Source organism: Streptomyces scopuliridis RB72, assembly GCF_000718095.1.
Lineage (GTDB): Bacteria > Actinomycetota > Actinomycetes > Streptomycetales > Streptomycetaceae > Streptomyces > Streptomyces scopuliridis.
This window is the reverse complement of record NZ_JOEI01000013.1, coordinates 1-56,948: the sequence shown is the minus strand read 5'-3', so window position 1 is coordinate 56,948 and position 56,948 is coordinate 1. Positions and strand designations below refer to the sequence as shown.

47 protein-coding genes, 5 pseudogenes and 2 CRISPR repeat arrays (1 of these 54 running past the window's edge) are annotated in these 56,948 nt (G+C 70.5%); of the genes and pseudogenes, 23 read left to right on the top strand and 29 right to left on the bottom strand.

Annotated features, from left to right (window positions below; translation table 11 throughout):
* From IF11_RS0117695 to IF11_RS0117685, 3 genes are all read left to right on the top strand, one after another.
* Window positions 1–410: the 3' portion of a response regulator gene (locus IF11_RS0117695; protein ID WP_030352580.1), read on the top strand. It extends 277 nt beyond the left edge of the window; 410 of the gene's 687 nt are visible here — the last part of the coding sequence; its start codon lies off the left edge, out of view; the stop codon is at window positions 408–410.
* 174 nt (window positions 411–584) lie between these two features.
* Window positions 585–1,673 (top strand): alpha/beta hydrolase, encoded by a 1,089-nt coding sequence (locus IF11_RS0117690; RefSeq protein WP_051746019.1) that lies wholly within the window; start codon window positions 585–587, stop codon window positions 1,671–1,673.
* Complete coding sequence (locus tag IF11_RS0117685; RefSeq protein ID WP_030352578.1) at window positions 1,670–2,881, top strand: acyltransferase family protein; 1,212 nt, start codon at window positions 1,670–1,672, stop codon at window positions 2,879–2,881. The genes IF11_RS0117690 and IF11_RS0117685 overlap by 4 nt, the downstream gene beginning before the upstream one ends.
* A 32-nt stretch (window positions 2,882–2,913) precedes the next feature.
* On the opposite strand, the gene IF11_RS0117680 is transcribed toward IF11_RS0117685, so the two are convergent.
* Both IF11_RS0117680 and IF11_RS0117675 read right to left on the bottom strand, forming a co-directional pair.
* Complete coding sequence (locus IF11_RS0117680) at window positions 2,914–3,930, bottom strand: aldo/keto reductase (protein ID WP_030352577.1); 1,017 nt, start codon at window positions 3,928–3,930, stop codon at window positions 2,914–2,916.
* A gap of 6 nt (window positions 3,931–3,936) precedes the next feature.
* Window positions 3,937–4,401, bottom strand: a complete 465-nt coding sequence (locus IF11_RS0117675; protein ID WP_030352576.1) for a MerR family transcriptional regulator — start codon at window positions 4,399–4,401, stop codon at window positions 3,937–3,939.
* An 87-nt stretch (window positions 4,402–4,488) separates the two neighbouring features.
* Here IF11_RS0117675 and IF11_RS0117670 point away from each other — a divergent pair, with 87 nt between their 5' ends.
* Both IF11_RS0117670 and IF11_RS0117665 read left to right on the top strand, forming a co-directional pair.
* On the top strand, window positions 4,489–4,971 hold the full coding sequence (locus IF11_RS0117670; protein ID WP_030352575.1) for a GNAT family N-acetyltransferase: 483 nt from the start codon (window positions 4,489–4,491) through the stop codon (window positions 4,969–4,971).
* Window positions 4,972–4,973: 2 nt separating this feature from the next.
* Complete coding sequence (locus tag IF11_RS0117665; RefSeq protein WP_030352574.1) at window positions 4,974–5,795, top strand: serine hydrolase domain-containing protein; 822 nt, start codon at window positions 4,974–4,976, stop codon at window positions 5,793–5,795.
* A 17-nt stretch (window positions 5,796–5,812) separates the two neighbouring features.
* Here IF11_RS0117665 and IF11_RS0117660 read toward each other — a convergent pair whose 3' ends face one another.
* Entirely contained in the window at window positions 5,813–6,484 is a 672-nt protein-coding gene (locus tag IF11_RS0117660) for a pirin family protein (RefSeq protein ID WP_420894605.1), read from the bottom strand.
* A 92-nt stretch (window positions 6,485–6,576) separates the two neighbouring features.
* Between IF11_RS0117660 and IF11_RS0117655 the strand changes: the two genes are divergently transcribed.
* The 5 genes from IF11_RS0117655 to fabF all read left to right on the top strand — a co-directional run bounded on the left by IF11_RS0117655 (window position 6,577) and on the right by fabF (window position 11,482).
* A complete protein-coding gene (locus IF11_RS0117655) occupies window positions 6,577–7,758 on the top strand; it encodes a PucR family transcriptional regulator (protein ID WP_030352572.1) in 1,182 nt (393 codons plus the stop codon).
* Window positions 7,759–7,847: 89 nt separating this feature from the next.
* Window positions 7,848–8,789: an ACP S-malonyltransferase gene (locus IF11_RS0117650; RefSeq protein ID WP_030352571.1), complete on the top strand. Its 942-nt coding sequence runs from the start codon at window positions 7,848–7,850 to the stop codon at window positions 8,787–8,789.
* 12 nt (window positions 8,790–8,801) lie between these two features.
* A complete protein-coding gene (locus IF11_RS0117645; RefSeq protein WP_030352570.1) occupies window positions 8,802–9,803 on the top strand; it encodes a ketoacyl-ACP synthase III in 1,002 nt (333 codons plus the stop codon).
* A gap of 66 nt (window positions 9,804–9,869) precedes the next feature.
* On the top strand, window positions 9,870–10,121 hold the full coding sequence (locus IF11_RS0117640; protein WP_030352569.1) for an acyl carrier protein: 252 nt from the start codon (window positions 9,870–9,872) through the stop codon (window positions 10,119–10,121).
* Between the two features lie 98 nt (window positions 10,122–10,219).
* Window positions 10,220–11,482 carry a beta-ketoacyl-ACP synthase II gene (gene fabF, locus IF11_RS0117635; protein WP_030352568.1) on the top strand — a complete coding sequence of 421 codons (1,263 nt, stop codon included), beginning with the start codon at window positions 10,220–10,222 and terminating at the stop codon, window positions 11,480–11,482.
* 108 nt (window positions 11,483–11,590) lie between these two features.
* On the opposite strand, the gene IF11_RS0117630 is transcribed toward fabF, so the two are convergent.
* The 3 genes from IF11_RS0117630 to IF11_RS0117620 all read right to left on the bottom strand — a co-directional run bounded on the left by IF11_RS0117630 (window position 11,591) and on the right by IF11_RS0117620 (window position 14,204).
* Window positions 11,591–12,607 carry a DUF8189 domain-containing protein gene (locus tag IF11_RS0117630; protein WP_030352567.1) on the bottom strand — a complete coding sequence of 339 codons (1,017 nt, stop codon included), beginning with the start codon at window positions 12,605–12,607 and terminating at the stop codon, window positions 11,591–11,593.
* 193 nt (window positions 12,608–12,800) lie between these two features.
* On the bottom strand, window positions 12,801–13,676 hold the full coding sequence (locus IF11_RS0117625; RefSeq protein ID WP_030352566.1) for an NAD(P)-dependent oxidoreductase: 876 nt from the start codon (window positions 13,674–13,676) through the stop codon (window positions 12,801–12,803).
* Window positions 13,677–13,709: 33 nt separating this feature from the next.
* On the bottom strand, window positions 13,710–14,204 hold the full coding sequence (locus IF11_RS0117620; RefSeq protein ID WP_030352565.1) for a DUF3145 domain-containing protein: 495 nt from the start codon (window positions 14,202–14,204) through the stop codon (window positions 13,710–13,712).
* Window positions 14,205–14,503: 299 nt separating this feature from the next.
* Here IF11_RS0117620 and IF11_RS0117615 point away from each other — a divergent pair, with 299 nt between their 5' ends.
* On the top strand, window positions 14,504–15,475 hold the full coding sequence (locus tag IF11_RS0117615; protein ID WP_078490743.1) for an SGNH/GDSL hydrolase family protein: 972 nt from the start codon (window positions 14,504–14,506) through the stop codon (window positions 15,473–15,475).
* Window positions 15,476–15,515: 40 nt separating this feature from the next.
* On the top strand, window positions 15,516–16,487 hold the full coding sequence (locus IF11_RS0117610; protein ID WP_030352563.1) for an aldose epimerase family protein: 972 nt from the start codon (window positions 15,516–15,518) through the stop codon (window positions 16,485–16,487).
* Window positions 16,488–16,545: 58 nt separating this feature from the next.
* Here IF11_RS0117610 and IF11_RS0117605 read toward each other — a convergent pair whose 3' ends face one another.
* A complete protein-coding gene (locus IF11_RS0117605) occupies window positions 16,546–19,047 on the bottom strand; it encodes a glycoside hydrolase family 3 protein (RefSeq protein WP_030352562.1) in 2,502 nt (833 codons plus the stop codon).
* A gap of 316 nt (window positions 19,048–19,363) precedes the next feature.
* Between IF11_RS0117605 and IF11_RS0117600 the strand changes: the two genes are divergently transcribed.
* Window positions 19,364–20,659, top strand: coding sequence for a pyroglutamyl-peptidase I (locus tag IF11_RS0117600; RefSeq protein ID WP_030352561.1), 1,296 nt, complete (start codon window positions 19,364–19,366; stop codon window positions 20,657–20,659).
* A 78-nt stretch (window positions 20,660–20,737) separates the two neighbouring features.
* Here the strand turns inward: IF11_RS0117600 and IF11_RS0117595 are convergent, their stop codons facing one another.
* Window positions 20,738–21,559: an EI24 domain-containing protein gene (locus IF11_RS0117595; protein WP_051746018.1), complete on the bottom strand. Its 822-nt coding sequence runs from the start codon at window positions 21,557–21,559 to the stop codon at window positions 20,738–20,740.
* Between the two features lie 180 nt (window positions 21,560–21,739).
* Between IF11_RS0117595 and IF11_RS0117590 the strand changes: the two genes are divergently transcribed.
* Window positions 21,740–24,313 (top strand): M14 family zinc carboxypeptidase, encoded by a 2,574-nt coding sequence (locus IF11_RS0117590; RefSeq protein ID WP_030352559.1) that lies wholly within the window; start codon window positions 21,740–21,742, stop codon window positions 24,311–24,313.
* Between the two features lie 66 nt (window positions 24,314–24,379).
* Here IF11_RS0117590 and IF11_RS0117585 read toward each other — a convergent pair whose 3' ends face one another.
* The 3 genes from IF11_RS0117585 to IF11_RS0117575 all read right to left on the bottom strand — a co-directional run bounded on the left by IF11_RS0117585 (window position 24,380) and on the right by IF11_RS0117575 (window position 27,147).
* A complete protein-coding gene (locus tag IF11_RS0117585) occupies window positions 24,380–25,363 on the bottom strand; it encodes an RICIN domain-containing protein (protein ID WP_030352558.1) in 984 nt (327 codons plus the stop codon).
* A gap of 261 nt (window positions 25,364–25,624) precedes the next feature.
* Window positions 25,625–26,053 carry an organic hydroperoxide resistance protein gene (locus IF11_RS0117580; protein ID WP_030352557.1) on the bottom strand — a complete coding sequence of 143 codons (429 nt, stop codon included), beginning with the start codon at window positions 26,051–26,053 and terminating at the stop codon, window positions 25,625–25,627.
* Window positions 26,054–26,118: 65 nt separating this feature from the next.
* Entirely contained in the window at window positions 26,119–27,147 is a 1,029-nt protein-coding gene (locus IF11_RS0117575) for an NADP-dependent oxidoreductase (RefSeq protein ID WP_030352556.1), read from the bottom strand.
* A 139-nt stretch (window positions 27,148–27,286) separates the two neighbouring features.
* Here IF11_RS0117575 and IF11_RS0117570 point away from each other — a divergent pair, with 139 nt between their 5' ends.
* Complete coding sequence (locus IF11_RS0117570) at window positions 27,287–27,721, top strand: MarR family winged helix-turn-helix transcriptional regulator (RefSeq protein ID WP_030352555.1); 435 nt, start codon at window positions 27,287–27,289, stop codon at window positions 27,719–27,721.
* A 60-nt stretch (window positions 27,722–27,781) separates the two neighbouring features.
* On the opposite strand, the gene IF11_RS38965 is transcribed toward IF11_RS0117570, so the two are convergent.
* On the bottom strand, window positions 27,782–28,630 hold the full coding sequence (locus IF11_RS38965) for an SCO2400 family protein (RefSeq protein WP_030352554.1): 849 nt from the start codon (window positions 28,628–28,630) through the stop codon (window positions 27,782–27,784).
* Window positions 28,631–28,782: 152 nt separating this feature from the next.
* On the opposite strand from IF11_RS38965, the gene IF11_RS0117560 reads away from it, so the two are divergent.
* The 3 genes from IF11_RS0117560 to IF11_RS0117550 all read left to right on the top strand — a co-directional run bounded on the left by IF11_RS0117560 (window position 28,783) and on the right by IF11_RS0117550 (window position 32,240).
* Window positions 28,783–29,343 (top strand): hypothetical protein, encoded by a 561-nt coding sequence (locus tag IF11_RS0117560; RefSeq protein ID WP_030352553.1) that lies wholly within the window; start codon window positions 28,783–28,785, stop codon window positions 29,341–29,343.
* Window positions 29,344–29,527: 184 nt separating this feature from the next.
* The gene (locus IF11_RS0117555; protein WP_030352552.1) at window positions 29,528–30,571 is read left to right on the top strand and encodes a rod shape-determining protein; all 1,044 of its coding nucleotides are present in this window, start codon (window positions 29,528–29,530) and stop codon (window positions 30,569–30,571) included.
* Between the two features lie 37 nt (window positions 30,572–30,608).
* A complete protein-coding gene (locus IF11_RS0117550; protein WP_078490742.1) occupies window positions 30,609–32,240 on the top strand; it encodes a GAF domain-containing protein in 1,632 nt (543 codons plus the stop codon).
* A 32-nt stretch (window positions 32,241–32,272) separates the two neighbouring features.
* Here IF11_RS0117550 and IF11_RS0117545 read toward each other — a convergent pair whose 3' ends face one another.
* Window positions 32,273–33,097, bottom strand: coding sequence for an ATP-grasp domain-containing protein (locus IF11_RS0117545; RefSeq protein ID WP_030352550.1), 825 nt, complete (start codon window positions 33,095–33,097; stop codon window positions 32,273–32,275).
* A 192-nt stretch (window positions 33,098–33,289) separates the two neighbouring features.
* On the opposite strand from IF11_RS0117545, the gene IF11_RS0117540 reads away from it, so the two are divergent.
* Window positions 33,290–34,516, top strand: coding sequence for a macro domain-containing protein (locus IF11_RS0117540; protein ID WP_106979194.1), 1,227 nt, complete (start codon window positions 33,290–33,292; stop codon window positions 34,514–34,516).
* 195 nt (window positions 34,517–34,711) lie between these two features.
* Here IF11_RS0117540 and IF11_RS0117535 read toward each other — a convergent pair whose 3' ends face one another.
* The 3 genes and pseudogenes from IF11_RS0117535 to IF11_RS42120 all read right to left on the bottom strand — a co-directional run.
* Window positions 34,712–35,536, bottom strand: coding sequence for an SAM-dependent methyltransferase (locus IF11_RS0117535; protein WP_030352548.1), 825 nt, complete (start codon window positions 35,534–35,536; stop codon window positions 34,712–34,714).
* A gap of 97 nt (window positions 35,537–35,633) precedes the next feature.
* The gene (locus IF11_RS0117530; protein WP_030352547.1) at window positions 35,634–36,569 is read right to left on the bottom strand and encodes a nitroreductase/quinone reductase family protein; all 936 of its coding nucleotides are present in this window, start codon (window positions 36,567–36,569) and stop codon (window positions 35,634–35,636) included.
* A gap of 452 nt (window positions 36,570–37,021) precedes the next feature.
* Window positions 37,022–37,180: pseudogene (locus tag IF11_RS42120) on the bottom strand (FAD binding domain-containing protein); the annotation flags it as partial.
* A gap of 759 nt (window positions 37,181–37,939) precedes the next feature.
* On the opposite strand from IF11_RS42120, the pseudogene IF11_RS42115 reads away from it, so the two are divergent.
* The 3 genes and pseudogenes from IF11_RS42115 to IF11_RS36745 all read left to right on the top strand — a co-directional run.
* A pseudogene (locus IF11_RS42115) lies at window positions 37,940–38,441 on the top strand (IS5 family transposase); the annotation flags it as partial.
* Window positions 38,442–38,458: 17 nt separating this feature from the next.
* Window positions 38,459–39,097, top strand: a complete 639-nt coding sequence (locus IF11_RS0117515) for an HNH endonuclease (protein ID WP_240627740.1) — start codon at window positions 38,459–38,461, stop codon at window positions 39,095–39,097.
* Window positions 39,098–39,152: 55 nt separating this feature from the next.
* A pseudogene (locus tag IF11_RS36745) lies at window positions 39,153–40,091 on the top strand (ISL3 family transposase); the annotation flags it as partial.
* 69 nt (window positions 40,092–40,160) lie between these two features.
* On the opposite strand, the gene IF11_RS0117505 reads toward IF11_RS36745, so the two are convergent.
* The 9 genes from IF11_RS0117505 to IF11_RS41325 all read right to left on the bottom strand — a co-directional run bounded on the left by IF11_RS0117505 (window position 40,161) and on the right by IF11_RS41325 (window position 50,954).
* The gene (locus IF11_RS0117505) at window positions 40,161–40,688 is read right to left on the bottom strand and encodes a DinB family protein (RefSeq protein ID WP_030352544.1); all 528 of its coding nucleotides are present in this window, start codon (window positions 40,686–40,688) and stop codon (window positions 40,161–40,163) included.
* A 202-nt stretch (window positions 40,689–40,890) separates the two neighbouring features.
* A CRISPR array of direct repeats spans window positions 40,891–41,591; the repeat unit is 29 nt; unit sequence GGGACCATCCCCGCGGGCGCGGGGAGCAG.
* A 93-nt stretch (window positions 41,592–41,684) separates the two neighbouring features.
* Complete coding sequence (gene cas2e, locus IF11_RS0117500; protein ID WP_030352543.1) at window positions 41,685–42,035, bottom strand: type I-E CRISPR-associated endoribonuclease Cas2e; 351 nt, start codon at window positions 42,033–42,035, stop codon at window positions 41,685–41,687.
* The gene (gene cas1e, locus IF11_RS0117495; protein WP_030352542.1) at window positions 42,032–43,000 is read right to left on the bottom strand and encodes a type I-E CRISPR-associated endonuclease Cas1e; all 969 of its coding nucleotides are present in this window, start codon (window positions 42,998–43,000) and stop codon (window positions 42,032–42,034) included. Before cas1e ends, cas2e begins: the two co-directional genes overlap by 4 nt.
* A 4-nt stretch (window positions 43,001–43,004) precedes the next feature.
* Window positions 43,005–43,790 (bottom strand): type I-E CRISPR-associated protein Cas6/Cse3/CasE, encoded by a 786-nt coding sequence (gene cas6e, locus IF11_RS0117490; RefSeq protein WP_030352541.1) that lies wholly within the window; start codon window positions 43,788–43,790, stop codon window positions 43,005–43,007.
* A complete protein-coding gene (gene cas5e / locus IF11_RS0117485) occupies window positions 43,790–44,533 on the bottom strand; it encodes a type I-E CRISPR-associated protein Cas5/CasD (RefSeq protein ID WP_030352540.1) in 744 nt (247 codons plus the stop codon). The genes cas6e and cas5e overlap by 1 nt, the downstream gene beginning before the upstream one ends.
* Complete coding sequence (cas7e, locus tag IF11_RS0117480; RefSeq protein WP_030352539.1) at window positions 44,530–45,723, bottom strand: type I-E CRISPR-associated protein Cas7/Cse4/CasC; 1,194 nt, start codon at window positions 45,721–45,723, stop codon at window positions 44,530–44,532. Before cas7e ends, cas5e begins: the two co-directional genes overlap by 4 nt.
* Window positions 45,720–46,406 carry a type I-E CRISPR-associated protein Cse2/CasB gene (gene casB, locus IF11_RS0117475; RefSeq protein WP_030352538.1) on the bottom strand — a complete coding sequence of 229 codons (687 nt, stop codon included), beginning with the start codon at window positions 46,404–46,406 and terminating at the stop codon, window positions 45,720–45,722. The genes cas7e and casB overlap by 4 nt, the downstream gene beginning before the upstream one ends.
* On the bottom strand, window positions 46,403–48,067 hold the full coding sequence (casA, locus tag IF11_RS41330) for a type I-E CRISPR-associated protein Cse1/CasA (protein ID WP_030352537.1): 1,665 nt from the start codon (window positions 48,065–48,067) through the stop codon (window positions 46,403–46,405). The genes casB and casA overlap by 4 nt, the downstream gene beginning before the upstream one ends.
* Window positions 48,060–50,954: a CRISPR-associated helicase/endonuclease Cas3 gene (locus IF11_RS41325; RefSeq protein WP_051746015.1), complete on the bottom strand. Its 2,895-nt coding sequence runs from the start codon at window positions 50,952–50,954 to the stop codon at window positions 48,060–48,062. The genes casA and IF11_RS41325 overlap by 8 nt, the downstream gene beginning before the upstream one ends.
* Window positions 50,955–51,216: 262 nt before the next feature.
* Window positions 51,217–52,648: a CRISPR direct-repeat array (repeat unit 29 nt; unit sequence CTGCTCCCCGCACCCGCGGGGATGGTCCC).
* A 541-nt stretch (window positions 52,649–53,189) separates the two neighbouring features.
* Between IF11_RS41325 and IF11_RS0117460 the strand changes: the two genes are divergently transcribed.
* Window positions 53,190–53,384, top strand: coding sequence for a hypothetical protein (locus tag IF11_RS0117460; protein WP_030352535.1), 195 nt, complete (start codon window positions 53,190–53,192; stop codon window positions 53,382–53,384).
* 522 nt (window positions 53,385–53,906) lie between these two features.
* On the opposite strand, the gene IF11_RS0117455 is transcribed toward IF11_RS0117460, so the two are convergent.
* The 4 genes and pseudogenes from IF11_RS0117455 to IF11_RS0117445 all read right to left on the bottom strand — a co-directional run.
* A complete protein-coding gene (locus tag IF11_RS0117455) occupies window positions 53,907–54,584 on the bottom strand; it encodes an Lsr2 family DNA-binding protein (protein WP_030352534.1) in 678 nt (225 codons plus the stop codon).
* Entirely contained in the window at window positions 54,581–55,717 is a 1,137-nt protein-coding gene (locus IF11_RS38955) for an RHS repeat-associated core domain-containing protein (protein WP_276311269.1), read from the bottom strand. The genes IF11_RS0117455 and IF11_RS38955 overlap by 4 nt, the downstream gene beginning before the upstream one ends.
* A pseudogene (locus tag IF11_RS43415) lies at window positions 55,626–56,066 on the bottom strand (hypothetical protein); the annotation flags it as partial. The gene IF11_RS38955 and the pseudogene IF11_RS43415, both read right to left, overlap by 92 nt.
* A pseudogene (locus IF11_RS0117445) lies at window positions 55,952–56,854 on the bottom strand (IS3 family transposase); the annotation flags it as partial. The pseudogenes IF11_RS0117445 and IF11_RS43415, both read right to left, overlap by 115 nt.
* Window positions 56,855–56,948 lie beyond the last annotated feature (94 nt).

The following is a 56,948-nucleotide window of genomic DNA, read 5'->3' as shown; positions in this document are numbered from 1 at the left end:
ACTATGTCTACGAGGCGCTGCGCGCCGGGGCCTCGGGCTTCCTGCTCAAGGACGCGCCGCCGGCCGATCTCATCGCGGCGGTACGGATCGTCGCGGCCGGTGAGGCGCTGCTCGCACCGTCCGTGACCCGGCGGCTGATCGCGGACTTCGCCCAGCAGCGCCCCGCCCGTGGCCGCAAGGACCCCTCGCTGCGGCTGAGCGGCCTCACGCCCCGGGAGACCGAGGTGCTCGAACTGATCGCCCGGGGGCTGTCCAACCAGGAGATCGCCGAGCATCTCGTGGTCGCCGAGCAGACGGTGAAGACCCATATCGGCCGCGTCCTGTCCAAGCTCTCCCTGCGCGACCGCGCGCAGGCGGTGATCTTCGCGTACGAGTCGGGTCTGGTCACCCCGGGCGACGCGCCCGCCTGATGCCCGACTCCCCCGGGCTTCTCGTACAGCACCGCCGCGCGCCGGCACGGACCGGCACCCCCACTACCCCGGTATGACACCGCGGTTGGCTCCCCGGTGTGATGTCCGGCCACACACCCTCTTCCTACCTTCCTCCTCGCCATCACATGGACCGAGCGGGAAGAAGGAGACGGGATGCGCCGCTACAGGAGGACTTTGGTCGCCGCCGCACTGGCGACGACCATGGTCGGGGGAACAGCGGGCTGGGCCTCCGGCAGCAGTCAACGGGCCGTCACGGGACCGCCCGTGGGAAGCGCCGCCTGGCGCGCGGACGACTCGCTCGGCCGGGCACTGCCCGACCCGGCGACCGCCACGCCCGGTCAAGTGGCCCAATTCTTCGCGACACTGACACCTAGTCAGAGTGAGCGGCTCGTCCGCCGCCATCCACTGGTCGTCGGCAATCTCGACGGGGCGCCGGTCCCGCTGCGGTACGAGGCCAACTCCCGTGCGGTACGGGCCGAGCACGACCCCCGGTACGAGCGGCTGGCGGAGCCCGGTCGGCAGATCCTCGCCTTCGACCCGCGCGGCCGGGGCCAGGTCGCCGAGGTGTACGGGGATCTGGCGACCGCCCGCCATGTGTCCGTCGTCGTACCAGGTTCGGACATCGACGCGGCGACCTTCGACCGTACGAACGATCCGTACGGCACCCCCGCCGGCATGGCCGGATCGCTGCGGGCCGCGACGGGCGGCCGTACCGCCGTGATCGCGTGGGCCGGTTACACCACCCCTGTCGGGTTCGGTCTTGACGTGGCCTCGGGTGATCTCGCCGAGGCGGGGGCCGGCCGGCTGGACCGGTTCACCCAGGGGCTCACGGCGGCCGGGGTCGGCAAACCCGCGCTGTTCTGCCACAGCTATGGCGCGGTGGTGTGCGGGCTCGCCGCCTCCGAGGTGAACGCCAGCGACATCGTGGTGCTCGGCGCCCCTGGAATGCGGGCCGGGCATGTTGCGGACCTCCATACCGACGCACGGGTCTGGGCCGCCAAGGATCCCTCCGACTGGATCTCCAAGGTCCCCCACGTCGAGTTCGCGGGCCTGGGCCATGGCCAGGACCCGACCGCCCCGTCCTTCGGCGCCCGCCGGGTGCCCGCCGACCGGGCCGAGGGCCACACCGGCTACTTCGCCCCCGGCACGGACTCGCTCCGCGCCTTCGCCGCCATCGCCCAGGGCCGGGTCACGCAGCGCCACATCACGCAGGATCAGGTCACGCGGGGAGAGGTCCGATGACGACACTCGCCACCACGATCGAGAAGATCGAGGCACGGACCCCCGCCCACCGCGACCGCGCGATCGACGGGCTGCGCGCCCTCGCGCTGCTCGCCGTACCCACCGGGCACTGGCTGCTCGGCGGCTTCACCCTGGACGACGGCGGCGCGCTGCACAACGCCAGCCCGCTCGCCACCTTCGGCGGCTTCGCGCCGGTGAGCTGGGTGCTCCAGATGCTGGGCATCTTCTTCCTGGTCGGCGGATACGCCTCCGTGCTCTCGTACCGCCGGAGGAAGTCCACCACCGCCGCCTGGCTCCGGCAGCGCGTCGTGCGGCTCGGCAGGCCCGTCCTCGGGGTGACGGCCGTCTGGGCGGCGGCGATGCCGCTGCTGTACGCGCTCGGCGTGCCCGGAACCACGCTGCGCACCGGATCGACGCTGGTGATCCAGCCCCTGTGGTTCGTCGGGGTCTATACGGTGGTCACCGCGCTGACCCCGTACTGTGTGCGCGCCGCACACAAGCTGGGCGGCTGGGCCGCCGCTCCCCTGCTGGCGTCGGTCGCCGTCGTCGACTTCCTGCGCTACGGACCGTATGCCGACACCATGCCGTCCTGGCTGAGCATGGTGAACATCCTGCCCGGCTGGCTCTTCGCGTATCAGCTCGGTGTCTCCTGGGGCGAGGGCCGGATCGGCCGGCGCGGGGCGCGTGTGCTGCTCATCGGCGGCACGCTGCTCTTCGCCGCGCTGCTGGTCGTCTTCCACTACCCGGCGTCGATGGTCGGCGTGCCCGGCGAGACCCGCACCAACTCGCATCCGCCGTCCCTGCTGGTACTCGCCCTCGCCGCCGCGCAGAGCGGTGCGGCGATCCTGCTGCGCGACCGGATCGGGCGGCTGCTGAGCAGGCCCGCGCTGTGGGCGCCGGTCGTCGTCATCAACCTGTGCGCGATGACGATCCTGTGCTGGCACCAGACGGCGATGCTCGCCACCGCCGTGCCCGCGTCCTTCCTCGGGCCGGTGGCCGGTCTGACGACCTCGCCCGACTCCCTCGGCTGGATCGTGGCGCGGCTGACCTGGATGCCGCTCTTCGCGACGCTGCTCGTCCTCATCGGGCGGTACGCGCGCCGCTTCGACGCCCCGTGGCAGACCGGGACGCGCGCGTCGAAGGCCCGCCGCGCGGCAGCGGGGCTGCTGGCGGCGGGCTTCGCGGTCTTCGCGCTGGGGCTGGCGTGAGCGGGCCCCGGGTGGGGCGTCGTACCGCTCGGCTACTCGCGGCCGGCCGAGGTGAACGTCATATCGGTGTACCGGCCGCCGGCCACCTGGCCCGCGATCGGCTCCAGCAGCCGCAGCTCGCTCTCGGTGAGGATGAGCCGCGTCGCGGCGGTGTTCTCCTCGATCCGGCCGCGCTTGCGGGTCCCCGGGATCGGTACGACGGCCAGCCCGTGCACGGCGGCCTGCTGCTGCACCCAGGCCAGCGCGACCTGCCCCAGGGTGGCGTTCCTGCCCTCGGCGATCTTGCGCACCGGATCGAGCAGCGCGGCGTTCGCGGCGGCGTTGTCACCGGTGAAGCGGGGCTGCTGGCGGCGGAAGTCGTCGGCGCCCAGCTCCTGGTCGGCGTGGACGAACGCGCCGGTCAGAAAGCCCCGGCCGAGCGGGGAGTACGGCACGACCGCGACGCCCAGCTCGGCGGCGGCCGGGACGGCGCTCGCCTCGATGTCGCGGCTGAACAGCGACCACTCCGACTGGAGGGCGGCGATCGGATGCACGGCCTGCGCGGCCCGCAGCTCACGGCCGGTGACCTCGCTGAGCCCGAGGTGGGTGACCTTGCCCTCGCGCACCAGCTCGGCCATCGTGCCGACCGTCTCCTCGATGGGGACGTTCACATCGCGCCGGTGCATGTAGTAGAGGTCGATGTGGTCGACGCCGAGGCGCTTCAGGCTTCCCTCGACACACTGGCGGATATAGGGCGCGTCATTGCGGATCGTCCGCTTGGTGGGGTCGGCGGGGTCGACGCCCAGGGCGAACTTGGTGGCGAGGACGATCTCGTCACGGTGCGCCCGGACGAACGGCGCGATGAACTTCTCGTTCTCCCCGGCTCCGTAGACGTCCGCCGTGTCGTACAGCGTCACGCCCAGCTCCAGGGCGCGTTCCAGCGTGGCCCGCGCCTCGTCGGTGTCCGTCGGTCCGTAGGACTGGCTCATTCCCATGCAGCCGAGCCCCTGGACACCGACCTCCGGTCCGCCGGTCCCGAGCCGCACCTTCTCGATCCTGCTGTCACTCATCGGGGTTCAGACCCTCTCCGACGCCTTGCGGGCGCCCGCGTAAAAGCTGATCTTGTGGTCGAGTACGGCGACAGTGTCCTGCAGCTCCGCGATTCGCCGATGGACATCACGGCGTGTCCGCTCCAGCAGCTCCTGCCGCTCCTCGAACGTCTCCTCGCCCACCCTGATCAGCTCGGCGTACCGGACCATGTCCGCCACGGGCATGCCGGTGAGCCGCAGCTTCCCCACGAAGGCGAGCCAGTCCAGGTCCTTGTTGCTGAAGCGGCGCTGGCCGGTGTGCGACCGGTCCACATGCGGCATGAGGCCGATCCGCTCGTACCAGCGCAGGGTGTGCGCCGAGAGTCCGGTGAAGGCGGCGACCTCGCTGATCGTGTAGCGCGCCGCACCGTCGGGCCGCGGATGCGCGCGCGGCGCCGATGCGCAGTCGTCCACGCGGGCCGTCCGTACGGGGGTGCTCTCCGTCAGCGTCATGTCCTCAACGCTAGATCCTTGGAGCGCACTCCAAGCAAGCGGAAAAGTCGGCGAGTTTCCCGCCGCGGCCGATTAGTCTCCTGCCCCATGAGCCTCGCACGCCCCGCGGTCCCCGCGGACGCCGCCGAACTGGTCCGCCTCCGGAAGGTGATGCTCGACTCGTACCGGGGGCCGGATCCGGACATCGGCTGGCAGCCCGGCGCGGCGCGGACCCTGCGCGAGAGGCTCGCGGGCCCCGGCGGCGATCTCATGGCCTGCGTCGTGGACCGTCCCGGCCGGCCCGGTGCCCTGGCCGCGTGCGCGGTCGGCACGATCGAGTACCGGCTCGGCGGCCCCGGGAACCCCACGGGTACCAGTGGTCATGTCTTCAATGTGGCCACCGACCCGGACCTGCGCCGCCGCGGCTACTCGCGCGCCTGCGTGGAGGCGCTCCTCGACTGGTACCGGACCCGCGGCGTCCGGAAGATCGATCTCCACGCGTCCCGCGAGGGCGAACCGCTGTACGCCTCCCTGGGCTTCGTCCGGACCCCCGACCCCTCGATGCGGCTGACGCTCTCGCTAACCTCGTAGCCATGCAGAGCCTGGCGATGATCGAGAACTGGCCGGTGACGAACGCCGCGGCCGCCGTCGTACGCGCGGACGGCACCGTCGTCGGGTCGTACGGCCCCACGACGCGGCGGTTTCCGCTCGCCTCCGTGACCAAGCCGCTGGCCGCGTACGCGGCGCTGGTGGCGTACGAGGAGGGGGCGGTCGAGCTGGACGAGCCGGCGGGCCCCGAGGGGGCGACCGTTCGGCATCTGCTCGCGCACACCAGCGGTCTGGCCTTCGACGAGCACCGCGTGGCCAACGCTCCGGGCACCCGCCGGCTCTACTCCAACGCGGGCTTCGAGGTGCTCGGCGACCATATCGCCAAGGCCACCGGGATCGCGTTCCCCGACTATCTCCGCGAGGCGGTGTTCGAACCGCTCGGCATGGCCGCGACCTCGCTGCCCGAGGACGGGTCGCCGGCCAGGGACGGGGTCTCGACCGTCGACGATCTGGCGCGGTTCGCCGCCGAACTCCAGGCGCCCCGGCTGCTGGACGCGCGCACCGTCCTGGAGGCGATGACCGTCGTCCATCCCGGGCTGTCCGGCGTACTGCCCGGCTACGGCTTCCAGAAGAACAACGACTGGGGTCTCGGCCTGGAGATCCGGGATGCCAAGTCCCCGCACTGGACGGGCGCCTCGTCCTCGCCGCGTACCTTCGGGCACTTCGGGCAGTCCGGTACGTTCCTGTGGGTCGACCCGGACGCGGGGGCGGCCTGTGTGGCGCTGGCCGACCGGGACTTCGGGCCGTGGGCGGTCGCGGCCTGGCCGCCGTTCACCGACGCGGTCCTCGCGGAGCTGTCGGCCTGAACTCTCGTCCTGAACGCTCAGCCCGACATCTCCCAGAGCAGTACCTCCGCCGCCGGGCCCGCGGTCAGTTCGAGCCCTTCCGCCTCCGTGATCCGCGCCGAGTCACCGGGCCCCAGCGCGGGCCCCGCCCCGCCCGCGCCGTCGATCCGTACCGCACCACGCACCACATGCACATACACATGGCGCGCGTCCGGCACCGCCGAGCGCTCGCCGTCCCGCAGCCGCCGTACGTGCAGCATGGCCCCGGCCCGCGGCAGGGCGTACGGCGTGGAGTCGGCGATGCCCCGTACGACCTCGTACGCGGGCTCGCCGCCCGGCTCCAGCGGCGCGAGCCACATCTGTACGAAGACCAGCGGCCCGTCGCCGTCATTGCGCTCCACATGCCGCACCCCGCCGGCCGAGCTGAGCCGCTGGACGTCCCCCGGCCGCACGACGGTGGCGTGCCCGGCCGAGTCGCGGTGCGTCAGCTCGCCCTCGACGACCCAGGTGACGATCTCCGTATGACTGTGCGGGTGTTCGTCGAACCCGGCGCCGGGCGCGAGCCGCTCCTCGTTGCAGGCGAGGACCGCGCCGAAGCGCAGATTGTCCGGATCGTAGAAGCGCCCGAAGGAGAAGGCGTGCAGGGACTCGATGCCCGCCGAGGGGTCGCCGCCGACATAGCGCTGCGCTGCGTACCGTACGAGAATCACGGCTTCACGGTAGGCGCTCCGCCGGGTATGGCACGAGACGCCCGCCGACCCCGGCCCCGCAGGCAGTGGCCGCGATAAGGCACTCTTGACCCGTGGCTGAACCCTCGAACGAACCCCATCCGCACCCCGCGACGCTGCGGCGGCTGGAGCAGTCCTCAGGACGACTCGCCGCGAACGCCATCGCCCGCATGGACGAGACGCTGCCGTGGTACCGCGCGATGCCGCCGGAGAACCGTTCCTGGATCGGGCTGGTCGCCCAGGCCGGTATCGCCGCGTTCACCGAGTGGTTCCGCCACCCCGAAACCCCGCAGGCCATCTCCACCGATGTCTTCGGCACGGCCCCGCGCGAGCTGACGCGGGCGATCACCCTGCGCCAGACCGTCGAGATGGTGCGGACCACGATCGAGGTCATGGAGACGGCGATCGAGGAGGTCGCGGCCCCGGGCGACGAGTCCGCGCTGCGCGAGGCGCTGCTCGTGTACGCGCGGGAGATCGCCTTCGCGACGGCGCAGGTGTACGCGCAGGCCGCCGAGGCACGCGGCGCGTGGGACGCGCGGCTGGAGTCGCTCGTCGTGAACGCCGTGCTCTCCGGGGAGGCCGACGAGGGCGCCGTCTCCCGGGCGGCGGCCCTCGGCTGGAACTCCCCCGAGCATGTCTGCGTCCTGCTCGGCACCGCCCCGGACGGGGACAGCGAACTGACCGTCGAGGCGATCCGCCGGGCGGCCCGGCACGCCAAGCTCCAGGTCCTCACCGGCGTGCTCGGCGACCGGCTCGTGGTGATCGCGGGCGGCAGCGACAATCCGCTCCAGGTCGCCAAGGCGCTGATCGGCCCCTACGCGGCGGGCCCCGTCGTGGCCGGCCCTGTGGTGCCCGATCTGCTGGCCGCCACGAAGTCCGCGCAGGCCGCGGCGGCCGGCCTCAAGGCCTGTTTCGCCTGGCAGGACGCACCGCGCCCGGTGCTCGCGGACGATCTGCTGCCGGAGCGCGCGATCGCCTCCGACCCCGCCGCGCGTGACCAGCTGGTGGAGGAGATCTACAGACCGCTTGAGGAAGCGGGGTCCGCGCTGCTGGAGACTCTGAGTGTCTATCTGGAGCAGGCGAGCAGTCTTGAGGGTGCGGCGAGGATGCTGTTCGTGCACCCCAACACCGTGCGCTACCGGCTGCGACGTGTGACTGACGTCACCGGATGGTCACCCTCCGATGTGAGGTCCGCGTTCACGCTGCGGATTGCCCTGATCCTGGGACGCTTGGCCGACGGAGATCCGCAGACCTAGACTTTTGTCGTACTCCAACAATTCCCCTAGCGGTTCTTCGTTCCCCTCCCCACGGGCGGTGAAGACCCTTCGCAAGAGAGAGTGTGAGGGTGCTCGTACTCGTCGCTCCCGGCCAAGGCGCTCAGACGCCCGGCTTCCTGACTCCCTGGCTCGACCTGCCCGGCGCCGAAGACCGGCTGCGGGCATGGTCGGCCGCCATCGATTTGGATCTGGTCCACTACGGCACGAAGGCCGACGCGGACGAGATCAGGGACACCGCCGTGGCCCAGCCGCTGCTGGTCGCCGCCGCCCTGCTCTCCGCCCGTCAGCTCTTTCCCACCACCGAGGACGTGGCGCGCGACGTCGGTGTCACGGCCGGCCACAGCGTCGGTGAACTGGCCGCCACGGCGCTGGCGGGTGTGGTCCCCGACGAGGTGGCCCTGTCGCTCGTACGCGCCCGGGGGATGGCGATGGCCGAGGCCGCCGCCATCACGGAGACCGGGATGTCGGCGCTGCTCGGCGGTGAACCGGAAACCACCCTCGCGCATCTGGAGAAGCTCGGTCTGACCCCCGCCAATGTGAACGGCGCGGGCCAGATCGTCGCGGCCGGCACGCTCGAACAACTCGCGGCGCTGGAGGCCGACAAGCCGGAGGGCGTACGGCGCGTGGTGGCGCTCAAGGTCGCCGGCGCGTTCCACACGCACCACATGGCACCCGCGGTCGAGAAGCTCGACACGGCCGCGCGTTCCGTCTCCGTCGCCGACCCGGTCGTACCGTACGTCTCGAACCGCGACGGACAGGCCGTCGCCACCGGCTCCGGAATCGTGACCCGCCTGGTCGGCCAGGTCGCCAACCCGGTCCGCTGGGACCTGTGCATGGAGACCTTCAAGGAGCGGGGCGTGACCGCGCTGATCGAGCTGTGCCCCGGCGGCACCCTGACGGGTATCGCCAAGCGCGCCCTGCCTGGCGTGAAGACCCTGGCGCTGAAGAAACCGGATGACCTCGACGCGGCCCGGGCGCTGATCGCCGAACACTCCTCCACGGCTGAATAGGAGTCAGAGAGCATGTCGAAGATCAAGCCCAGCAAGGGCGCCCCGTACGCGCGCATCATGGGCGTGGGCGGCTACCGCCCGACCCGGGTCGTGCCCAACGAGGTGATCCTCGAAACGATCGACTCCTCCGACGAGTGGATCCGCTCCCGCTCCGGCATCGCGACCCGCCACTGGGCCTCCCCGGAGGAGACGGTCGCCGCGATGTCCATCGAGGCGTCCGGCAAGGCGATCGCGGACGCCGGGATCACTCCGGAGCAGATCGACGGTGTGATCGTCTCCACCGTCTCGCACTTCAAGCAGACCCCGGCCGTCGCGACCGAGATCGCGGACAAGATCGGCGCGGGCAGGCCCGCCGCGTTCGACATCTCCGCGGGCTGCGCCGGCTTCGGCTACGGACTGACCCTGGCCAAGGGCATGGTCGTCGAGGGCTCGGCGGAGTACGTCCTGGTCATCGGTGTCGAACGGCTCTCGGACCTGACCGATCTGGAGGACCGTGCGACGGCCTTCCTGTTCGGCGACGGCGCGGGCGCCGTGGTCGTCGGACCCGCCAAGGAGCCGATGATCGGCCCCACCGTCTGGGGCTCCGAGGGCGACAAGTCCGACACCATCAAGCAGACCGTGCCGTGGGACGCCTACCGCGACGGAACGGTGGAGAAGTTCCCGGCCATCACGCAGGAGGGCCAGGCGGTCTTCCGCTGGGCCGTCTTCGAGATGGCGAAGGTGGCCCAGCAGGCGCTGGACGCCGCCGGAATCAGCTCCGCCGACCTGGACGTCTTCATTCCGCACCAGGCCAATATGCGGATCATCGACTCGATGGTGAAGACTCTGAAGCTGCCGGAGAGCGTCACGGTCGCCCGTGACGTGGAGACCACCGGCAACACCTCGGCCGCCTCGATCCCGCTCGCGATGGAGCGGCTCCTGGCGACCGGACAGGCGAAGAGTGGCGACACCGCGCTCGTCATCGGCTTCGGGGCGGGTCTTGTCTACGCCGCGACGGTCGTTACCCTCCCCTAGGCACACCGGATCTTTCCGGAGCGTGTTCCGATATATCCCTCTGCTCAACATCGAAGGAGCGCCAACATGGCCGCCACCCAGGAAGAGATCGTCGACGGTCTCGCCGAGATCGTTAATGAGATCGCCGGTATCCCGGTCGAGGACGTCCAGCTGGACAAGTCCTTCACCGACGATCTGGATGTCGACTCGCTGTCCATGGTCGAGGTCGTCGTCGCCGCCGAAGAGCGCTTCGACGTGAAGATCCCGGACGACGACGTCAAGAACCTCAAGACGGTTGGCGACGCCGCCGACTACATCGCGAAGCACCAGGCCGTCTGACCGCCTGACCTCTCGCGCTGACCCATCGCGCGGCATCCGCCACCCAGTGGTGGCGCCGTAAAAATTCAGCACCCTCTACACGTGGAGAAAGAATTCCAGTGAACTCGACCAATCGCACCGTGGTCGTCACCGGTATCGGCGCAACCACACCACTGGGTGGCGACAGCGCAACGACCTGGGAGGGTCTGCTCGCGGGCCGCTCCGGAGTACGTCCCCTCGAAGGCGAACGTTTCGCCCAACTGCCGGTCCGTATCGCCGCGGTCGCCGCGGTCGACCCCGGCGATGTCCTGCCCCGCCCGCTCGCCCGCAAACTGGACCGCTCGGCGCAGTTCGCGCTGATCGCGGCCAGGGAGGCCTGGGCGGACGCGGGTTACACCGCCAGGGCCGGGGATGACCCCTCGGTCGACGCCGACCGGCTCGGTACCGTGATCGCCTCCGGCATCGGCGGCGTGACCACCCTGCTCGACCAGTACGACGTGCTCAAGGAGCGGGGCGAACGCCGCGTCTCCCCGCACACCGTGCCGATGCTGATGCCCAACAGCCCCTCCGCCAATGTCAGCCTGGAGGTGGGCGCCCGCGCGGGCGTGCACACCCCGGTCTCCGCCTGCGCGTCGGGCGCCGAGGCCGTCGGCTACGCGGTGGAGATGATCCGTACCGGCCGCGCCGACGTGGTCGTCGCCGGTGGTACGGAAGCGGCCATCCACCCCCTGCCCATCGCGGCGTTCGCCAACATGATGGCGATGTCCAAGAACAACGACGAGCCCACCAAGGCCTCGCGCCCGTACGACAAGGGCCGTGACGGCTTCGTCCTCGGTGAGGGCGCGGGCGTGATCGTCCTGGAGTCGGCCGAGCACGCGGCCAAGCGCGGCGCGCGGGTCTACTGCGAGCTGCTGGGCCAGGGCCTGTCCTCGGACGCCCACCACATCGCGCAGCCCGAGCCCACCGGCCGCGGTATCGCCAAGGCCATGGAGAACCTGCTCGACCACACGGACCTCAAGCCGGCCGAGGTCATGCACCTCAACGCGCACGCCACGTCGACGCCGCAGGGCGATGTCGCCGAGATCAAGGCGCTGCGCCGGGTGCTCGGCGACGATCTCGACCATGTCGCGGTCTCCGCGACGAAGTCGATGACGGGCCATCTGCTGGGCGGCGCGGGCGGTATCGAGACCGTGGCGACGGTCCTCGCGCTCTACCACCGCAAGGCCCCGCCGACGATCAATGTCGATGATCTGGACGAGGAGGTCGTCGCGGACATCGTCGTCGACGGCCCCCGCGATCTGCCCAGCGGCACGATCGCGGCGATCAACAACTCGTTCGGTTTCGGCGGCCACAACGTGGTGCTGGCGCTGCGTACGGTCTGACCGCGCGGCGGTTCCCGGCGAACCTAGTGCCCCTCCCGGCACGCTTTGCCCCTGACGCCCGGCCCGGGATTTCCCGGCCGGGCGTCTCCGGTTTGGGCCGGACAGGACCTAAGGGGCCCAGTTCTGCGTCACGTAGCGGAGCACGCCGTCGGTGCCGCGGACGAAGACGGAGATCCGGCCGTCGGAGTGACACGCGGGGACCGGGGCGCCCGCGAGCGCGCCGTTCAAGGGGGCGAAGTCCGTGAACTGGTCGCTGTTGACGGTCTTCTGGCCGGCGACCCACAGCGCGTGGTCGGGGCCGGCCGCGAAGATCTGGAGACGGCCGTCCAGCGAGGAGCGGAACGGATATGGCGCGCCCGCCAGGCCGCCCTTGAGCGTGCCCTCCGGGTTCCACGCGGCGTAGTCCCCCTGCCGGCCCAGGAAGCAGCCCGCCCCGTCCCGGCCCTGCCAGAAGACCCGGATACGGCCGTCCGCGTCGAGCGCGGCCTTCGGGGCGGAGAGGGCCGGGGTCCTGGCGAGCCGCTCGAAGGGGGTCCAGTCGCTGGTGGTGTCGGGGATCCGCTGCTCCGCGATCCACAGCTCGCCGTCACCGCCCCGTACGAACACCGCCACCCGCCCGTCGGCCGCCAGGACCGGGCACGGGACACCCTCGGCGGCTCCGCCGATCGTGGCGGCGGGAGCCCAGACGGCGTACGCCACCGAGGTGTGGCTGACCGACCGGACCGTGTGGTCCGTCCCCCGGTAGAACACCGAGATCCGCCCGTCGGCGTTGAGCACCGCGGCGGGATCGCCCGCGACGCCGTCGGCCACCCTGACCGGGCGTGTGCCGGACTCGCCCGGGATCCGGCCGGCGAACAGTTCGTCGCCCGGCGTGCGCCAGAGGACCCGCAGCAGTCGGTCACGGCCCAGGATCGCGGCGGGCACCCCGCTGATCCGGGCCCCGGGTAACTCCGTCCACGGGGACCAGCTCAGATCCCTGTTCTGCCGGATGAGGACGAGAGTGTGGTTCCGGCCCTCGGCGAGGACGACCAGCCGGCCGTCCGAGCGGGCGACCACGGCCGGATCGTTGACGAGGGCGCCGCCCAGCGGCAGGAAGGCACCCCAGACCGTCCCGGGTGTGGTCACGCTGCTTCTCCCCCTGTCCCTGTCACCTGCCCATGTCCCTGTTCACGAAGGCCCTCGCGCACGAAGTCGCCGTATACGAAGGGTCGCAGCCGGACACAACAACACGCCCGGACCGGCCGGACGACCACCCCATCGAGGGAACGGAGTTTGAGCCAGGAAGCGGACCGAGCGGTGGCGGAGACCGGGCGGCGCCTCAGCCGTCGAAGCTGGCGAAGTACGTGGCCGCCATGTCCTCGTCGCCGTGCCCCTGGGCCTCCGCCCGGCGGAACCGCTCCGCGGACGCCGCCGCCACATCCAGCCGTACGCCCGCCGACGTCCCGGCCTCCACGATCAGCCGGGCGTCCTTGCCCGCCGTGGCGACCGAGAAGCTCGGGGTGTAGTCGCCCTCAATGATGGCGGCGGCCTTGGCGTGGAGATAGCCGCAGTCCAGCGAACCGCCGGCCATGGCCTCCAGGAAGTACCGCGGGTCCACGTCGAGCCCCTTGGCCAGCGCGAGCGCCTCGGCCGCGCCGTTGGTGAGAGCGATCACCCAGCTGTTGCAGACGAGCTTCAGCCGGCTGGCGGCGGCGGTGGAGCCGTCCTCGCCCAGCCAGACGGTACGGCTGCCGATGGCGTCGAGTACGGACGCGAGCGGGGCGCGCGCCGCCTCGGGGCCCGCGGCCAGGATCAGGAGGTCGCCGCTCTCGGCGGGCGCCTTCGTACCGAGCACGGGTGCGTCGATGAAGACCAGCCCGTGATGACGGGCCAGATCGGCGAGTGAGGGAACGGCCTCGATGCCCACGGTCGTCGTCTGGAGCCAGATGGCGCCGGGCCGCAGACCCGGGCCGGCGGCCGTCACGGCCTCCAGGGCGGCGGGGCCGTCGTACACCATCGTGAGGACGACATCCGCGTCGGCGACGGCCTCCGCGGGGGTCGCGAAGGCCCGCGCGCCGTCGGCGACCAGCGCTTCGGCCTTGGCGGGGGTGCGGTTCCAGACGCGGACGTCATGTCCGGCGCGGCAGAGATTACGGGCCATCGCGGCGCCCATGATGCCGGTGCCGAGGACAGCTACTGCGAGGTGATCAGCCATGGAGCCACGGTAGGACGGGAGGGCCCCGCCCGCTCACACGACTTGGTGCAACCAGCGGACGGGGGCGCCCTCGCCCGCGTACCGGAACGGCTCCAGCTCGTCGTCCCACGGCTTGCCGAGCAGCTTGGCGACCTCCGCCTCCAGCTGGGTCTCGCCCTGCTGGGAGCGCGCGAGCGCGGCGCGCAGCCGGTCCTCGGGGACCAGGATGTCGCCGTGCATTCCGGTGACGGCGTGGAAGATGCCCAGATCGGGCGTGGCGCTGTAGCGCTCGCCCTCGGCGGTGGCGCAAGGTTCCGCCGTGACCTCGAAGCGGAGCATCTGCCAGCCGCGCAGGGCGGAGGCGAGTTTGGAGGCGGTGCCCGCCCGGCCCTTCCAGGAGACCTCGGCTCTCCAGGTGCCCGGCGACGCCGGCTGCCGGATCCAGTCGAGCTGGACCCGCAGACCGAGCACTCCGGCCACCGCCCATTCGATGTGCGGGCACATCGCGCGTGGTGCGGAGTGGATGTACAGAACTCCACGTGTCGTCACCGGGACCTCCAGTGTGGGACGAGGTTCGCCTTTCCCAGCGGCCTCAGTAAACAGCATCGGGAGTGAAACTCCGCAAAAGGGACAGCATGTGACGTGATGTAATTTACCGGAGCCAAGAGAACGGACGCCTCTGGTTCGACGTGGGAAAAACTACCGTGCGGCGGGGTGCCCGCGGTGACGTACGGTCGGTCCCGGGGCCGATATGCGCGAAGCTTTCACTCGGCAGGACGCCACCGGATGCCTGAAGACGCCAGACTGATCAAGAGGATGCAAAGAGGACGCCAAGGGGAGGGACCCTGATGCGGAAGAGCCTTCGGAGCCGGAGCGGGAGCGGCGGTCGGAGCGGGGATCGCCGCCCGGCCGGGAAGGGGCGCCGTGGGCGGCGCTCACGCGCCGGGACGGCCGCCGCGACCGCCGCGGTACTGACCGTGACCGGCCTGCTGGCGGGCTGTGGTGTCTTCGGCGGATCCTCGTCCGACACGGAGGTAAAGCGCACCGGCCCCTCCGCGCGCCCGCCCCTGTGGAACCGCGCCCCGGGCTCGGTGGCGGCGGTCGGTGACTCGATCACCCGTGGCTTCGACGCGTGTGTGGTGCTCGCGGACTGCCCTGAGGTGTCCTGGTCGACGGGTACGGACAGCAAGGTACGCAGCCTGGCCCTGCGGCTGCTCGGCGCTCCGGCGGCGAAGGAGCGCAGCTGGAACCACGCCGCGACCGGCGCCAAGATGTCCGACCTGCCCGGCCAGCTCGCACAGGCCGCGCAGAACAAGCCCGAGCTGGTCACGATCATGGTGGGCGCCAATGACGCCTGCCAGGACACCGCGGAGCAGATGACACCGGTCGCCGACTTCCGCACGTCGTTCGAGGCGTCGATGCGCCAGTTGCGCGCCGGTGCGCCCAAGGCGCAGGTGTATGTGTCGAGCGTGCCGGATCTGAAGCGGCTCTGGTCGACCGGCCGGGGCAATCCGCTGGGCCGGCAGATCTGGAAGCTGGGGATCTGCGCCACGATGCTCGGGGACTCGCAGGACATGAGCAAGCAGGCGCAGGACCGGCGGAACATGGTGTACGAGCGGGTCGTGTCGTACAACAACGTGCTGAAGGACGTGTGCGCGAAGGACCTGCGCTGCCGGTACGACGGCGGTGCGGTCTTCGACTTCCGGTTCACCGGCGAGCAGCTGAGCCACTGGGACTGGTTCCATCCCAGCAAGGACGGGCAGAGCATGCTGGCGGAGATCGCGTACCGCAATGTCACGGCCGTGAAGCCGCCCACGTAGCCCGGCGCTCCCCGGCGTAGGGTTCTCGATCGTGACTGTCATGAACACGGAGCGCGTCGGTGCGACCGGTGAGGGTACGCCCGTCCACCGCTGGACCCTCGAACGGGCCGGTACCCGACTGCGTCTGCTGACGTACGGCGGCATCGTGCAGTCGGTCGAGATACCCGACCGGAACGGCACCGTCGCCAATGTGGCGCTCGGCTTCCCGGATCTGCCGGGCTATCTGGGCGCCGGCGGGCCGTACTTCGGGGCGCTGGTGGGCCGGTACGCGAACCGCATCGGGGGCGCGGCCTTCACGCTCGACGGCCGTACCTATCGGCTCGCGCCCAACGACGGGCCGAACAGTCTGCACGGCGGTGAGCGGGGCTTCGACCGGCGCGTGTGGGACGCGGAGCCGGCCGGGGACCACGGGGTACGGCTGTCGCGGATCAGCCCCGACGGCGAGGAGGGCTTCCCCGGTCGGCTGGACATCTCGGCGACATACACGCTGGACGCGGACGGAGCCCTGCGGATCGACTACCGCGCGGTGACGGACGCTCCGACGCATGTGAACCCGACGAATCACACCTACTGGAATCTGGGCGGCGCGGGCAGCGGTCCCGCGACCGGCCACGAACTGCGCATCGCGGCGGGGCACATCACGCCGGTGGGCGACACCGCCGTACCGACCGGGGAGCTGACACCGGTCGAGGGCACCCGCTTCGACTTCCGCGCGCCGCGCCCGGTGGGCTCCGGCTACGACCACAACTTCGTCCTGGACGGCACGGGCCCGGCGGCCGAGCTGTACGACCCGGTGTCCGGCCGGGTGCTGACCGTGACCACCACGGAGCCGGGGATGCAGCTCTACACCGGCGACCACTTCGACGGAGAGCCGTACGGTCCCGGGGACGGGATCGCCCTGGAGACCCAGCACTTCCCGGACTCCCCGAACCGGCCCGCGTTCCCGAGCACGGTGCTGCGGCCGGGTGAGGTGTTCACCTCGGCCACGACGTTCGGCTTCAGCGTCCGGTAGAAGCGATACGGGTACGGCCCCGAGGCGGTGTCAGTCCGCCCCGGGGCCCTGCGTATCGCTACGCCCGCGCGTCCACCAGGGAGGTCAGCCGGCGGTCGGCGACGGACCGGCCCGCCTGGACCTCGTACGTACCGGGGACGAACGACCAGGAGCCCGACTCCTCGTCCCAGATCTCGAAGGCCCTGCGGCGCAGCGGGATCCGCACCTCGACCGTCTCGCCCGGTCCGGCCTCGACCGACGCGAAGCCGGCCAGCCAGCGGGCCGGGCGCTCCACGGTGTCGTCCACCGGGGCCAGATAGATCTGGACGACCTCGCGGCCCTCGCGGATACCGGTGTTGCGCAGCCGTACCCGCGCGTCGTCCGTGGTGGCGGCGATCGTCTCGTACTCCCAGCCGGTGTATCCGAGGCCGTGGCCGAACGGGTACGCGGGGGCCACGCCCGACCGCTCCCAGGCCCGGTAGCCGATGAACAGGCCCTCGCTGTAGTGGAGTTCGCCGTCGGCCGGGGTGGTCACCGAGACCGGTACGTCGGCCAGCGCGACCGGCCAGGTGGTGGGCAGCCGGCCGCCCGGCTCCGCCGCGCCGAGCAGCACATCGGCGAGCGCGGCGCCGCCCTCCTGGCCGGGGAACCAACTGAGCAGTACCGCCGCCACGTCCTCGCGCCACGGCAGTTCGACCGGGGAGCCGGTGTTGACGACCACGACGGTGTTCGGGTTGACGGCGGCGACGGCGCGTACGAGATCGTCCTGGCGGCCGGGGAGTGTGAGGTTCACGCGGTCGAAGCCCTCGGACTCGACGCGTTCGGTGGTGGCGACCACCACGACGGCGGTGCCCGCGGTACGGGCCGCCTCGACGGCCTCCGCGATCAGTTCGTCGGGGTCGTGCCGCGGGCCGAGGTGGAGCAGCGAGAGCGCGACGGCCTTGATCGGGGCGTCCGGGATCTTGTGGACGGTGTGCAGCAGCGAGACCGTGACCCGCTCGCCCTCGGCCAGTTGGGCGCGGGCGCGCTCCACCGGGCGGCCGAAGAACGCCTCGAACGGGTCGGAGGCGGCGCCCAGTTCCTCCGTACCGTCGAAGAGGATCTCGCCACCGACGGTGAGGACGAAGCCGCCGAGACCGCGCGTGCCGAAGGTGTGCTCGCCGCTCTCGCGCGGGGTGAAGGTGCCGGTCAGCTCGACGGTGTGCAGTTCCTCGTGGGTGACGCCGTCGGGCAGGTCGCTGCCGGCCCACTGCACCCGGCCGCCCGGGACGGTGGAGGTCCCGAGGAGCCGTCCGTCTGCCGCGCGGCAGACGGCGGTCAGCTCGAAGCCGGTGTCCGCGTCGGTGAGTTCCTCGTTGGGGTCGGCGCCGATGGAGTAGGTCAGGGAGCCGTCGGGAAGGGCGGCGGTGAGGCCGTCGAGCGGGGAGACCACATGGTCGGGGAAGACCACCGCGGAGCCGCCGCCGAGGATCCGGGCGTCGCGGGCCGGGGCGCCGCTGAGCGCGACCGTGCCGGTCCTGGCCGGATCGATCGGAAGGGCGGGGTGGCCGGCGGCCTCGTCTCCGGCTCCCTCGCCGTGCGCGCGGGGTTCGTTGCGTACGAGGACGAAGGAGCGGCGCGCGATCTCGCGGGCGAGGGCGTCGCCGTCGATCGGCGCGGGAAGGCCGGTGACGGCCGCGGGGGCGCCGTCGAGGATGCCGACCCGGGCGGCGAGCAGCAGCACCCTCCGTACGGCGTCGTCCACCGCGGACTCCGTCACCTCACCGGCGCGGACGGCGGCGGCGAGCGCCTCGCCGTAGACCGTGCGCGGTCCGGGCATCGCGACATCGAGGCCGCCGAGCAGGGCGCCGACGGTGGAGCGCGCGGCCAGCCAGTCGGAGACGACAGCGCCGTCGAAACCCCACTCGCCGCGCAGGACCTCGTTCTGGAGATAGTGGTGCTCGGTCATTGTCGAGCCGTTGACCTGGTTGTACGCGGCCATGATGCCCCAGGGGTGGGCGTTGGCGACGATGGCTTCGAACGGGGCGAGATACAGCTCGCGCAGTGGGCGCGGGGCGACGATGTTGTCGACGGTGAACCGGTCGGTCTCGGCGTCGTTCGCGACGAAGTGCTTGACCGTCGTGCCGACTCCGCCGTCCTGGACGCCCCGCACATATCCGGTGCCGATCTCGCCGGTGAGGTACGGGTCCTCGCTGTACGCCTCGAAGTGGCGGCCCCCGAGCGGTGAGCGGTGCAGATTCACGGTCGGCGCCAGCAGTACGTGCACGCCCTTGCGGCGGGCCTCCTGCGCGAGCAGTCCGCCCGCCCGGCGGGCCAGTTCCGGATCCCAGGAGGCGGCGAGCGCGGTCGGCGACGGCAGGGCTATGGACGGGTCGTCCGCCGTCCAGCGCACCCCGCGGACCCCGATCGGACCGTCGGACATCACCAGGGACGCCAGCCCGATCTCCGGGAGTGGGGGCAGGGACCACATGTCCTGACCGGCCAGCAGTCTCGCTTTGGCGTCCAGATCCAGCGTGCCGAGCGCCGCCTCGACAGCCGCCTCGCGTGCGTGACCGGTCCGGGTGCCGGATGCGTCTGCCACGGCCGTACCTCCTCGTCGAAGTCTCTCCGTCTCTCCGCCGGATGGTCGCACAGCGATCCTGGCTGGGTGGGGTGGCCCCACCACATAACGAGGAGCTGGCCCATGCCGACGCCCTGCTGAGCGGCGCGGCGGAAAAGCATGCCAAGGGCAGGAACGCCGCGTGACCGATCCCGTCGTGGGCACACTGGTGCTCGACTGCGAGGGGCTGTCCAAACTGAGCGTCCCGCTGGTAGGCCGGGGCCCATGGTCATCCGCCCGTCCGGCGGCGATACTTCCGCCACCCGACGGAAGGACTCCCGTGAGACTCATGAGGCCCATGAGCCGCATACGCGTACGCCCCGAGCTGCTCGGGCTCGTACTGCTCACCACCACCGCGCTCACCCTCACCACACCGCCCCCGCTCGCCGCCGCGCAGCCCCTCGCCGCTCAGCCGGCCGCCCGGTCCGCCACCGCCACCGCCGCGTTCACTGTCGAGGAACAGCGGCTGGACCGGGCCGTGCCCCAGGAGATTCTGCGGCGCAGCGGTTTCGACGCGGTGGCGCCGGACTTCGTACGGTCACTGCGCGGCGCGGACTCGTACGCCGAGGCCGAGCGGGCCGTCGTACGGAGTGGCGCGCGGCTGTGGCAGCGGGCGGTGGACCGGGCGCAGGGGCGCGGGCCCGCGCGCGGCGATCTGAGCCGGGACGACGACCGGCCGCTGTACTGGGCGCGGCTCGCGCTCACCCGTGAACTGCGCCAGTGGCAGCCGGAGTTCGGCCTCTCCGAGAGCGCGCGGACGGCGCTGCTCGGGAAGCTGGAGCGCTCCTCGCGCGGCCAGGACTCCATGGACTTCCCGGCACGCGGCGCCGCCAAGGGCGTCAAGCGGATCGTGCTGACGGGCTTCGACCCGTTCACCCTGGACCGCGACATCCGGATCAGCAATCCGTCCGGGGCCACGGCGCTGGCGCTGGACGGCACGGTGATCAGGACCGCCGACGGGCCCGCCCGTATCGAGGCCGCCGTCTTCCCCGTCCGCTGGGGGGACTTCGCCGACGGCACCGTCGAACAGGCCCTGCGCGGACCGCTGTCGCGGGCCGATCTCTTCACCACGGTCAGCCAGGGCCGGGTCGGCAGGATCGATGTCGAGCGCTTCAACGGCGCCTGGCGGGGCGGGTTCGGGGACAACGAGAACGTCTCGGAGACCGGGCTCGTGCCGGTGACCGATCCGGCCTCGCAGCCGCAGTGGACGACGACCAGCCTGCCGTACCGCTCGATCGTGGCGGCCGGCACCGGCCGCTTCCCGGTGTACGACAACACGTCGGTGACCGAGATCCCGGCGGGCGGGACCGCGCCGGTGGTACGACCGGACGGTCCGACGCCCGGTTCGGCGGCCCGCGCCGGGGGCGGCGGGGACTATCTGTCCAATGAGATCGCGTACCGCGCGACGCTGCTGCGCGACCGGCTGGGGCTGGATATTCCGGGCGGCCATGTGCACACGCCGGTGCTCCAGTTCGGGGCGGGGAACACCGACCCGGCGACGGGGACCGTGACGGACCCGGAGTTCGTGCAGAACCGGCTGGACATCATCGCGCAGCTGCGGACGATCATCACGGTGGCCGCCGAAGCCTCCTGAGGCACCTGAGAGGCAGAACGAACAGCGCCGTCCGGTCCGGAGCCCTACCGGATCGGACGGCGCTTCGGTGAGGTGCCGCTACTTGTCCATGGAGAGCGGTACGCCCGGCCTCCGCGCGCCCTGTCCGCCGGCCGCGGCATCGTCGTCCGACGACGCGTCCTCCGGCGGGGCCGTCAGCTCGCGCACCATCAGGGTCGCCCCCGCCACCGCGCCCGGCATCAGGAAGACCGCCACGAGCGGAACGAGGAAGGCGAGCGTGAGCGGGACGCCGAAGCCGAGGGCGAGCATCCGGCGCCCCCTGAGCAGCCGCAGGCGCTCCTTCAGCGCGACGCCACGGCGCTGGAGCGCCACCGCCGTCAGCTCCTCCGCCAGGAAGAAGCCGGAGACACAGAAGCCGAGCACGGGAATGACCGTCTGCCCGACGACCGGAACGAATCCGAGCGCGAAGAGCAGCACGCCGTACAGCGTCACTCGTACCAGGATCCGCAGACTGTCCCGGGCGGAGATCCACAGCTCGCGCCAGAGCGGGAACTCCGACCGCGGGACCTCGCCGCCCTCCGCGCGGTCGACCTCCTCCGAGAGCGATTCGTAGAAGGGCTGGCCGACCAGCAGCGTCACGGCGGTGAAGGTGATCACCGCGAGGAACAGCCCGAGGGCGAAGACCAGCACGGTCAGCGAGCCCCGGAAGAGACCGAGCCAGGGCGAGGACCAGTCGTCCGCGAAGGGGGTGGCCCAGGCCGTCAGATTGTCGGCGCCGTAGGCGAGGCCGACGAGCGCCCCCGCATACAGGACCAGAGTGACCAAACCGGGCAGCAGTCCGAACCCGAACCACCGGCCGTGGCCCGCGACCCAGCGCTGGCCTTTCATCAAGTAGCCGAAGCCGGCGCCGAGATCATGCATGGGCGCAGCCTACCGGCTGTATATGGACCCCCCTTGATGTTCGCGTGAGTAACCGGTAGACCCTCCGTACCGATCAACGTCGATCGCCGCCGATCATTCTTGATCGCTCTGATGTGATCGCCTCTGCGGTGATCGCCTCTGACTCTGCCGTCACTTCCGAAGACCCGGAGGAACAGACGTATGGGGATACCCAGACCCGTTCTGCTCACCACCGCTGTCGGCGCCGTCGCCGGCGCCCTGCTGCTGGCCCCGCTCCCCGCGACCGCCGCCCCCGCCCGGGACGCGCAGCGCCCGCACCCCGTCAGGGAGAGCGGCGGCCCCGGCACCATGGCCGCCGCCTCCGCCGCCGCGCTCCAGAAGACCGCCGGCACCGTCGGTACGCCCGCGCCTCCCGCGCTGCGCAAGGACGGCGGCTACCCCCGGCGTACGGTCCTCGACGCGCCGCCCGAGAACCCCGCCGACAAGGCGATCAAGCTGGGCCTCGCCCCATACCACTCGCTCGCTCCCCGGCTCAACGCCCTCCAGAAGCTGAGCGATCGCGTCAGCGTGGAGGTGGCGGGCCGGTCCGCGGCCGGCCATGAGCTGTATCTCGTCACCGTCACCGCTCCCGAGAGCTCCCACGAGTCCCGCGAGCAGGAGCGGATGCGCGCGCTGATCGAGGACTCCCCGGCGGCGGCCGCCAAGGACCGCCGGATCAAGTCCTCCTACAAGACCCCGGTCTTCATCAACAACAACATCCACGGCAATGAGTGGGAGGGCACCGACGCCGCCCTGAAGCTCATCGAGGAGCTGGCGAAGGCGAAGGACGGCAGAACGGCCGGGCTGCTCGCCAAGAACCGGATCTATCTCAATGTGACCGCCAACCCGGACGGCCGGATCGCCGGGACCCGCGCCAACGGCAACGGCTTCGATCTCAACCGGGACTTCATCACCGCCTCGCAGCCAGAATCACAGGCCATCAGGCAGATCGCGGTCGACAAGCAGCCCGCCGTCATGCTCGATCTGCACGGCTATGTCAACGGCACACTGATCGAGCCGACAACACCGCCGCACGGCGAGAACTATGAGTACGACCTCTTCCTGAAGAACAGCTACGCCAACGCCCTCGGCATGGAGAAGGCGGTGAACGATCTCGGCTACACCCCCGCGAAGGACGGGGTCCAGCCGCCCGTCATCCCCTTCCGCGACCAGCAGGAGGGCTGGGACGACTGGCCGCCGATCTTCACCCCGCAGTACATGGCGTTCCAGGGCGCGGTGGCCTCGCACACCGTCGAGTTCCCGATGCGCGTCAACAACAACGACTACAACAACCTGCCGGTGGAGGAGTTGCGCCGGCGCTCCGCGATCAACACCGATATCGCGGGCGCGGTGATGCGCGCGACCCTCGACTACACGCTCGACCACCGCACATCCGTGATCGCCGACCAGATCGAGACGTTCCGGCGGGGCGTGGCGGGCGAGGCGCAGCGGCCGGTGTCCGAGGAGACCGTACCGGGCGTGCCGGGCATCGGACCGGAGGATGTGTACACCACGTCCTTCCCCCGCGCGTATGTGATCCCGGCCGGTGACGGTCAGCGCTCGGCGACCGCGGCGGCCCGGCTGGTGGACCATCTGGTCGCCAATGACGTACGGGTGGAGCGCGCCCGCGCCGGCTTCCGGCTGGCGGGACGTTCGTATCCGGCAGGCTCGTACGTCGTCGACATGCACCAGGCCAAGCGCGGTGTCGCCAATGTGATCCTCGACGAGGGCCGTGACATCAGCGCGGACGTCTCCACGATGTACGACATATCGGGGTGGAGCCTCGGGCTGCTGTGGGGCGCGAGCGTCGACAAGGTCCAGAAGGTCAGTGGCGGGCTGCACATCCCGGCGCGTCCGGTCCAGGCCGCGTCCCCGACCGGGGCGGTGACGGGTCAGGGCGATCTGCGGCTGCGCCTGGACGACCCCAAGGAGCTGGCCGCGCTCAACTCCCTGCTCACGCAGGGGGTGAAGGTACGGCGGGCGGCGGACGGTTCGGCGATCGTGCCGGCCTCGGCCGGTCGTCAGGCGGCCGTCCTCGCGGACCGTTACGGCGTCGCGTTCACCGCCACCAAGGAGAAGGGCTCCGGCGCTCTGGCCCGTACACGGGTCGCGGCGGCGGTGACGCCCGGCGAGCAGTTCGCCCTGCGGGAGATGGGCTTCGAGGTGCTGCCGGTGTCGACCGCGACGCTGAACGCGGGCTTCGACTGGTCGAAGGCGGATGTCCTGTACGTCTCCTCCGGTCTCCAGTACGGCGCTCTCAACCCGGCCGCGCGCTCGGCCCTGGACGGCTTCCTGTCCGGTGGAGCGGGCGTGGTCACGCTCGGTTCGACGGGGGCGGCCTTCAACACCGCCGCGGGTCTGCTCGCCGCCAAGCCGGTCGCGGGCAACGGCGACGCGAACGGTGTGGTGCGGGTGACCAACGCGGGCGGCCCGATCACGGGTGGCGCCCCGGCGCACACCTTCGTCTACTCGCCGCTGTGGTTCACCGACCTCGCTCCCGGGGTGCGGGTCGAGCAGTCGTACGGCACCGGCAGCCCGCTGGTGTCCGGCCACTGGCGCGCGAAGGAGGACGGTACGGGCGGCCCCTCGGACGCGGCGGGCCGGGCCTCGGTCGTCAGCGGGACATCCGCGAAGGGCGGGTCCGTGGTGCTGTTCGGTACGGAGCCGCTGTTCCGTGACCACCCGAAGGGGCTCTTCTCGCAGGTCGGCCGGGCCCTGCTGGGGGCATCCGGCTGAGCCGTCGCGGCGTGATGCCGTCAGGGGCCGTTCCCGCGTGGTGCGGGGACGGCCCCTGCGCCGTGGTCAGACCGGGTTCAGCCGCCACTGCTGGCAGGTGGTGCCCAGCCAGGGCCACTGCCGTACGTCCGCCCCGTCCGCCGTCGAGCAGCCGGCGACATCCGCGACCTTGCCGCTGCGGGCGCCGACGAGCCGTACCCAGCCGCCCTGGTCGGTGACGACGAACCGGAATGCCTGGCAGACGGTGCCGAGCCGGGACCACTGGCGCAGATCGGCCCCGTCCGCGACGGAACAGGCCGCCGTATCCAGCGCCTTCCCGCTGGCGGCGTTGACCAGCCGGCTGGTGTCATCGCCGAGATCCTCGACGCGCCAGCGCTGACGGGCACCGCCATGACAGGCCCACTGGAGGACATTCGCGCCATCGGCGCGCGAACCGCCTTCCACTTCAAGGCACTTACCGCTGCGCCGGTTCACGAGTGTGTACGCCGTGGGGGTGGCCGCGCGCTCGCCGGCAGCCCCTGCGAGTGGGGCGCCCAGCAGAGAGAGGCGGCCGTTCGGCGTCGGTGGAGCGATGTCCGGCGGCCGGCCGTCGTCGAGTTGATCCCGGTAGGTGTACGGGCCCATGGGGTCGGCGCCGGCACTCTCCAGCACGTGCACGCGCCGGGTGGGGTGGTAGTCCTCGATGCCCTGGCCCGCGACGTAGTACAGATACCAGTGGCCGTCCCGGAAGTGGATCCGGGGCGCCTCCATGTAGCAGCAGCGCGAGGAGGCGGAGTCCGTCCAGACCCGCACACGCGGCGCGGTAGAAAGCCCGGCCGGCGTACGCGACTTGCGCATGGTCAGCTCCGACGACCAGGACGTCGTGACCTGGTAGTAGTCGCCGCCGTAGTACTGGATCCAGGGATCGGCGCCGGTCCGGGGCATGACGGGGCCGGCGTACGGACGGCTCTCGGCGGCCCCCGCGGGCGGGGGGAAGAACGCGGTGAAGGCGGCGAAGACGGCGAGCGACAGGGCCAGGAGGAGCGTGGTTCTGCGAGAGGTGCGGCTCACGCGGATTCTCCTTACGGCGTGCGAGGGGGGTGGGGCGCGCGAGAGGTGGAGCCGTTCGTTATGCCGAACTGCGGTCACGACCTCGAACGGGAAGCTAGAGTCGAAGCGCTTCCGCGTCAACGGTCTGAAACGGACACGGCGCGGACACGGCGCGGACACGGCGCGGACACGACTGAGGGCCGCACCCCGGGTCAGGGGTACGGCCCTCAGCGGACAGGCAGCCCGTCGAACAATCCGTCAGGCAGTCGGACAGGCAGTCCGTCAGGCGACGGAGAGCTCGACCTTGATGTTGCCTCGCGTGGCGTTGGAGTACGGGCACACCTGGTGCGCCTTCTCCAGCAGATCCTTGGCGGTCGCCTCGTCCACATTCGGGATGGAGGCCACCAGCTCGACCTCAAGACCGAAACCGCCGGTCTCAAGCTTGCCGAAGCCGACCTTGGCCGTCACGGTCGAGCCGGAGATGTCGGCCTTCTCCTGACGGGCGACCACACCGAGCGCGCCCTGGAAACAGGCGCTGTACCCGGCCGCGAACAGCTGCTCCGGGTTGGTGCCGGCGCCGCTGCCACCCATCGACTTGGGCGGGTTGACGATGACGTCGAGCTGACCGTCGTCACTGGAGACGCGGCCGTCACGGCCGTTCTCCGCGGTGGCGACGGCGGTGTAGAGGACATCGATCTTCTGGATGGTCATGCGGTGCGTTCCTCCTGTTGTACGCCGCGACTCGCGCCCACGGACCGCGGCGGCCTGGGACGAGCCTAGTGCGTCTCGCTGTTGAGCGTGACGATCATCTTTCCGGTGTTCTCTCCGCGGAGTACGCCGAGGAAGGCGTCGAAGCCGTTCTCGATGCCCTCGACCGAGGTCTCGCGGTACTTCAGCTCACCGGAGGCGAGCCAGCCGGCGACATCCTTGACGAACTGCGGCCGCAGACCGAAGTGGTCGGTGACGATCATGCCCTGGAGGCGCAGCCGCTTCCCGATGGCCAGGGCCAGGTTGCGCGGGCCGGGCGTCGGGTCGGTGGCGTTGTACTGCGCGATCGCGCCGCAGAGCGTGACGCGGCCATAGGTGTTGAGCGCGGAGAGCGCGGCTTCGAGGTGGTCGCCGCCGACGTTGTCGAAGTAGACGTCGATGCCGTCGGGCGCCGCCGCCTTGAGCTGGTCCCTGACGGGGCCCTTCTTGTAGTTGAAGGCCGCGTCGAAGCCGTACTCCTCGGTGAGGAGCTTGACCTTCTCGTCGGAGCCGGCCGAGCCGATCACCCGCGAGGCGCCCTTGATCCTGGCCAGTTGGCCGACCTGGCTGCCGACGGCTCCGGCCGCGCCGGAGACGAAGACGGCGTCGCCCTCCTTGAACGAGGCGGTCTCGAACAGGCCGGCGTAGGCGGTGAGACCGGTCGCGCCCAGCACACCGAGGTACGCGGAGAGCGGGGCGAGCGAGGCGTCGACCTTGGTGCCGTGCTCGGCCGGGAATTCGGCGTACTCCCGCCAGCCGAGCCCGTGCACGACATGGTCGCCGACGGCGAACCCCTCGGCGCGCGAGGCGATGACCTCGCCGACCGCGGCGCCGTCCATCGGCTTGTCCAGCTGGTACGGGGGTACGTACGACTTCACGTCGTTCATCCGGCCCCGCATGTACGGGTCGACCGAGAAGTGGAGATTGCGGACCAGGATCCGGCCCTCGCCCGGCTCGGTCACGGGGACGTCGCGCAGGGCGACATCGCCCGACTCGGGCCAGCCGTGGGGGCGGGCGACGAGAAACCAGGCGCGGCCGGACTCGGGAAGTGCGGTCATGGTGCGGAGCCTCCTCAGACAGTTCTGCGACGGTGAGCCATGGGTACCAGGTCAGGGAACCCGAGAAAAGCTTCACCACCTGAAACAACAATGCTCCTGAATATTTCATGTTGTCAAGTAACGGAGTATCCTGGTGTCCATGGCCACTCCACGAAGAGACCCGCTCACCCTTGAGGTCGTCGAACTCATCGGCACTGTCGTGGCCCGCTACTACGAGGAGTACGAGCAGGCCGCGGCCCGGCACTCCCTCACCGGCGCGCAGGCGCGCGTCCTGGGGCTGCTGTCCCTGGAGCCCCTGCCCATGCGCGGGATCGCGCGGAAGCTGAAGTGCGAACCGTCCAATGTCACCGGCATCGTGGACCGGCTCGAAGCGCGCGGCCTGGTGGAGCGCCGGCCCGATCCGGCCGACCGCCGGGTGAAGCTCGCCGCACCCACGGAGGAGGGAAGAGCGACCGCGACCCGGCTGCGCGACTCGCTGGACTTCGCGCGCGAGCCGCTTGCCGCGCTGTCCGACGAGGAGCGCGAGGTGCTGCGCGATCTGCTCAAGCGGATGCTGGGCGAGACCGTGCTCTGAGACAGGAGCGCGCCCTGAGGCGGAAGCGTGCTCCGGGGCGGGAGCGCGCCCCGGAAGCCGTCAGACGCAGATGAAGATCCACCAGGTGCAGGTCTCGGACGGCGTGGGAGAAGGCGCGGGCGGCGGTGGCGGTGGCGGGGCCGCCGAGGTCGGGCCGCCCGACGTGGGTGCGTCCGTCGGCTCGGCGGGCCCGGTCGTACCGGACTCGGGATCGTCGGCGCCGGGCGATTCCGGCCCGTCCGTGGCCGTCTCCCCGGTCCCGGGCGTGGCGGAGGACGACGGCGACTCCCCGGTCTTCTCCGACGCGCTCGGACCGCCGCTGCCGTCCGGGCTCACCTCCCCGCCCGTACCGGTTCCCGAGCCCGGTTCCGGGGTCGCGGACACACCGGGATCGTCGGGGACGGCGGGGCGCTCGGTGTCCTGCGGGCCGCCGTCGAACTCGACGGTCGCCTCCTCCTTCACGGAGGTGGCGTTGTCGTTGCCGGACGACTCCCTGGCCAGCTCGGCCAGGCTCAGCACGCCGGCCGCGAGGATCACCCCGAGCGTACCGATCAGGAACCTGCGGCCCCGCCTGCTGCGTGCCCGGCGCGGTCCGGTGCGGCGCGGAGCCTTGTCCCGCGCGCCCTCGCTCCGCCCGGCTCTACGGGAAGAGCCCTTGCGGCGCGAGGAGTTACGGCGCGGCGCGGTGTCGTCCGGGCGGTCGTGACTGACGAGCCCATAGTCACTCACGGGCGCGGCATCGTACTCTCCGTGACCTTCGTTTTCCCTGTCGTCCCCGCCCGGGAAGCGGCTGTGGTGCGACCCGGGGTGGACAGATTGATGCTGCCGCAGCTCCTCGGCGGGGGTCCCGCATCCTGCGCAGATCAGTGCGCCGTTGAGGTGCCGACGACACTGTGGGCAGTAGTCCATGGCGCCCCGCAGATTATGCGGCGGCGGTACGACTGGCATGGCGAGGTTGTGAGGATCCTGTGTGAAGTGGCGAGTACATGGCATGTCTGCCCACGTCTGCTCGTGTCTGCCCGGTTGGGGAATGCCCCGCGGAGACGGGGGAGGATGGCGGTATGACGTCCACCGGGCCGTTCGGGCCGCTCGACTTCCAGCTCGTCCTGCTGCGCCGGATGGCCGATCACCAGCCGGACCTGGTCGACGAGGCCCGTCGCGAGCTGGGCGTGTCCCTGGCCGGCATGCGGGAGGCCAACCGCCGCTGGCAGGCGATGGTGCGCTCGCCCCGGACACGCGGCTCGCTCGCCCGCTACCGCTCCGTACTCGGGGAGCCGGAGCGAACCTCCCGGCGCGTGATCGGCGATCTGGAGTGCGACGCCCTGCTGTGGCCCGTTCCGCTCTGGCCCGATCTGCGCTTCGAGGTGATGGTGGCGCCCGGCGGGGCCGTATGGAACGAATGGCTGGTCCGCGCCCCGGGGTCGGCGGGCCCCGAGCTGCGTACGGCCGGTGATCTGCGCCCGTGGTGCTGCACGGTGGACGAGGTCGCGCGGGCCTTCCCGCCCGCCCGGCCGATGGAGGGCACCGCCCCGACCAGGATGCGGCTGGCCTTCACCCCGCCCGACGGAGGCGCCCGCGTCGCGGAATTCACCTGGGGACTGCTGCAACGCTGGTCCGATTGACCGTCGACCGTACGATCCGACCGCTGCCCGTCACGCAGACGCCCGTCCTGCCTCCTGGCACGCCGTCAAATCCGAACGCCCGTCTGGCGTACCCCAGCGCGCGGGGCGTGCTCCGGCGCCGCACTATGCGAACAGGGCCGGCGGCCGCCGGTGAACCACCTCAGCGCTCTCGGGAGAACCTGCCGTGACCGTCAGTCTTGAGCAGTTGCGACGTTGCCATATCGCCGTCGACCTGGGGGCCGCCCGGACCCGGGTCTTTGTGAAGGGGGCCGGGCTCGTCGTCGATGAGCCGAGCGCGGCCGCCGTCAACACCCGTACCGGCGCGCTCATCGCCGTCGGCGCCCTCGCCGAGCAGATGACCGGCCGGACCCCCGACTACATCCGTGTCGTCCGCCCCATCACCGGCGGCACCGTCATCGACATCGAGATGGCGCAGCGCATGCTGCGTCATCTGCTGGGCGACAAACTCCGCCGTCAGCTGCGGCGCAAGCCCTGGCTGCGCGCCGCCGCCTCCACCCCGCACGACAGCGATCCGCTCGCCCAGCGCGCCGCCGTCGAGACCCTGGTCGGGCTCGGCGCGCGCCGGGTGGAGCTGGTGGACACGCTGATCGCCGCCGCCGTCGGCTGCGGACTGCCCGTGGAGCAGCCCACCGCCACCATGATCATGGTGTGCGGCGCGGCGACCACGCAGGTCGCGGTGTTGTCGCTCGGCTCGATCGTCACGGCCGTACGGATCCCGGTCGGCGGCAACGCCATCGACCACGCGGTGATCCAGCACCTGCGCCACCAGCATGAGCTGATGCTGCCCAGCCAGTCCGTACGCCCGCTGCAGCTGGCGCTCAGCAACAACGGGCTCACCGAGGGCGGCCCCTCCAAGACCGAGATCCACGGCCGGGACGTGGCGACCGGAGTGGCCCGTTCGGTGATGGTGGACACCGCCGCCGTACGGGAGGCCATCTACACCCCGCTGACCGCCGTCCTCGACGGCATCGGCAAGGTGCTGCGCGAATGCCCGCCCGATCTGGTGGCCGATCTCGGGGACCGGGGGATCATGATGGTCGGCGGCAGCGCGCTGCTGCCGGGGCTCGACCAGATGCTGCGTGACGCGACGGGCATGCCGGTCGCCATCGCGGAGCGTCCCGACATCTGCGCCGTGCTCGGGCTCGGGGCGATGCTGGAGGGCAAGATCCAGCCGATGGTCCTGAACCCGCTGGCCGACGCCCACTGAGAGCGCGGCGGGACCGGTACGGCGGTACGACGGGGCGATGAGCGAAGAGGGCGACGACGACGGCGAGGGCCACGGTGACCGTGCGATCCGTGGCAGGGGTGAGAGCCGTGGAGACCGTGACGACGACGCGACGACGCCCCGGCTGCCCACGCTGCTCGAAGCGGTGCTCGGTATCGGCACCGACCTCGAACTGCGCGCCACGCTCCAGCACATCGTCGACACCGCCGCCGAACTCATCGGCGCGCGCTACGGCGCGCTCGGTGTCCTCGACCCCGAGCGCGGGGGACTCACGGAGCTGTTCACGGCGGGGATGAGCGATGCCGACCGGCAGCGGACCGGACGGCTCCCCGATGGACACACCGGCCTTCTCGGGCTCCTCATCGAGGACCCGAAGCCGCTGCGGCTGGACGATCTGACGGCCGACCCCCGGTCCGCCGGGGTGCCGCCCGGCCACCCCGAGATGCACTCCTTCCTCGGCGTACCGCTCCAGCTGGACACGACGGTCCTCGGCAATCTCTATCTGACGGAGAAGCGGACCGGTTCCTTCACCGAGCAGGACCAGAGCCTGCTGCGCGTTCTGGCCTCCCAGGCGGCGCTCGCGATCGGCAACGCCCGGCTGTACGGGACTGCCCGGCAGCGCGAGCGCTGGATCGAGGGGGCGGCGGCCGTCACCACCGCGCTGCTGACCGGCGAGAACGCCTCCGACGCGCTGATGACGGTGGCCGAGTCGGCCCGGGTGCTCGCCGACGCGTACGCGGGCGTGGTGCTCCAGCCGACCGAGGAGGGCGGGATGGAGATCGTCGCCGCGTCCACGGTCGGTGACCCCGCCGGCATCGTCGGCACCACCATCGAGCCCGGCTCCCCCGTACTCGTTCAACTCCTCGGCGGAGAGCCGGTGTTCATCGAGGACTCGTCGACCGATCCCCGGATGACCACGCATGTACGGGTGCGCTTCGGGCCGAGCATGATGCTGCCGCTCCAGAGCGGCGGCAAGCTGATCGGCACCCTCGCGCTGCCGCGCCGGCGCGGTGGCCGCCCGTACCGCGCGGTGGACCGGCTGCTGGCCACCCAGTTCGCCTCGCAGGCCGCGCTCGCGCTGGTGCTCGCGGACTCGCAGCACGACCGGGAGCAGCTGGCCGTCTTCGAGGACCGCGACCGGATCGCCCGCGATCTGCACGATCTGGTCGTCCAGCGGCTCTTCGCGACCGAAATGATGCTGGAGTCGACCCGGCGTCGTGCGGACTCGGCCGGTCTGGACGAGCTGCTCGGCCGGGCCGTGGACGAGCTGGACTCCACGATCCAGGAGGTCAGGACCACGATCTTCACGCTCCAGCAGCCGCCGGCCGACGGCCCGACGAGCGTGCGCGGGATGGTGCTGCGCGAGACCGGCGGCGCGGCGGTGGTGCTGGGTTTCCGGCCGTCCGTGCGCTTCACCGGACCGGTGGACACGCTCGTGGGCGAGCCGGAGGGCCGCGGTCTGCTGGCCGAACTGCGCGGCGCGCTCGCCGCCGCGCACCGGCGCGAGGGGGTGACGGCGATCGGGGTGGAGGTCGACGCCATGGCGCGTCTCGCCGACGGACGGACCGGGGTACGGCTGGTCGTCACGGACGACGGGCTGCGCGAGGACGGCGGCCGGGGGACGACCATGACCTGGGAAGCACCCCGCTGAGCCCCTCTCTCATGACTCGCCGCGGTGGTGTCTCAGCGCAGCAGCTCCCGCAGCGAGGCCGTCAGCCGCGTGGCGAACGCCTCGCGGGTCGCGTCGGCCACCGACTCCAGGGACAGATACGGATTGAGGTCCTCCAGCTCGACGAGCAGCAGTTCCCCGTCCGGGGCGCGGCAGGCGTCCACGCGCTGGATCCCGTGCTCCAGCGCGTTCCACTCGATGAACCGCCGCGCGAACGCCAGCTCCGCGGGCCCGGCCTCGTACGGCGCGAGCTCCCACCGCCGCTCGGGGTCGGGCGCGTACAGGGCGTACTGGAAGTCGCGGTCGATGAAGTAGAACGAGACCTCGTAGCGGAACGGTATCCGCGGCTGCACCAGAACCCCGTCGAAGGAGACGTCCGAGAGCCGGCCCGCGTCGATGAACTCCATGCCGATCGAGTCCGCGCCCGCCTTCGGCTTGACGACATACGTGTCGGCGCGCGGCAGCCGGCCGAGGTCCTCGGCGCGGTCCACGGTCGGGATGACCGGATACCCGGCCGCGCTCAGCTCCACCAGATACTGCTTGCCCGCCATGTCGGCCCGTCCGGTCAGCGGGTTGTAGACCCGGACCCCGGCCGCCCGCGCCCGGTCGCGGAAGGAGTCGTACTCCTCCTGGTAGTGCAGTACGGGCCCGCTGTTGCGCACCATGACCGCGTCGAAGGACCCCATCAGGCGCCCGGCGTCGAGAGGATGGCTCAGCGCCACGGCGAAGTCCCGCCGCAGCCGGGACGACAGCTGTATGTCCTCGTCGCAGTATCTGCGTCCTCTGGCCTCGTAGGCGAGGTCGGTGACATAGAGGACGCGGGGCGTGGTGGCGGGCACGGGGCTCCCTGGCTGGTCGGATCCGGGTCGGATGCCGGTCGGTATCGGTCCGGGGCCGCCCATACACCTGTGCGGTGCCCGCGAGGGGGGCATCATACGAGTGTCCCGTGCGCGCCGTCCCCGGAGCGCCCACGGGCTCTTCGCCGGTGTGCCGCTTGTGGGCACGGGCCGCCCGGTGCGATCGTTGCGGCCATGCCGCTCATGCCTGTCCCGGACCATGCCTCAATCCTTGAGGAGATAAAGACAGTTCGGCGCGGCGGGATCGTACGGCTGCGCAGGCTGGAGGTGCCGTCGCTGGCCCGGATCGCCTTCGCGCTCGCCCCCGCCGACGCCCGGCCGGCCGCGGTCCCCGCCCAGTCGCAGTCGCAGTCGGTCGAGTGGCTGCTGCGGCTGGCGGTGTCACGGCTCGGCGGCGGCACCCTCCAGGAGGCCGCCGAATACACCCTGGGTCTGACACCGGGCACCCGTGACTGGCCGGGCGCCGACCGCAGACGGCGCGCGGCCGAGCTGTACGGGGTGAGCATCGAGCGCTTCCGCAAGGAACAGGAGGCGGTGGTGCTCGACCAGGTCGCCGAGCAGGTGGGCAGACTGGCGCGGGCGGCGCTCGCCGAGCGGCACCCGGCGGCCGGACGGGATGCGGCGGCGGGCGACGCGGCCCACGACGATCCGGCCGATCCGGCCGTGAGCGCCCGTACCCACCGGCTCCTCACCGTCCCGGCACACGGCAGGACCGTGCCGGTCACGCTCCATGTCCATCCGGTGGATCTGCTGCGTGACGTGGATGTGGTGGTGTCCCCGGTCAACACGTATCTGGCGCTGCCCGAGGCGTACAAGTCCTCCGTGGCGGCCTCCCTGCGCCGGGCCGGCGCGCTGCGCGGGCTGACGGGCGAAGTGCTCGGCGACCCGATCCACGACGAACTGCGCGACTGGGCCACCGCCCGGGGCACCTCGGGCCGCCCGGTGCTGCCCGGCACGGTGGCCGTCACCGGCTCCGGCGCCCTCGCCGGCCAGGGCGTACGCCGCGTCTACCACGCGGCCGTCGCCGTGCCCCGGGCCGGGACCAACGACTACGACGTCCTGCCCGCCGACGTCACCCGCGCGGTGGCCCACGCCCTGGAACTGCTCGCGGAGGAGCACGAGCGGTTCGATCCCCCGCTGCGTTCGGTGTGCTTCCCGCTGCTCGGCTCCGGCCGTGGCGGGCTGCCGTACGAGGAGAGCGTCCGCGCGGTGTGGGCGGCGATCGACGCGGAGCTGGCGCGCGGCGCGGGCTGGGACATCCATCTGATCGTACGAGGGCTGGCCCCGGCCGGTCTCGTGGTCCGCATGCTGACGGAGTACGCGGGCGGAAGCGTGGACGGACGCGTGGACGGACGGGCCGATGACATGAGCGGCGGGGAGCGAAGCCACCCGCTGCCGTGATCCGCCCCGTTCGCGCCCTGTTGGTGCCCAGCCCGTCTGGTGGACTGGACACCAAGGCCGCTCAGAGACGCCTCGGCGTGCGGCGGACGGATGGCACGGGGGTGCGAGAGGAGTCCGCCGCGAGCCCGCCGGGGGAACACCGCGGGCCCTCTGAGCGGCCCGTTCCCCGCCCCCGGCAGACCTGCTTACACACCCCTACGGCTTGCGGCCCACGCCGCCGTACGCGTCGACCGCGGGCTCGGTGCCGTTCGCGCCGTCCGGTTCCGGGCGCCACCGCGTGACCTGGGCGATCCCGGGCTCCACCAGTTCCAGCCCCTCGAAGAAGCCCGCGATCTCCTCGACGGGGCGCACGTAGTACGGGACGGCCCCGCTGGCGTTGTACGCGTCCGACGCCGCGATCATGCCCTCGCTGGTGGCGGTGCTGTCGCTGATCACCAGATAACTGCCGGACGGCAGGCCCGCCATGAGACGGGACACCAGCGAACGGGCCAGGTCGTAGTCGGCGACATGGCCGAGCGTGTTGAGAATCATCAGCGCGACCGGCCGGGAGAGGTCCAGCGTTCCGGCGGCGGCTTTGAGGATCGACTCGGGATCGAACAGATCCGCGTCGAGATAGTCGGTGCGGCCCTCGGGTGTGCTGGTGAGCAGGGCACGGGCATGGGCCAGCACCAGGGGATCGTTGTCGACATAGACGATCCGCGCGTCCGGGGCCACGCGCTGGGCGACCTCATGCGTGTTGTCGGCGGTCGGCAGACCGGTGCCGATGTCCAGGAACTGACGGATCCCCCGCTCCACCGCCAGCTCCCGGACCGCCCGCCCCAGGAAGTGGCGGCTCGTCAGGGCCACATCGACGAGGCCGGGGAAGATCTCCTTGATCTGGTCCCCGACCTCCCGGTCGACCTCGTAATTGTCTTTGCCACCGACGAAATAGTTCCAGAACCGGGCGGAGTGCGGTGTCCGGGTGTCGATCCGCGCCCGGATCGCGTCGGCGGACTCAAGACCATGGTCACGATCGGACACGGAAGCGCCTCCTTGGGGCAGTGGGAACTCACACGGCGAGCTGAGCCTCCAACCTAAAGGAGCGAACGTACGAGGGGAACGCTTCCCCGAGCACCCGTCAGCTCGCCGCGCCCCCGGCCGGTTCGGGCTCCGGCGGCCCCGGCGGCCACCGGATCTCGCTCAGGGCGGGGAGGAGCGACTCCTCCTCGTAGTCGAGATGCGCCACCAGCTCCGCCGACAGCCGGGCCAGCTCGGCGCGGAAGCGTTCGGGGTCGGCGGTGGTGAGGTCGGCGAGCAGCGCGAGCAGGGCGTCCTTGACGCGCGCGAGCGTACGGTGCTCCTCACCGAGCCAGTCGAGGGCGTCGCGCAGGTGTGGGTGACGGTCCGCCAGCGCCGGGAAGGTGTAGGCGTCCTCGCTGGTGTGGTGGAACGTCAGAAACTGGCAGAAGGCCAGACAGTGCTGCCTGAGCTGAAGACCGATCTCCGGCGCCGGTGGTTCACCGGAGCCGCCGTGGGCCGCTCGCGCGGCGAAGTGGGCGTCGGTCTCGGCTTGTATGTGGCGCAGCTGCGCGCGCAGCCAGCCATGGATCTGCACCAGCTTGTCGGCGAAACCGCGGATCTCGCCCGGCCCCTCCGCCGCCTCGGCCCCCGAGGGTTCGAGCACCACGACGGGCAGGACCCTGGTGGTTCCGGACTGGTAGTCGGCGTATCCGGGCGCCACGCTCACGACCCGCTCGAACAGCCGCTCGCGCCGTGCCCCCTCGGCGGGGACGGCGATCAGTTCGAGCGTCTCGGTGCCGATCTCCACCCGTACCCGGGGATGGGCGAGCAGATTGTGATACCAGGCGGGATGACGCGGCGCGCCCCCCGCGGATCCGACGATCAGCAGCAGCTCACCGTCGCGGACGTAACCGAGCGGAACGGTGTGCTCCGCCCCGGACTTGGCGCCGGTGGTGGTGAGCAGGAGGAGGTCGCCGCCCTCGAAGGGGCCGCCGACCTGCCCTCCGTTGGCCCGGAACTCGTCGATGATCGCCTGGTTGAAGGATGCGGGCATACGGTGTCGTCTCTCCAGAGAAGTGTGAGGTCCCGCGGTGAACGCGGGTGAACGCGGGTGAACGCGGGTGAACGCGGTGATGGTGGATGACCGTGATGTGCGCGCACTACGGCGCACGGCGCGCGGTGACCGCACGCGGACCCTCGTCCGGAGAAGAACATCGATGTCGTACGACGGTGCCCGGCACCGCGGAGAACAAGGGACGACGCGCGGGGGCGCTGCGTCGGATGCGTCAGGCGCGGAGTGCTGAGTTTGAACTCATGGCATCGTCCCTCGGTGAAGGTGCCTCCATGACCATCGGCCCGCCCACTGCTCTTCGGCCGGTGCCACGCGACACGCGGACCATTACAGTCACCGGGCCCGGCATCTGTCAACGCGGAACCCGAGGGCCCGCGACACCTCTCCGGCCCGGGTCTCTGCCGGGCTCACTTCGTACCTCCTACGATGCGCGGCTCATGGGACTGCCGGTCGCGCACCTTCAGGTAGCCCGACCGCAGCGGGCGCGGAAGCACGGGAATCTCCACGGCCGTGATCAACTCGCCCTGCCGGAAAGCCTGTTCACGATCCGGGGTCTCTCCTGGCCGCAGCAGGAAGTCGACCAAGGGGAGACTTCACTCCCCACGCGGCAGGTCCGGGTCCCCTGAGCCTCGCTCAGGCGGCTCCGGGGAGAGGGCCGTCGACGGCGATCCGGGGCGGGTGCGGGCAAGCGCCTGGATCACCTGTGGGCACGCCGCCCCCGCGGGCCGCGACACGCCGAGGACCGGGAGCCTCCTGTTCGGGAAGCCCCTCGGTCCTCGTTCGGTCCCGACTAGGACACGCGGGCCACTCCTGGGCCACTTGATCTTGGTCTTCGGGTGAAATGGGAGCGGCCACGGTTTACGTGGTGGCCCCCATGGTTACGTTCACGCAGGTCAGATCGTTTCTCCGACTATTCGTCCCGGTGGGGCGGGTGGGACTCGAACCCACGGCCGACGGATTATGAGTCCTTTTAGGATCTTGGCGGCCCTTGCTCTTCTACGCTGATTCTAGACGTTTTTCCAGCTCAGAGTATGTGTCGTGTGCTGATGCTCTAGAACCCTTGTCAGTCTGTTCCTGTCCTTGCGTCCCCAACGCGTCCCCAACGAGTCCCCACGGGGACCACGCTGAGCGCCCTGGGGACGATCGCGGCAGTTCGGAGCAGGAAGTCGAACTCCCCCGCAACGGATTATCCTTCCAACGCGTAAAGGCTCCGCCCCTGAACCGAGGCGGAGCCTTTGTGGCCGTTCATGCAGGCCAGACGTCTTCCGTCACTCTATCCGGCCGGTCCCCTCTTGGAACTCCTAACAAAGTGGCCCTGGAATGTGGGTAGTTGGGGTGTTGTTGACTGGCACATGAGGAAGGGTCAACAGCCGCCGTGGATCGTGCCGGATGAGCTGTGGGCACGGATCGAGCCGCTGCTGCCGGTGGTACCGCGTCGGCCGGATCATCCGGGCCGCAAGCGTCTGGATGACCGGAAGGTGCTGTCGGGCATCTTGTTCGTGCTCCACACCGGGATTCCGTGGCACAGTTCCTGCCCCAGGAACTGTGCTTCGGCTCGGGGATGACCTGCTGGTGGCGCCTGCGTGACTGGAACGACGCGGGTGTCTGGCAGCGTCTGCACGAGTCGCTGTTGGCCGAGCTGCACGCAGCCGGCGCGCTGGACTGGTCCAGGGCGGTGATCGACGGCTCCCACGTGCGGGCCATGAAGGGCGGCCCAAAACCGGACCGAGCCCGGTCGACCGTGCCCGGACAGGCTCGAAGCACCATCTGATCACCGAAGCGCACGGCATTCCGCCGGCGGTGTCACTGACCGGCGGCAACCGCAACGACGCCACCCCAATGGGACCATCCGTCTGCGTGTCCCTCGTTCGGTGGTAGCTGCCAAGCGGGCCCAGTACATGAAGCGCGGCAAACCCGCGCGTCGGCCCGAACTGCTGAACCATGACGACCACATCATCGTCAGCACCTACGGGCCGGAGTACCGCGGCACCGTCCAGTACTACCTGATGGCCGGCGACGTCTTCCGACTCGCCCGGCTGCAATGGGTCATGTCGACCTCGATGCTGATGACGCTCGCCAATAAGCACCGCTCGTCGGTGTCGAAGATGGCCCGCAAGTACGCGGCCACCATCGAGACACCGCACGGGCCACGCAAGTGCTTCGAGGCCCGTGTCGAACGCACCGGCAGGAAGCCGCTGGTCGGACGGTTCGGAGGAATCCCGCTGAGACAGAACAAGAAGACGGTCGTCACCGACCGTCGGCTGGCCCCGGTCAGCACCAAACGCAAAGAGCTGGTCACCCGGCTCCTTGCCGGGCGGTGCGAGTCATGCGGACGCGTCGACGAGGTGGAAGTCCACCACGTCGCCAAGCTCGCGGACCTCGGGCGATTGGGAAACCGGCCGCCGTGGGCAGATCTCATGGCCGCACGACGTCCCAAGGCCCTCGTGGTCTGCGGGAGTTGTCACGCGGACATCCACGGCAGGAGTCCTGTCCCAGCACTCACGGAGTAGTCACTGGAGAGCGATGTGCGGGGAAAGCTCGCATGCGTCGTTCGGGCTGAGGGCCGTGGGAGAAGGGCCTGCGTTGCAGGTACCTCGCCGACGGCCCACCAGTACCCTCTGGCACAACCTCAGCGAGGCCGCCGAGCGGAGCATCGCCCAGCACCGCCGATGCCTGCGAGTCCTGGTGCCCGAGACACCTGAAACGCCCGAGACGGAGCCCGACCCGGCGGAGGAGTCCTCCGGCTCACCATGGCCGACCGGCCACCGGTTCGCCGACCGAACCCGGACCGTGCATGCCACGGTCCATGCCCTGGTCGAGGCAGGACACAGCCGTCGCGCCATCCAGCGGCAGCTCGGCATGACCAGCCGAACCGTCAAACGGTACGCGGACGCCGCCAAGCCGGAAGACCTCTTCACCGGGCAGTGGCAGACCCGGACCTCGGTCCTCGACGAGTACAAGACCTACCTGGACGACCGGTGGAACGAGGGCCGCACCAACGCCTGGAAACTATGGGAAGAGATCGTCCCGCTCGGCTACAAAGGCAGCTACCAACGCGTTCGTGCCTACCTCCGCCAGAAACGCACCTCGCCGCGGCCCCTTACAGCCCGTCCTCCCTCGCCCCGGGCCGTCGCCGGATGGGTTCTCCGCCGCCCTGAAACCCTCTCCGAGACCGAACACCTCCACCTGAAGAACGTCCGGGCCAACTGCCCCGAGATCGACGCACTCACCAGGCATGTCAGGTCCTTCGCGACCATGCTCACCGAGCGCCAGGGGGAGCGCCTGCCGGACTGGCTCGCCGCCGTCAGGCAGGACGACCTCCCCAGCCTCCACACCCTCGCCGCGGGCATCGACCGCGACCGCGAAGCAGTCATCGCCGGCTTCACGCTCCCCTGGAATTCGGGTGTCGTCGAAGGGCATGTCAACCGGATCAAGATGCTCAAGCGCCAAATGTTCGGCCGGGCCGACTTCCAACTCCTCGGAAAAAGAGTCCTGTTGTCGTAACAGCTGGCGACGGTGCCACGACACTACTGGTGAATAAAGCCAGCCGAACAAGCTGTCGCCAACCGCATTTCACGCCCCGGCGACACCGTCGATGCGCTCCCGGATCAGGTCGGCATGGCCGTTGTGACGTGCGTACTCCTCGATCATGTGGACCATGATCCAGCGCAGCGAAACACCTCCGTCACCTACGTGGCTGGCTTCCTGCTCAGACAGCCGACCGGAGTCGTCCAGCGAGGCGGCAGCGATGAGCTCACGCCCTCGAACGATCTCTGTCTGCCAGACCGCCACGGCCTCGTCGAGTCCTCGGCCATCCTCAAGTGCAAAGCCGTCGACGTTGCTCTCCCCGAAGACTGCGTGCACGTCCTGGCCTGCGAACACACGTTGGAACCAGTTGCGTTCCACCTCGGCCATGTGCTGGATGAGGCCCAGCAGCGTCATCGACGACGGCGCAGCCGAGGCCAGCCGTAATTGATCGTCTTTGAGGCCCGAACACTTCAGGGCGAGAGTGGCACGGTGAAAGTCGAGCCACGATTCGAGCATGGCGCGCTCGCCAGCACGTGCGGGTGGGATAGGGCGTCCATCCGGTGTCGAGGTCATGCCAGGACCCTGACACACGCCGCCATGAACTTCGCGGGCCTTCGCTGGCAACGAACACGCGCTACCGCCCTCTCCCAACGAGCCATTTGGACTCTGCCGCCCGGAAATTCGAAGGCAAGGCGGATCACTGAGAGTGGTCGCGTCACAGAAGTTGAGCCAGAGCCGAGCAGGGCGAACGGCTCCGTGCCGTCTCCGCGGAGACGGGACCATCCCCGCGGGCGCGGGGAGCAGTCGCCGTCGCGCTGCATGGGCTTCCCGCAGCAGGGACCATCCCCGCGGGCGCGGGGAGCAGTGCTGACCGCCGACCGGCCGCACCAGCCGGTAGGGACCATCCCCGCGGGCGCGGTGAGCAGTGAACCCCGTAACAGCAGGTCAAGGACCGTCAGGGACCATCCCCGCGGGCGCGGGGAGCAGCTGGCAGCCGATCTCGCCGCGGCCTCCGCCGAGGGACCATCCCCGCGGGCGCGGGGAGCAGCCCTCCTGCCGGTGGACGCACAGGTCGCAGCGGGGACCATCCCCGCGGGCGCGGGGAGCAGTTGCTGATCGGCTCCTTCTTCAGCGCCGAGGAGGGACCATCCCCGCGGGCGCGGGGAGCAGCCTACGACTACGGGCTCGCCCGCGAGTACGAGGGGACCATCCCCGCGGGCGCGGGGAGCAGCGGCACGTGAGGAAGCTCGGGAGGCAGGGCTCGGGACCATCCCCGCGGGCGCGGGGAGCAGTACACCGTGGCGCCCTCCGAGTCCCGGGTCACGGGACCATCCCCGCGGGCGCGGGGAGCAGAGCGCAGCAGCCGGGGCGCGGGTGCGGTGGTCGGGACCATCCCCGCGGGCGCGGGGAGCAGGTCCTCCGCGTCACGGTCCTCAGGAACCCACCCGGGACCATCCCCGCGGGCGCGGGGAGCAGACTCCGTGACCTGGGGTTTTAGCGCAGAGGAAACCGGTTCTGAAGCACTTTCATCGAATTCGACATTTCCCTCAAAAGTGACGTCGGATCGGGTCAGCCTCTTCCGAATCGGCGGCGTTTGGCTGCTTTGCTCCAGCCGGATTGCGGTTCGGCGGTTACCGGGCGGGTGTTGGTGTCCGGGCGTCGGATCAAGGTGATGCCTTCATGGTCGGCGGGATGCCAGGCGTGATCGTGGGTACGGAAGGTGAAGCCCTGTTCGTTGTTGGTGGTATGGGCAAGTAGGGCGCGGCCTTGGCCTGCGTACTGCTCGACCTCCTCCCAGAGGATGTCGCGGATTCTTGCTGAGGGGTTGCCGATGAAAACACCGGCGGAGATTTCCAGGAGCCAGCGGGTGAGGAACCCCCGTAGGCCGGCGGGACAGTTGGTGAGGACGATCACGGTCACCAGATGACCGCCTCGTCGGCGTCTCCGTAGTTGCGTCCTGCGGCTACTTCGTGGCCGCCGTCGCTCTGAAGCGTGACGCGGTCTTCTTCGCCTGCGTCATGCGTGTCCCCCGTGCCCGCGCCGTTCGGCAGCAAGAGGTGCTTGATGTCGTTGACGCAGCGGTTCAGCAGTCCGGTTTCGTTGATGTGGTCGCGAAGGCCTCGGCGGGTGCGGGGGCCGACGTCTTGTTCTGATTCGGCTGCGATATCGAAGGCGAGGGGGATGCCGATCTCGGTTTTGTAGAGGTCGGCGATGTCCAGGACGAAGGAGAGCTCGTGGCCGGAGTGGACGAAGCCAAGGCCGGGGCTGCATCCGAGAGAGGCGACCACAGCGTGGGCGATGCCGTACATGCATTGGGCGGCGGCGGTGATGCCCTGGTTGACGGCGTCGCCGCTGGAGAAGTCTCCCGGGGTGTATTTCCTGCCGCGCCAGGGGACGCCGGTCCGAGCGGCCTGGGCGCGGTAGCAGTCTTTGACACGGTCGCCTTCTCGGCCGAGGAGTTGATGACGGGTGAGTCCGTCCGGGTCTTCGTCGGGGAAGCGCAGCCGGTACATGGCACGGGCGACGGCGAGTCGGCTGCGCATGTTGGCCCATCGAGTGGCCTGGGCCTCGACGAGCGCGGCCGAGCGGCTCAGCGCCCGGCCGCCGGCGTAGTAGCGCACGCCATGCTCCCCCACCCAGGCGACGCAGGCGCCGGTTTCGCCGAGGAGGCTCATTGCCTGGTGGGTGATGCGGGTACCGGGGCCCAGGAGGAGGGTGCCGATGGTGGCGGATGGGATGTGGGTGGTGCCGTCGGCGTCCTCGGCGGTGATCGCGTTGGAGTCCCGGTGGATGGTGCAGCGTTCCAGGTAGATGAAGGAGACGCGTTCACCGGTGCGGGTCAGGTGGCGGGGGGTGAGCGCGGGGCGCTTCCCGACTGTCGTCACCGGCTCACCCCTCCGGCTTCGGGGGGCTCGGGACCGGGGCAAGAGTCATCAGTCCGCAGCCGTACGCCTTGGCACGGCCCAGCCCCTGGGCGAGCGTGCGGCGCAGTGCGTCGGCGTCGGTGACTTCGAGGCGTCCGTCGAAAGTGACCGTCACGACTTTCACCCGGTGAGCTGGTGACCTGTCTTCGCGGGATTTGGCGAAGGACAGGGCTCGCTCGTCGCGGACGGTCAGTTCGTACCGGTCTCCGTGGTGTTCGTACTTCTTGTCGGTGGTGCCGCCGGGCAGCAGCCGCTTGTCCTGCGGCTTCTCGACGACGCGGAATCCGGCGCGTTGCTGACGGACGGGATCGAGGAGCCAGCCCTTCTGGTGGACGGGCGTGAGGTGTGCCGTGCGTTTGGTCGGTTCGCCGTCCTTGCGCCGGATGTGGTGGACGGGGTTGGCGGTGAGCCGGAACTCCCAGAGGCCGCCGGTGGTGAGGCGGTCGAGGAAGGGGGCGTACGGGCGGCTCTGCCAGCCAGGAGTGTCCGGACTGGCGGCTGCGGCAGGCCAGCCGGCCTGTTCGACGAGGTGGGTCAGGTCCGGTGTGCCGGGGCTCACGATGTAGAGGAAGACCTCGGCCTTGGCGTTGTGGTCGAGACGCCACAGCACCCGGGGGCCGCCGGTGTTCGTGCTGGTCGGAAGCAGGGCGGGAAACGACGCCATGACGGCCGCGTGCAGCGACTGGGGTGAGGAGAGCAGGCGACGGGCTCCGGGGCGCGCGGTGTTCACGCGGAAGCGGGTCAGATACATCAGGGGTTTTCTTCCTCCAGGGCGTCGAACGGTTCGTGTCGTCGTACCGGGCGGGCTGTGGCCGGCACACGGGCCGCCACGGCGCGCGGGTTCGATACGTCCACGCTGGTGCTGACCACGGAGCGCAGCGCGTGCCGCCGGTGCTCGGCGGCGAAGCTGAGGGGCTGGTCACGCTGCTCGTCCCCGTGCTGCTCGTCGGGGGCGGCTTCCCTCAGGACGACCAAGGGCACGGTGGGATCGGTGCGGCGGAGCTTCTGGTACCAGGGGGCGGCCTGCCAGGGCTCGTCGCGCAGCGTCTGCTGAAGGCAGGCGTCGCGGATGCCGAGCTCCAGCGGGAGGGCCGGCGGGCAGGAGCGGCGGCCGAGGAAGAGCGGGTGGGCCGGGGTGCGCAGGGCTTCGTGCAGTTCGTTCAGGAGAGTGAGGTCTCCTTCTACGGCGGCGACGAAGACGGCGTCGGCGAGGTAGAAGCGTTCGGACAGCGGCATGGATTTGCCGGTGTCGGCATGGTGGGCGGTCTGGAAGTCCCTTAGGCGCGTGCCTGGCTGGTCGATACGGACGCCGAAGCGCAGGGCGGCCAGCCGGGCCAGGCCGGTGTCGTCACCGCGGTCGAGGCCCAGGGCGGCGGCGAGCATGCCGATGACGCCGCTCTTGGTGGGGGCAGACTCGGTGGTGCGGCGGACGAAGCGGGCCGATGCCCCCCAGGCCTGCAGGGGGCCGGCCAGCCGGAGCAGCAGCACGCTCATGCGGGCTTGTCCAGACGCTCCGCGACGGCCTGGCCGACCGACTGGACCAGGTCGCTCAGGCGCTGCGTCTCGGTGCCGAGGCCGGAGAGCTTCTCGGTGTTCGGTCCAACCCGCAGTACCCAGGAGAGGGTGGACTCCTCGTCGCCGTACGCACGCTCCACGTCCGGGATGTACTCGGCAAGTCGGGCCACGGCCTCGCGCAGGTGACCGCTCTCACCGGTGACGGGGTCCTCGAACGCGGCGACGAAGCTGATGGGCCGCGTGGTGCGCAGTTTCACCACCACGGCGTCGGGGAGGGTGTGATGCCCGAACGTGTTGATCTTGCCGGTCGGCAGGGATTCGAGGAAGCTCCGTACGAATGCCTCGACCGCGCGCCGCACCGGCGCCGTGCGCGGTTCTTCCTCGCGCAGTCCCTCTCCCAGATTCTTGGCGAGCTGGTGGACGCCGAGTGCCGCGTAGCGGTAGAGGGTGGCTGAGTTGAAGTCGACGGTGCCGATCATTCCGGCTCCCGACTCCGCGTCGGTGTTCTCGTCGTCCACGGCGGTGTAGTAGTCGGACTCGTTGTCGACACGGTGCACGCTGATGGCATGGGCGACCTGAACAGCAGCGTCGACGTTGAAGTCGGCGGAGTCGGCGACCATGCGGCCGAACAGCGCGATGTCGACGGAGTGCCGGGTGTCGGCGACCTCCCGGGCGCGCGCCTTGTTGTCCTTGTCCTTCAGGTAGACCTTGATGTCGTCGGCGCCCTCGATGGCCAGCGCGGCGAGACCGTCGAGCTGCCGGGCGCTGAGGAACATCAGGTACTTGGACTCCGGTGCCGGCTCGTCCGCGCCGTCCTTGGCGGCGTCGGCTTTCCGCTTGGGCACCTCGATCTTGGAGCCGGTGGCTCCGTGGATCACTTCGGCCGCGAGCCGGAGGGCTTCGGCCCCGTTCAATGCGGGGTCCATGGCAGTGATGCGGGCGGCGAGGACTTCGGCGACCTTCTTTGTCCGTACGCCCAGCTCGTTCGGGTCGAGGAGGTTCTCGTCGCTGAAGTAGGTACGGGTGGCTCGCTTCCATGCCTGGCTGGACACGCGGGCGCGGGGCACACCTCCGTACACGGCGGACTTCGGGGCACCCGTGTCGTCCCGGTTGAGATTGCTGGGCGGCACGGTCTGAAGCGCGTGCACGTCGAGGAAGATGCGGTTCACGAGGCGTCCTTGTCCGTGAGGTCGGTGGTGTCGTCGTCGGATGAGGCCGGGGCATCGGCGCCGTTGTCCTGGGGCGCGCGGTAGGAGTGGAACGACCGTCCCCAGGCACGGCGTACGCCGTCGCGGCCGACGGGCTCCTGCCAGCGGTAGAGCTGCTCGGCCAGGAGGGCATAGTCGAGGGGGATGTCGGCGCCCCGCAGCAGCACGACGATGTCCCGCAGACGCTGGGCCAGAGCAGGCAGGTCGGGTGCGGTGCCGGCACGCACCAAACGCTTGCGAACAGGCTCCGTAATCTCGCCGGGCGGCATCAGCCGGCGCACGGCGGCGCCGAGTCCCCCAGGTGCGTACCGGCGATCGGGCCGGTGCATGGCCGTGCCGCGTGACTGCTGGTGCAGCGCCCACAGCGTCAGCACCACGTGCACGGCGTCCTCGGCGCGGGTCAGTTCGTCCTCGCTCAGCGGCCGCCCGCCGTCCTTCGGCTGGTCGTGGAGAGCTCCGGTGTCAATCAGCCCCCACAGGTCCGGCACCTGGGAGAACTCCTTGCCCGCTCCGCGGCGCAGCCGGGCCAGCGCCGCCACCGCGTAGGACTGGTCGACCAGGTAGTCCCGTTGCAGCGGGTGGATGATCTCGCCGGTGAGCTGTCCGACGCGCTGGGTGCTGGTGGGCACGGTGACGGTGGTCATGCGGGCACCTTCGGAGAGGAGTCGGAGGGGAACGGATCGCTGAGGGCCTTGCCGAGGCGGAAGCGGAACCTTGTGTCGGCGAGGGCCGAGTTGAGCCACTCGGATCCCTTCTTCGTGGCCACCACCCGGCCCTCCCACGCGGCGTCGCCCGCCTCGCTCATGAGCCGGTCACCGAGCCGCCGCACATGCCGGTACGCATCCTGCTGCCAGTGGGTGCGGTGCGCTCCGGGGTCCTCGGCCGCGGTCAGGTCCCGCAGCCAGGTGCGGTAGGGGCCGTCCAGGGTGGCGAAGCCCAGGTCACGGGCGGCCGAGCGACGCCCTTCGGTCTCGCTGCCCGCCGCGCGGGCGAGATCCGTGGCGAGATCACCGAGGGCGGTGACCGCGCTCTCCGCATCGGACACCGCATCGATGGCCTGCCGGGCATACGCGCGGTCATGCTGGTGCAGCAGGACCACACCCATGGCAAGGCGATCGTCGACCACGTCGTCGATCACGGACTGCTGGGTGCCGTAGACCGCGCCGATGACGCGCGCCCGGATGAGGAAACCGCGCGGCAGCTCGCCTTCCGTCACCAGCCTGGCAATCCATTCGAGGATGCCCGGCCGCAGTGCCTTGGCGGCTTCGGCGCCCTGTCCCGCCTCGGCCCGTCCTACGACGAGGGCTTCAAGTCCGCGCCAGGCCGAGCGCGCCGGATCATGCTCACGCGGCAGGTAGACGAGCGGCTCGCCGCGTTTCTTCTCCTGGGCGCGGCTCCTGCGCCACGCGGTCATCGGCTCGTCGGTGTGCATGTTGTGCGGAGCCAGCGGATCGCCGTAGCCGAGAACGACGCCGTGCACACCGTCCGCGTCGAAGTGCAGGCGCAGCCGGCGGCTCTGCCAGGTGTACAGGTCACGCACGCCCGACGGCCGCTGCCGGCCCGCCGGGCCGGGTCCGCACGGCTCATGCCGCCAGGCCGGACGGTCGTCGTCGCAGAACCGCGCACCGCTGGTGTCGGCGGCGACCAGGTTGAGCAGCAGAGTCTGGCGCAGCGTCTCGCCCTCGGCGAAGACACCGCCAAGAGTGCCGGCCCAGCCGACCCCGAGCGGATACACCCTGCCGCCCTTGACCCGCTCGTCGCCGTCGATCCCGGTTTTGATGCCGGAGGTGTCGTAGGCATGCGCGTGCACGACCCAGCGGGCCGCCTCGGCGAAGCCGAGGCTGCCGACGGCCGGCATCCGGGAGCTGAAGAACGGCTCACCGTTGGGCACGTCGGCCACGATCCGGTTGAGGGAGAAGACCTCGTCGCGCGCGGTACGTAACGACGCCACCTGGAAGAACGGCGTGTGCGGGTGCAGCAGGTCGAACCGTTCACGGTGCTCGTCGAGATAGCCCGCCAGCGGCCCGAAGCAGTCCTGGTCGGCCCACAGCCGCGCCCAGTGCTCGGTGTCGCTCGGGCCCTCCAGCGCGTCGTGAGCCAACGCGAGAAGCAGACGGGTGAGGGCGAACTCCTGTGTGGGCAGGTCTCCCACGACACGGCGCACCTCGCCTGCCCGCGCGAAGACGTCACGAAGCGACAGCTCGCCCTGGGTTCCGTCCCTCCACAGCACGGGGATCCACGGGCGGGACGTCAGGTCGAACGACAACGTGTCGCCCCCCGTGGATCGTTCGCCGGAGTCAGTCACCAGTCACCTCAAGGCCGTCGGTCTCGCTGTAGCGGAGTGAGAAGCCTGCCAGCCGGGTCTGACAGTCGGCGTCGAGCGCCAGAATGAGCTGGCCGGCCAGCCAATGGCTGTCCTTCACCTGCCAAGCCGGTACGTAGAGTTCCTCAAGTTCGGCGATAGCACGGTCCATGACCTCCGCGTGCGAGAACTGGATGGGCAGCCTCAGCCCGCAGCCGGCCGCGGCCCGCGCCGCAGCCGGCGCCGGAGGCCGGTCCTGGGGCAGCTCCAGCCCGCCCCGGCCCCCGCCGAGCCAGGGCACAGTGGCCAGCGACCCGTCGGCGCGCCGCTGCACGACGACCACCTCCAGGCTCTCCTTGCTGTCGCGGACCTGTGCCCGTCCGGCCCGGGTGTCGTCCGCGTCGCCCGCGCCCGCCGCGATCCAGCCGATAAGCGGCCGACCGGGCCGGCCCACCGCGTCGAGACGGAACACCTCCGCCCGTCCGGCCTGGTCCGCGCGATGCCTCTCGTGACGCTCCCGTGCCGCGGCCATCGCCCCGGACCATTCCTCGGGGCCAACCGGCGCGTCCGCGTACGCGCCCTGGACCAAGGGGCTGATGTCGTCGGGCAGCCGCACGGGCCGCTTCGGGCCGTCCAGGTGCGGCAGCAGGACAGCGGCGGAGCGCAGCAGCGCGTATGCCCCGTACACAGCGACCGATCCCCTGACCGGAGCGGGCACCTCCCCGCGCCAGTCAACGCCGGTGACCAGGCAGCGTGCCGTACGCAGCCGCGCGGGGCGCTCCGCCTGGCCCTCGCCCCGCCAGTGGCGGTGCAGGCGCCCCATCCGCTGAAGCATCAGGTCGACCGGGCACAGGTCAGTGACAAGCAGGTCGAAGTCGACATCAAGGGACTGCTCGGCAACCTGGCTGGCGACCACGATGTGCGGCCCGACCGGGCGCCGGCCATCCGCCTTTTCCGGCGGCCCGAACCGTTCGAGCAGGTCCGCGTCCTTCGCCGCGCGGTCCACGTCGATGAAACACGAGTGGGCGACAGTCACGGCCTCGTCACCGAAGCGTTCACGCAGCACGCGGGCCGTCTCCAGGACCCGCCGGACGGTATTACGAACGACCAGGGCGCAGCCACCGCCATCGAGTTCGACCGCCAGGCGGTCCGCCAGGACCATCTGGCCGTCGTCGAGCCGTTCCAGACGGACCTCCCCGCCCCGGGACGACGCCCCGGGACCTTCCACAACCGGGGCCTGACCGGGCGTCACGGTGGTCAGCAGCGGATACGTGACGGACTGGTCCACCGAGTCGAAGCCGGCGGCGTCGCCGCCCGCACCGGCGTAAGCCTGCGCGAGCTGCCGGCGCCGGGCCGCAGGAAGCGTCGCGGACAGCACCACCACCGGCACCCGGTAGGCACCCAGCCACGACAGGACCCGGTCCAGGTAGACGCTCATGTAGGTGTCGTAAGCGTGCGCCTCGTCGATCACGACGACCTTGCCCGCGACCGCGAGGTGACGCAGCGCCAGGTGACGGCTCTTCAGCCCGGCGAACAGCAGCTGGTCCACGGTGCCGGCCACGAACGACGACAACATCGCCTTCTTCCGCCCGCGCAGCCAGGCATGGGCGATCAGCTCGGCCGGAGCAGACCGCCTCTCGTCCGACGGCCGCCACCGCTCCGCCTCGGCGTCCACGTCGACAGCGGCGATCGTCTGCCGGCCGGCGCGCAGCAAATCAGCGAACTCGTCGTTGAGAGCCGCCTTGGAGTGCGCGAGCAGAACCGAGCGCCTGGCGCCCTCCTGAGCCGGTAACCGGTCCAGCCAGTCCAGCAGACGCGGAAACATCGCGTTGCCGGTGGCCATGGTGGGCAGCGCGAAGAACACCCCGCCCGCACCCGAGCGGGCAGCGAAGATCTCGGCGACAGCGAGCGCGGCCTCCGTCTTCCCCTCCCCCATCGGCGCCTCGATGATCATGAGACCGGGTACGGGCATCTCACGCGCCAACCGGACCGCGGCTTCCTGCACCGGCCTGACCTTCGCCCCCGGCGGCAGATCGAAACGCGAGGCGAACAGCTCCTGCGCGTCCCCGACCGGCTCCTCGGCCCACCACGGCGACGGCAGCCGCAGCCCACGCCAGGCCGCCGCCACCCGCTCCTCACCACCGCGCGTCTCCTGCGGAAAATACGGGAACAGATCCGGGTTACTGGCGATCCAGTCGGCGACGATCACCACAGCCGTGAGCAGTACCTGCATCGGCTGCGGCAACACGACCGCCCGCCACGCGCAGAGCCGCGCCCCCACCCGGTACTCCTCGGAGCACGCATCGAGCAACTCCTCCTGCACCCGCCGCCACAGTTTCCCGCTCGGCCCCGGCGTACGCAGCAGATGCGGCCGGTCGTACACATCGTTGAGCTGACCATGCTCCGGCGGCACCCCGTGGTGGCCACCCGGAACGACAGCGAACTGCCCGGACTGCCTTGCCGTCCAGCCGTGTCGCTCCTCCAGCCACTCCCCCAACAACACCTGCCCGGCCAGACCGTGCGGAGCGATCCTGCGGTCCTCCCCGAACTGGCGCCGGGTCTTCATCTCCAGGCCCTCCGCCCGCATACGGTCGGCGAGCTGGTCGACCTGACAGGCGAAAGCCGGCGTCGCCTTCCCGATGTCGTGCACAGCGGCCAGCCACACGCACAGCAGCCGGGCATCCCGCGCCCCGCCGGGCAACGCCTTGGCGATCAGAGCCCGCACGTTCTCGGGCAGCCAGTTGTCCCACAGCAGCCCGGCCACCGCCGCACTGTCCGCCATATGCCGCCACAGCGGTAGCCACCCCTCAGTGTCCCGATCGTGCTTGGCCCACACAGACCGCACGGGTCCCACGAGCCGGCCCCCAAGCCCCTCACGAGGCTCCTCCATCTCAACGGTCATGGCAGATGAATACAGGTAAACCACCCACCAAGACGGCCATATACGAAAAACATCCGTACACAACACCGCCCCGGATAAAATCCCCGCGGTGGTTCAGGGCAACCCCTACCATCTGGCGTTGCCCTAACCCGACGGGCCGCCGCGCACAAGCACAGAGACCCACACAATGCCCCCTACACACCTTTTGCCGGAATTGATGGAACTGCTCGGAAACCACGCCCGCCGTGAGTAACGCAGCAGGTCACGGAGTCTGCTCCCCGCACCCGCGGGGATGGTCCTCCGGTTCTGCTGGACCCCTACGGAGGCCCGCACTGCTCCCCGCACCCGCGGGGATGGTCCCTCTGCCCCGGTACGGATACGTCCGTGCCGGGGCTGCTCCCCGCACCCGCGGGGATGGTCCCCACCTGGGCCGTGAGCTGCACCTGATCCTGGGCTGCTCCCCGCACCCGCGGGGATGGTCCTTCCGGTAAAGGTTATGCAGAAGTACCGCAAAACTGCTCCCCGCACCCGCGGGGATGGTCCCGCCTCGGGGTCTGCGTCTCCTTCGAAGTATTCCTGCTCCCCGCACCCGCGGGGATGGTCCCGGGGGTAACGCCGTGGCTGTCCGTACCGTTCGCTGCTCCCCGCACCCGCGGGGATGGTCCCCGCGGGGAGCTGGCGGGGGATGTACGGCTGAACTGCTCCCCGCACCCGCGGGGATGGTCCCGGCCAGGGCCGCATCCTCTGTACGGCTCTTCACTGCTCCCCGCACCCGCGGGGATGGTCCCGCGTTTCCCTGCCCGCCTGAGCGCCTGCGGGCCTGCTCCCCGCACCCGCGGGGATGGTCCCGCGGTGTCCTCCGCCTCGCCCACCGCGCGGGTCTGCTCCCCGCACCCGCGGGGATGGTCCCTGCTGCCACGGGTCGAGGACCAGTCCGGCGCGCTGCTCCCCGCACCCGCGGGGATGGTCCCGACCCGACCTTCGGGCAGGTTCCGCTGGACGCCTGCTCCCCGCACCCGCGGGGATGGTCCCTCGCAACGGCGGCCCCGGCCACGAGGCCATCGCTGCTCCCCGCACCCGCGGGGATGGTCCCGACCGGCCCGATGGACTGCCCCACACTGTCGACTGCTCCCCGCACCCGCGGGGATGGTCCCTGGCCGGATTCATGGACGAGATCAGAGGCGCCCTGCTCCCCGCACCCGCGGGGATGGTCCCCACGAATCCCCGTCCTCGACCAGCAGCACCTGCTGCTCCCCGCACCCGCGGGGATGGTCCCAGGCCGTTCAGCAGCGGGTGTTCGCCGGGCTGCTGCTCCCCGCACCCGCGGGGATGGTCCCACCTGCGCACAGATGGTCGCCGACGCCTGGGACTGCTCCCCGCACCCGCGGGGATGGTCCCCCGAGTCGCCGCGTGCCGGCGAGGTCGACCTCCTGCTCCCCGCACCCGCGGGGATGGTCCTACGGTATCCCTCTGCCGTATTCATGGAGGGGACTGCTCCCCGCACCCGCGGGGATGGTCCCAGGACCGCGTCGCCGTCCACGACCATCAGCGGCTGCTCCCCGCACCCGCGGGGATGGTCCCGTGTGGCCGGGCAGACCGAGCCAGAACCGTTCCTGCTCCCCACACTCGCGGGGATGGTCCCCAATTCGCCTGTCCCGGGGCCACTCATCCCGTCTGCTCCCCGCACTCGCGGGGATGGCCCCAGGTAGCTGAACCAGCCGAGGCCGTGGGCTTCCTGCTTACCTCATCCTCGGGGGCCCGTCGAGTCGAACATGGCCGCCCGGGATGATCGTCTCTCCCAATTGCCCCTCGGGAATTCTTCCGCTGCCGCCAGCATTCAGTCATTCAATAGCACTATTGGCACCGGAGATGGCACCCATAACCCCGCATGTGCGGGGAGCACATATTGCTACCAACCAAAAAGGGGCCATCCCTTGAAGCAAGGGAACTTCATCGGATTCATGATGACAGGTCACTGACCGCCGACACCCAAGAGCGCGAGGAGACTTGCTACGCCGAAGGGCTGAACCCTGCTGGATTCAGCATTGGAACCGACCCGAAGCCCTCTCAGCAGGCACTACCCTCCGCGTATGCCTTTCCGAGGTCTCTACCAACTAAAAAGTTCAGATCACGGGCTCCGTCTCGTTAGAGACGACCGCCGATGACTGATCGTCGTGTCACCTCAGATCTCCGGTCCCGATGTCAGGGACAGGGTCCCAAGCTCCCAAAGCGGTGGCCGCAACGATGAATTCACCCGGCTCCCCGGACCAGAATCAGACGCTTCTGTGGCTACTCCTGGCTGCAGTACTCGGCCTGATCTTCACCGGGCTTACGTACGTGATCTATCTGCACCCCTCACTGGCGGTGCCTCTGACCGTGGCCACCAGCGGGACGGTGGCCGTACTGACTGCCCTCGGCTTCGCACTGTCCTGCGGGTAGGGGCCGAGCTCGACGCAGGCCAGCCGTAACAGGGCAGGGCACGGAGAGAGGTGACTGACGGGTGCGACGCAACCGAGCCGACGGCGCGCAACTCCGCCTGTATGGCGTTGACACCCAGGAGACCCAGGACCGCCCACCCTGCGGTCTCGAACTTCACTAGCCGCCACCGTTCGCCAAGAATGCGGCAGACGAGCTGGGACCGCTTTGACTACGCCCGTCGACCGGCGGCTGATACACCACCCCCAGGTGCTCGCCACCGGGCCACGGACGGCAGCAGGAACAGTTGAGTCTCCCCCGCACCCACAGGGAGGAGCGCACGCCTCTCTGCCAACGCACGCCGTTCACCATGCATCGACGGCTACCGAGGCCAAGGCAAGACGGACTCCAAGAATGATTTGACAGCTTTTGAGCATCTCTGCCGACAACAGCGCTTTCTTCTCGGCTCTTCCGGGGGAAGCGGATCCAGCCCTCGGGGCCCTCGCTCCGTCAGAACCCGGAATCGGAGACAGCGGGGGAGCATGCTCAGCTGCTGGTGGCCTGCTCCCATGCTTCGCGGACCTCGGCGGTGATACGGCCGCGGTCTGCCACTTCGTACCCGTTGGCGCGTGCCCATTCCCGGATGGTGTTGCTGTCGACGGGTGGTCTGGTCGGGGCCTGTGCGGGTGTCCAGAGGGTGGGTTGCGAGGGGGCGAAACTTGCCGCCTGCTCAAGGAGGTCCTTGGGGAACTGGGGGACGGCCGTCTCTCCGCTCAAGACTGAGGTGAGGAACTCGGTGAGCGTGCCGTCGAAGGTGAACCAGCGTGGCCCACGCGCTTCGTTCACGGCGATACGCCAGGCGTCAGGGGCACCTTGCGGGTCGGTGATCCAGAAGAGGTATTCGCCGTTGTCGGTGCCGCCGATGGCGAACAGGTGCTGCGGGTCGTACGGGACGGGGTGTGTGCCGCGGTCGTAGTCCGTTTGGAGCTGCACGCGGATCCTGGCGGGCATGGGGCCGGTGAGGTCGACCCATTCGGTGGCGCCATGGGGCTGGTAGATGTGGATGTAGCCGGAGAAGGCCCCGGGACCGTAGGTGGCCGCGAGCTGCTTGTAGTCCTCGGGGAGTCGCATGCCGAGGCCGGCCTCGACCCCGTTCCAGTCGATGGCGGGGGGTGGGTTCTGAGGGGGTGGGCAGAGCTGGGTGAGTGCGGCGATGGCGGTCACGGGGCTCCTCGGAGGCGGCGCTGTTGCTGTGCGGCGTGGTCGGGGTTTTCGAACTGCTCGTCAAGATGGAAGCCGCCGCTTCCGTGGGCCTCCATCTGAATCCACTTCGGGACGGAATCCTTCTTGTCGTCCGTGTATTCGAGGTAGACGTTATAGGTGACGGTCTCTCCGTCCACCGCGACGGCGTTGTAGATCGACTGCTCCAGGTCCCTCATATGCGGGCTGTTTGTAGGGTTTTGCGTGATGGTAAACAGATTATCCAGGGTGTCTCCGGAACGGCCGAGCATATTCGCCAGCATGTGTCCCCGGGCCTGGTTGTAGTCGGTGCCATGTATGAACCCAGGTGGTTTCAGCGAGTTACGCGCGTCCGTGCCTTCGTCGAGCATGTCTCTCGTGATGGTCGCGTTCATCTCGTACGGGCGGCCGTGTTCGTCCTGGGTGAAGGTGACCCGCCCTCCCCAGGTGGGGTCGGCTTCGCAACCCGCCAGGCCCAGAGGGTCGGCCAGGGTGAAGGGGTTGGGTACGTAGGCGTAGTGATTGACGGCGGGGGCGAGGCCGAGCGGGTCGGGGGTGATGTACCGGCCCAGGTCGGGGTCGTAGTAGCGGTTGACGTTGTAGTGGAGTCCGGTTTCCGGGTCGAAGTACTGGCCCGGGTAACGCAGCGGGGTGTAGGCGGTGCTGTCGCGGTTCCACTGGGTGGCGCCCCATGCCGTACTGCGGGCCCGCCACGCGAGCGACCCGTCGCCTGCGACGAGTTCGCTGGGGCTGCCGGACAGGTCGGTGACGATCGCGAAGAAGCGCCGGTCGATCTTCTCCTGGGCACGGTCGGTCTTGAACTCGCGCTGCGCCAGCGGGCGCAGCCCCGCGTAGTCCCGCGTAGTCCCACACCAGCGTCGTGCCCTCGGTGTACTGCTCGGCCAGCTGCACCCCGTCCCAGCAGTAGGAGGTGGCTTCGACGACGCGGCTCTCGGAGTCCAGGCACTGTTTGGCGATCCGGCGGCCGAGCGCGTCGTAGAGGTAGCGCCACCGTGCTCCGTCGGGGGCCTGGACGTGGGTGAGGCGGTCTTCGGCGTCCCAGGTGAAGCGCCACGTGAGGGTCTTCCCGCTGAGGGTGGTGGTCTGCCGCAGGGCAATACGGCCCTGGGCGTCGTAGTGGTACCGGCTTCGGCCGGCATGCGTGATGCGGGTGCCGTCGTAGCCGCGCGCGCCGGTGCTGTCCTGGCCGGGTGCCTGGGCGGGAAGGGCGGTGTGGGTCTGGTCTCCGTCGGTGTTGTAGGCGTACTGCTCATTCCACCCGCGTGCGTGGACGGCGGTGATCCTGCTCGCCGCGTCGAGGGTGGGCCTTGACCCGGAATCTTGGACACGGGCTATGCGGCTTGGGCCAGGGTAGTTGATGTTGGGTCGAGTGCTGTCTCGTAAGCGATGGGACTGCGTTGTCCGAGGCGGGAGTGACGGCGTCGGGTGTTGTAGCGGTTGAGCCAACGGAACGCGTCGAGGCGGGCCTCGCGTTCACTGGACCAGGTCTTGCGGCCCTGAAGCGTCTCGCGTTTGAACGTCGCGTTGAAGGACTCGGCAAGCGCGTTGTCCGCGCTGGAGCCGATCGCGCTCATAGACTGGCGGACGCCGGCCTGGCGGCAGGCGTCGGCGAAGGCACGGCTGGTGTACTGGGCCCCGTGGTCGGTGTGCATGACCGCCCCGGAGAGGCTGCCGCGGGTCCCTTCGGCGGCGGCCAGGGCGTCGATGACGAGACCGGTGCGCATGTGGTCCGCGATCGCCCAGCCGGCCAGGCGCCGTGAGGCGAGGTCGATGACGGTAGCCAGATACAAGAACTTCCCGCCATCCAGCGGGAGATAGGTAATGTCGCCGACGTACTTCGTGTTCGGCTCGCTTGCCGTGAAGTCGCGGCCGACGAGGTCCGGAGCCTTCGCCGAGGCCGGGTCCGCAACAGTGGTGCGGTGCCTGCGACGCAGCCGCACGCCTGCCAGGCCGATGCTGCGCATCACCCGCGCGATCCGCTTGTGGTTGATTCGCCCGCCCTCGTCGCGGAGTTCGGCGGTGATCCTGGGGACGCCGTAGGTGCCGTCCGACTCGCGGTGCACGGCCCGTATCCGGGCGGCGAGGCGGGCGTCGGCCGCCTGCCGGGCGGCCCGGTCCGCGGCCGTCCGACGCCAGTAGTAGAAGCTGGAGCGGGCGATGCCCAGGATGGTGCACAGCCGCTTCACGCCGTAGCGGCGGTGGTGGTCGGCAACGAACTGGAAGCGGCTCAGGACCCGTAATTTAACTACTGCTTGAGTTGATCTCGTCGTGGTGCTCGATCAGGCGCTTCAGGGCTTCGAGTGTGCGGGGAGGGTGGGTCCTGTGGAA

What these genes read in the sequence shown, in the direction of transcription:
- IF11_RS0117505 (WP_030352544.1), bottom strand. Translation starts at nt 40,688, where the DNA reads ATGACCTCGACACCGGATGGACGCCCTATCCCACCCGCACGTGCTGGC.
- IF11_RS0117595 (WP_051746018.1), bottom strand. Translation starts at nt 21,559, where the DNA reads ATGCATGATCTCGGCGCCGGCTTCGGCTACTTGATGAAAGGCCAGCGC.
- IF11_RS0117690 (WP_051746019.1), top strand. Translation starts at nt 585, where the DNA reads ATGCGCCGCTACAGGAGGACTTTGGTCGCCGCCGCACTGGCGACGACC.
- IF11_RS0117645 (WP_030352570.1), top strand. Translation starts at nt 8,802, where the DNA reads ATGTCGAAGATCAAGCCCAGCAAGGGCGCCCCGTACGCGCGCATCATG.
- IF11_RS0117640 (WP_030352569.1), top strand. Translation starts at nt 9,870, where the DNA reads ATGGCCGCCACCCAGGAAGAGATCGTCGACGGTCTCGCCGAGATCGTT.
- IF11_RS0117615 (WP_078490743.1), top strand. Translation starts at nt 14,504, where the DNA reads ATGCGGAAGAGCCTTCGGAGCCGGAGCGGGAGCGGCGGTCGGAGCGGG.
- IF11_RS0117600 (WP_030352561.1), top strand. Translation starts at nt 19,364, where the DNA reads ATGAGCCGCATACGCGTACGCCCCGAGCTGCTCGGGCTCGTACTGCTC.
- IF11_RS0117550 (WP_078490742.1), top strand. Translation starts at nt 30,609, where the DNA reads ATGAGCGAAGAGGGCGACGACGACGGCGAGGGCCACGGTGACCGTGCG.
- IF11_RS0117560 (WP_030352553.1), top strand. Translation starts at nt 28,783, where the DNA reads ATGACGTCCACCGGGCCGTTCGGGCCGCTCGACTTCCAGCTCGTCCTG.
- IF11_RS0117625 (WP_030352566.1), bottom strand. Translation starts at nt 13,676, where the DNA reads ATGGCTGATCACCTCGCAGTAGCTGTCCTCGGCACCGGCATCATGGGC.
- IF11_RS0117670 (WP_030352575.1), top strand. Translation starts at nt 4,489, where the DNA reads ATGAGCCTCGCACGCCCCGCGGTCCCCGCGGACGCCGCCGAACTGGTC.
- IF11_RS0117460 (WP_030352535.1), top strand. Translation starts at nt 53,190, where the DNA reads ATGAATTCACCCGGCTCCCCGGACCAGAATCAGACGCTTCTGTGGCTA.
- casB (WP_030352538.1), bottom strand. Translation starts at nt 46,406, where the DNA reads ATGACCACCGTCACCGTGCCCACCAGCACCCAGCGCGTCGGACAGCTC.
- IF11_RS0117680 (WP_030352577.1), bottom strand. Translation starts at nt 3,930, where the DNA reads ATGAGTGACAGCAGGATCGAGAAGGTGCGGCTCGGGACCGGCGGACCG.
- IF11_RS0117530 (WP_030352547.1), bottom strand. Translation starts at nt 36,569, where the DNA reads ATGCCCGCATCCTTCAACCAGGCGATCATCGACGAGTTCCGGGCCAAC.
- IF11_RS0117575 (WP_030352556.1), bottom strand. Translation starts at nt 27,147, where the DNA reads ATGACCGCACTTCCCGAGTCCGGCCGCGCCTGGTTTCTCGTCGCCCGC.
- cas6e (WP_030352541.1), bottom strand. Translation starts at nt 43,790, where the DNA reads ATGTATCTGACCCGCTTCCGCGTGAACACCGCGCGCCCCGGAGCCCGT.
- cas5e (WP_030352540.1), bottom strand. Translation starts at nt 44,533, where the DNA reads ATGAGCGTGCTGCTGCTCCGGCTGGCCGGCCCCCTGCAGGCCTGGGGG.
- IF11_RS0117685 (WP_030352578.1), top strand. Translation starts at nt 1,670, where the DNA reads ATGACGACACTCGCCACCACGATCGAGAAGATCGAGGCACGGACCCCC.
- IF11_RS0117590 (WP_030352559.1), top strand. Translation starts at nt 21,740, where the DNA reads ATGGGGATACCCAGACCCGTTCTGCTCACCACCGCTGTCGGCGCCGTC.
- IF11_RS0117665 (WP_030352574.1), top strand. Translation starts at nt 4,974, where the DNA reads ATGCAGAGCCTGGCGATGATCGAGAACTGGCCGGTGACGAACGCCGCG.
- IF11_RS0117610 (WP_030352563.1), top strand. Translation starts at nt 15,516, where the DNA reads ATGAACACGGAGCGCGTCGGTGCGACCGGTGAGGGTACGCCCGTCCAC.
- IF11_RS38965 (WP_030352554.1), bottom strand. Translation starts at nt 28,630, where the DNA reads ATGGACTACTGCCCACAGTGTCGTCGGCACCTCAACGGCGCACTGATC.
- IF11_RS0117675 (WP_030352576.1), bottom strand. Translation starts at nt 4,401, where the DNA reads ATGACGCTGACGGAGAGCACCCCCGTACGGACGGCCCGCGTGGACGAC.
- IF11_RS0117540 (WP_106979194.1), top strand. Translation starts at nt 33,290, where the DNA reads ATGCCGCTCATGCCTGTCCCGGACCATGCCTCAATCCTTGAGGAGATA.
- IF11_RS0117580 (WP_030352557.1), bottom strand. Translation starts at nt 26,053, where the DNA reads ATGACCATCCAGAAGATCGATGTCCTCTACACCGCCGTCGCCACCGCG.
- IF11_RS0117570 (WP_030352555.1), top strand. Translation starts at nt 27,287, where the DNA reads ATGGCCACTCCACGAAGAGACCCGCTCACCCTTGAGGTCGTCGAACTC.
- IF11_RS41325 (WP_051746015.1), bottom strand. Translation starts at nt 50,954, where the DNA reads ATGGAGGAGCCTCGTGAGGGGCTTGGGGGCCGGCTCGTGGGACCCGTG.